The organism is Persephonella marina EX-H1 (assembly GCF_000021565.1).
Lineage (GTDB): Bacteria > Aquificota > Aquificia > Aquificales > Hydrogenothermaceae > Persephonella > Persephonella marina.
On sequence record NC_012440.1, the window covers coordinates 1,834,185 to 1,891,855 of the forward strand.

Sequence of the window (57,671 nt, forward strand, 5' to 3'; positions counted from 1 at the left end):
ATGTTAAAGAGGTGGTAACACAGACGGTTACAGTTAATCAGGGAATAGTTATAAATTCAGCAGGAAAGGAGTATGTAAGAATAGCATTCTTCAAAGATCAGAAAACAGGTAAACTTATGGCCAAGACCGGTTTACAGGCTTTAAGTGCAGACACTTCAGAAAAGGTTTTAGATCTTGCTATCCCGTTAAACAAGCTCCAATCCGGAACAGAACAGCTTAACGTTAGCTACAAATCTTACACACCTTCCATCCCATCAGATTATCAGGATTTTCCAGGAACTGAGACAACTGACGGAGATCAGCTTGTATCCTTCGGATTTGATTATCTTGAGATAACCGATCAGGAAGGTAAAAATCCTTTCGTAAGCTCACAGGGAATAACCGCCCAGCTTGTAAATGGAGAGTACTACAGAATACTGAGAGAGGTTGACTGTGATCAGATAAAAAATCTTATAGATACAGGTGCTCTTGTTGATGAAGATCCTGCAAAAGAAGGAATACAGTTTACATTTTATGCTTTTGATTTTGATCAGGGAGGCTGGGTAACAGCCGGTCAGGGAACATTTGTTGAAAACAGCGGAATAGACTTTATGAATACTGAATGGGACACAATTGTCAGTAGTGGTTGTGATCCTAACTCAACCTCAACAGATCCAACTGATAACTCTGCAGGCTGTGCTGAGTATGGAATTATTACAGATATAAACAATATATGTGATGGAACTGACATAGATTATGTTGTTGTTAGCGTTACAAATCCAGCTCTTGAGTGGAAAAATCTTGATTATATTATCCCTGCAGGATCTGAGATCTCTTGTAACATAAAGGTTGTTGATGAGAACAACAACCCTATTGCAGGTGCTTATGTTTCGGCAAATGCCAATTGTATGGCTTATGTTGATGGTATGACAGACTCAAATGGTAATGTGACACTTTCAACTATAGGATACTCAACATCCTGTACAGCTGATGTGGAAGCATGGTATATGATGAATGAGGGAGCTAAAACAGCAGACTTTAACGACAACTGCAGTGTAACAATACAGATCTCTAATCCTTACAAATGTACAGTAGAAGGTAGAGTTGTTGATGAGAATAATAGTCCTGTAGAAGGAATGATCGTCTGGACATGGACACTAGATTATAACTATACAGGTATCTCTGCAACACAGTATTATGAGGATTTTCCTGTTGGTGTAACGGACAGCAATGGAAACTTCTCTGTTAAAACAAAATGTAATGAACAGGGGTATGTTTACGCAAAATTTGAAAGCAGAATGTTCAACGTTAATGGAACAAAAGATAATGATGAGATAAGTGATGACGGATCAAAAGTTAACGTAGGAAAAATACAGATTAAGAATACACCACCTTACGCAACACTTTATGTTGATACTGATCCTGCAGTTGGTAAAGCTATTCCTATTGAACTCTGTGCATACGATATGGAAGGGGATTATCCTGTAATCTACAGTATAATAGTTAAAAAAGATGGAAATACTGTTCAGACATTCACAGGACAGATAGATTCAACAACATTCTGTGTTACACACTCATACACAATTGATACTGCAGGTACATACTCAGTTACAGCAGAACTTACAGACAGCAAAGGTAAAAAAGGATACTCTATAAATGATCTTGTAGGTAACATAGCTGCTGATGGTCATTATCTTGTTGGAGATATCTCTGCCGGTGGAATGAGATACAGTTGGGAAGGTTTCACAGGTGTTTCTATATGGCTGTGGGGTGGATTTGAAGACAGCGATATTACACATAGTATAAGTTCGAATGTTTCTTACACATGTTACGATGGAAATAATAATGTAAAAATATCAGGTAGTGCAACCGGAACCGATTATATTGAAGCCTATGACTACGATGACACAGGTAATGCTGTCTACTGTGAGTTCACAATTAGTGCGAATGATGGTGGAACAGCTTCATTTACACATACCAAGAAGATCAATATAATAGATCAGTAAGTTGAAAGGGGCTTTAAAGCCCCTTTTTTTATAAAACCTCGGCAAGTTCAAGGCTGTAAACGTCAGATATTCCTTCCCTTGCTGAGACTCCAAGAAGTCTATCTGCATAGCTTGCCATCGTATCTCTCAGTGTTACAACTATAAACTGTGCTTCCTGAGAAAGCTCCTTCATAAGCTCTGCTATCTTCCTTGCATTTGCATCATCAAGGTGAGCATCAACCTCATCAAAGTAGTAGAAAGGAGCAGGTCTGTACTGCTGAACAGCAAAGAGGAAAGCAAGAGCTGTCAGTGTTTTCTCACCACCTGACATGATCTCAAGTCTTTTAACATCCTTACCTCTTGGTCTTGCCTTAAGGAGTATCCCCCCTGACAGTGGGTCGTCCTCATTCTCTATCTCAAGATAGGCTTTACCGCCAGGTGACAGTCTTCTGAATATCTTTCCAAGGTTTTTATTTACAGCCTCATAAACTTCCATAAAGGCTTTTATCTTTTTCTCTTCAAGGCTTTCAATCATCTCTTCTATGGACTTTTTCTCCTCAATAAGAACCTTAAGTTTCTGGCTGAGATCATCAAATCTCTCTTTTATCTGGTCGTAATCCTCAAGGGCTTTCTGGTTTACAGCTCCAATAGACTGTCTTTTCTCCTGTAGTTCCTTTAGCTCTTTTTCTAAAACTTTAAGATCACCTTCTACAGGTTCACCTTCATACTCCTCTTTAAGTATCTCTATCTCATCTTTTAGATCCTCAACCTTCTGCTCTAACTTACCTTTATCCTCAAGAAGATATGTTATCTCCTTGTTTATATTCTCTTCCTCGTATCTTAAAGATTTCAGTTCTTCTTTTCTTTCTTCTATCTCTTCTATAAGCTCGTCCCTCTCTTTTTCTCTATCTTTAAGATCCTTCCACAGATCGGAAAGCTCCCTGGAGTACTCCTCTATCCTGTTTTTAAGTTCCTCTATCTGTCTGTTTTTTATCTTGAGGCTGTCCTCAAGTTTCATCCTGTCATTTTCAATCTGGAATATTCTGACCTTCAGGTTGTTTTCAAGTCTGTCTGTAAGCTTTTCTATCTCGTTTTCTATCTCGTTTTTCTTTTCCCTTAATGAGTAAACATTTTTTGTTGCCTCTTCCCACTCCTTTCTAAGCTGGTGAAGTCCTTCACTCTCCATTCTCTGGAGGATATCCTCTTTCTTCTTGTGTATATAAGATATATTTCTCTCAAGTTCTGAGAGCTCTTTCTCAGTTCTCTCCAGTCTGTTTTCCTGTTCAAACTGTCTCTTTTTAAGGTTTATTATCTCCTCCTCAAGTATGTTTATTCTTGACAGGTTCTGGTCTATCTTTGTCTCAATCTCCCTTTTTCTCTCAATAACACTCTCAGTCTCATTCTGGAGTTTGTAAAGCTCTTTTTCCGTCTCCTGCCATTTCACAGCTATCTTTTTAAGCTCCTCTTCCATCATACCTTCTTCAGCTTTTAACCTCTCATCTTCCTGTTCAAGCTTTATCTTTTCCTGTTCTAGAGATCCTCTTCCTAGTATTCCTCCTCTGTTTTTATCAAAACCACCTGATATTGTTCCTGATTTCTCAAATATATCTCCATCCACAGTGACCATTCTGAATGTTCCAATACCGAGATTTCTTGCACTATCAAAATCCTGAACGATCACAGTATCTCCAAAAACAAATCTTACAGCTTTTTCTATTTTTTTATCATAATCTATAAAATCAACAGCAAGACCTATAACACCTCTCATATAGGGAGGCTTTGCAGGGTGTGATACCCTGATCCTGTTTAATGGTATGAATGTTGCCCTTCCTGCTTTATTTTCCTTAAGAACCCTTATACACTCCTGTGCAACCCTGTCATCCTCAACCACTATATTTTTCAGTCTTCCACCACCGGCCACCTCAATAGCCTTTGAGAGTTCTGGATCTTTTATCCCTATCAGGTCAGCTACCTGACCGTAAACACCGTTTATATCCTTTATAAGTGTTATGACCCTGTCTTCCCTCATCTGTGAGAGCTGGGCTAAAACCTCTGCAAGTCTCTGGAAGTTCTTTTCTCTCTTCTCTCTGTTCTCCTTGAGTTTTTTCTCTAAGGTCTCCTTTCTCAGTTTCAGTCTTGAAAGCTCGCTTTTAAGACTTTTAAGCTTTCTTTCCTGACTTTCTGTGAATGATTTTATGTTTGAGCTTGATTTTCTTAATGTTTCTACCTCTTCAGAAAGAGATCTTATCTCATTATGGTACTCTTCTATCTTTTCAAGTATCCTGTTTATCTCCATCTCTATATGTATCTTTTCCTTCTGGAGGGATGACTGTCTGTCTTTCAGGGATTTCTCTTCCTTCTCAACCTCTCCAAGATCAAGCTTTGCTCTGCTTCCTCCTATCTCTATCTCTTTAAGCTTTCTGTTTTTCTCCTCAAGAACCGCTTCAGCCTTCTCAAGTTCTTTTTTTATCTCTGGAAGTTTTCTCTTAAGCTCTTTTATCTGTTCCTCTAAGGATAAGACTTCCTTGATCTTCTCCTCCTTTTCCCTTGCAAGCTCCTTTAGATTCTCTTTTATACTCTGGATCTCTTTTTCTATCTCTGATTTTTTATCAGAAGATGTTCTTATCTGTGCTGTTATAGATCCCTCCTTCTCCTTTAAAGGCAGTAGCGACTCCTGAAGTCTGTTTAATCTATCCTCAAGTTCCTTTATAACTGAGATCTGCTCTTTCTGTTTCTGTACTGATATCTCTTTTTCTTCATAAAGCCTGTTTATTCTCTCCTCGATCTCCTTCAGATCGTCTACAGCTTTTTTCTGTTCTGTCAGTAAAAAGTAAAGCTTAACGCCTTTAATATTTTTCTGTATTTTTTCTATCTTCTCCTCAAGCTGTGCAGCTAAAAGTGCGTTCTCCCTTTCTTCCTCAAGTCTTTTGAGCTGTATTTTTACCTCTTTTAAAACAAGTTTTGCTGACTGTATCTTTTCTTCTGTTTCTGTTAGATCTTTTAATGCTTTTTCCTTTTTTTCTTCGTACTCTGTTATTCCTGCTATCTCACTTAAGAGATCCCTTCTTTCTGAAGGGGTCATCTTTACGAATCTGAATATATCACCCTGCGTCACTATGTTGTAACCCTGTTTAGGTATCCCTGCGTATGATAAAAGCTCTTCAACCTCGTACTGTTTCGCAGGTCTTCCGTTTATCCTGTATGTTGATTTACCGTTATGCTCCACCTTCCTGTATATGGAAACCTCTTCATCATTTAATGGAAAGGCTCCTTCATTTTTAAAAACAACCTCAACCTCAGCATACTCAGCGGATCTTCCCCTTGATGAGAATATAAGATCTGAAAGCTTTAATGCTCTCATCGATTTTGCTGTTGCAAGTCCAAGGGCAAAAACTATAGAATCACCGATATTACTTTTCCCTGATCCGTTTGGCCCAACTATTCCTACAAAACCATTTCCAACAGGGATAGTTAATTTTCTAAGACCGTAGGATTTGAAACCGTAAACATGAATTCTGTCAATATAAGCTTTTGACATGATACTACCCGTTTTTAAGATTTGTTATAAATATTTCGGCAGATTAATAAGCTGTTCTTAATCAAACTCTCCCCTGTTCAGTCTTTCCCTTAAAACCCTTTTTAGTATCTTCCCTGTTGCGTTTCTCGGGAAATCTTCAAGAACATAAATATGTTTTGGTATTTTGTAGTTTGCAAGATTCTCTTTAAGGTATGCCCTTATCTTTTTTTCATCAAACTTCTCAACATTTTCAACTAGTTTAACAAAAGCTACAGGGATCTCACCGTGATGTTCATCCTTTTTTCCAACAACAGCAGACTCCTCTATGTCAGGATGCGCATTTAGAATCTCCTCAATCTCCCTTGGGTATATATTTATCCCTTTTGAGATAATTAGATCCTTCAGTCTGTCAACAATATACAGATATCCTTCCTCATCCAGGTATCCAAGATCGCCTGTTAAAAGCCAGCCGTTAACGATAACCTCCTCTGTTGCGTAGGGGTTTTTGTAGTAACCTTTCATAACACAATCCCCTTTTACTATAACCTCCCCTATCTCACCTGGAGGGAGCTCCATCAGATCGCTGTCAACAATCTTAACCTGATAGTCTGGAAGAGGTGGTCCTACAGATAGATCCTTCTGTTTCTCAGGTCTGTTAACAGCAACAACAGGAGAGCATTCGGAAAGACCGTATCCTTCAAGGAGAGGGGTTCTTCTGAATTTCTGTCTCATCCTTTCAAGTGTTGTTTTCGATAGAGGAGCACCGCCGGATATGAAATATCTTATCCTGTGAAACCACATAAAATACCATGGGAATTTAGCCTTTGATAGAGCACTGAAAACCTCTGGAACACCTATGAATATGGTTACCCTTTTAAGTAATGTCTGTTTTATGATGTTTGAGAATGGCATTATTGATTTTATTATCACGATAGGACTTGCTGTGTATAAAGGCAGGAGGACTGAAACGGTTAGCGTAAATGTGTGGAACATAGGAAGATATGCTATAAATCTGTCTTTTTCTGTAATATTACCCAGTTTTTTGATATTGAGTATATTGGAAAATATGTTCCTGTAGGAGAGCATAACACCTTTTGGCTTTCCTGTTGTTCCAGATGTGTAGATTATCACAAATGTATCATCCAGATCTGCCTGAGGTTTTAGATGTTCATAATCCTCTATTGATAGACCCTCTTCAAATGATAGATTTTTCTCATCAAGGTTTGGATAGTCATCAACCCATATTATCTTCTCAATATCAGATGTTTGGAAAACGTCGGATACTTCTTTTGAGAATTTCGTCTGAGTTATGAGAACTTTTGAGTCACTGTTCTGAAGTATGTACTCTATCTCCTGTTTCTTTAAAAATGTGTTTATAGGTATTGTAACCGCTCCAAGTTTGCTTATAGCGAGAAGTGATATTATAAACTCCTTTGAGTTGGTCAGAAGTAGTGCAACATGGTCTCCTTTCCTTATACCTATAAGTTCAAGGTATCTTGCGAGAGAATCAACGTAATGTTTAAGTTCTTTATGGGTTATTTTCCTGTCTTCTTCAAAGAGTATCGTTTTTTTACCAAACTTTTTTGCGTTTTCCTGTAAAACTTCGTAAAAGTTTTTATAGCTGTAGTCTGCCATCTCTTCCCTCTTTTTTAGAATTTATACCCTACAGAGATATTCACCAGATGAGCTGATAGATCGGAAAACTTACCATCTATACCGTTCTCATTAGGTGGTGTGTTAACATTTCTGTCAATCTTTGTTACATACAGGTAAGACAGACCAAACTCAAGCCTTTCAGACAGATTGTATATGCCACCTAACGAGAATATCCAGGCATTGGAGTCCGGAAGTTCGAATCCAAGTGTTCTCTGTGGAATAGGAGTCTCATCATACGCTACACCAAACATACCTGTAAAATTATTGGAAAATTTATGTCTTACACCAAATCTGACAGTCTCAGAGTCGTGCCAGTATTTATCCTTTGGTTTTCCAAGCTGACTATCAATCATACTGTTGTTAAACTGTATATCAAGTACTTTGTAGGAACTCCAGAATGTTTTTTCATATGTTAGCTCAAATACTGTTGATCTCCATCTGTAAGCTGTCCCAACCCTCCACTCAGCAGGTAAAGGAACTATTACATGACCGCCAACAGCTATAGGGTATGTTGTAGAGCTTAAAGGATCATACAGATAGCCTGATGCATCACCTTCTATTTTCATACTGATCTTCGATCTGTAAGCTGTTGAGATTGTAAGGTTTTTTGTGGGTCTTAAAGTTGCAGAAAGATTGTAACCGAATCTGTATCCGGAATCACCATCCATATTTACCTTGTAAGCAGGCTCATACCTGTACTTTATCTTTCCTGATGCATAGATACCCCTTACACCTCCGGCAATAGCAAATTTTTCGGAGATCTTGAATGCTACAGAGGAGTTAAGCTCAAAAACTTTCAGTGTAAACTCCTCAGCTGTTGATTTCTGTTTTACAGCAGACCATCTTTTTGAAAGACCAGCAGGTGTTACAAATGATATCCCCCATCTTACATTTTCGGTTCCTTTAAAAACCATATGGAAATAAGGTATGAAGAAATGTTCTTCCTTTGTTTTTGCATCTGCTATCTGAAAGGATCTTGTTACAGGATCAGACGCTCTCCCTTCAAACTTTATAGAAGGAAGATTTATATATCTTGATCCAAACTCAATATACGTTCTGTTTTCAAGGAAAACCATATTTGAAGGGTTGTAATAGTTTGCATCTGCATAATCTGCACCTGCAAAGTATGCTGCCGCCGTTCCCATAGATCTCTGAGACTGTTCAGGTATCTTGTATGCTGCACCGAAGGAACTACCTGTTACAGACAGAACCAAAATACCGGCACTGATCCTTTTTAACATCCTCCTGACCTCCTTGTTTATAGGGAAAATTTATTACAAATCATTATAAAATAATTCTTAACTTTTTATAATTTGGAAGGAGGTTTTAATGTTTTTAGATAGATTCAAAAGTTTTAAGAGTTATAAAACAGAAACTACACCTTGCAGAATAAAACTTTCATCAAATGAAAATCCGTTTGATCTTCCACAATGGCTTAAGAACAAAATCGGGGAAGAGGTGAAAAATATCCCTTTCCAGAGATATCCGGACCCAACATCAAAGGAGCTGAAAGAGGTTATAGCTGATTTTTACGGGGTTAAACCTGAGAACCTTGTATTAGGTAACGGGTCAGATGAGCTTATACAGCTTTTAACCATAATAATTGGAAACCCAGACCAGCCTGTTATGTATCCTGTTCCTACATTTCCTATGTATCAGGTTTCTGCTGATATAGTTGGAAAGAAAAAGATTGAGTTTCCACTTGATGAGAACTTCCAGTTAAGTAGGGAAAAGATAGATGAAGCACTTGAAAAAAAACCTGTTCTTGCTTTTTTCGCATCACCTAACAATCCTACAGGTAATAGCTTTGATAGAGAACTTATAAAGTATGTTGCTGATAGAGGTGTTTTTACAGTTGTGGATGAGGCCTATATAGATTTCTCTGATAAGGAAGATTTTATTTCTGAATCTTTAAAAAGGGAAAATCTTGTTGTTCTGAGAACGATGTCAAAGATAGGCCTTGCTGGGATAAGACTTGGTACTCTCATAGCAAGGGAAGATATAGCGATGGAGATAGACAAAACAAGACCTCCATTCAATATAACCTACCCAACGCAGGTTATAGGAAAGATAGTTCTTTCAGAGGGAAGGGATGAGATAAAAAGGCAGGTTGAGATCATAAAAAAAGAGAGGGATAAGCTCTTATCAGAGCTTGGTAAGATTGATGGGATAAAGGTTTATCCTTCAGATGCAAACTTTGTTCTTATAAAGGTTCATGATGGTGATGCCCTTCACAGAGCGTTAATAGAGAAAGGAATCCTTGTCAGGAATATGTCACACCTTCCTTATATGGAGAACTGTCTCAGAATATCTGTTGGAAAACCTGAGGAAAACGAGATATTTATAAATGTTCTGAAAGAGCTTGTGGGATGATAAGGAAGGTCTTACTTGTAATATCTCTTTTAACAGCTCCTCTCTGGATAGTTGGATTTTCAACAAGAATGGCATTCTCAGATTGGTTTATCGATTTTGAGTACTCAAAAGAGGATTTTCCAGAGGATAGGTGGGGGATGCCAGATGAGATCAGAAAAGAGCTTGCCAAGTTAGGTCTTCAGGCTGTCCTATCAGATGAAGGACTGGAAAGATTTAAAGAGGCCAGACTCCCAAATGGTAACAGAGCTTTTAGAGAAAAAGAGATAAAACATATGGAAGATGTTAAAAACTTTCTGAAGATCTTCTTCCCACTTTCATATGTGGCTTTTATTTTGTGGTTTGGAAGCTTTGTTTTTCTACGGGAGGATAGATGGAAAGCTCTTTTTTATTCAGGAGTTTTTACAGTTGGACTGATATTTGCTGCAGGTATAATCTCTTATATTGACTATAATCTTGTGTTTACCGTTTTCCATGATCATATTTTTGGAGAGTATACATGGAGATTCAGACTTAAAGATACACTTTTAAGGATATATCCGATGAAGTTCTGGTTTGATGGAACATTTTTTGTTATATCCCTTTCCCTTTTAATATCACTCTCCATAATACTTTCAGGATTTTTTCTGAAGAGGGTTTACAATCAGGAATGATGAGATTTTTAGTAATGCTCCTGTTCATGATCAGCTTTTCATACGGATCTGGTATAAACTGGTTAGATTTCAATGAAGGGATGAGAAGGGCAGAAAAGGAAAAGAAGCTTATTCTCCTTGATATATACGCCCAGTGGTGTCACTGGTGCAATGTTATGGAAAATACAACGTACAGTGATAAAGAGGTAGTTCATATAGTAAACAGATACTACATACCTGTTAGAGTAGATGCTGAGAAGTATCCCGAGATAAACAGAAAGTACAATCAGGGAGGGCTTCCTTCAACAGTTGTACTTGACTGGAAAGGAAATGTTCTGTGGGGAGGTATATACGTTCCTCCAGATCAGATGAAGGGTATACTTAACAGGTTTAAGTCAATGAATGAGGATCAGATAAGAAGGATTGTATTAAAAAACAGAGAAAAGAAGATAAAAAAACTTAAAAGACTGGAGAGAAGGCTAAAAGAAAAGAGCATAAATAAAGGGAGTATAGACAAGATCTTTAGATATATAAAATTCAAGTTTGATTATGAGTATGGAGGTTTTTCAGGGGCACCAAAATTTCCTGTTAGAGAACTTCCTTACTTCCTTGCTCTGAGATATCTGACAGGAGATAAGACAGCAAAAGGAATGCTTAAAAAAACAATAGAAGGTTATATGAAACTTTTTGATCCTGTAGAAGGTGGTATTTATCGGTATGCTGTCACAGAATACTGGACTGAGCCTCATTACGAAAAGCTTCTTAAAGATCAGGCAGAAGTATCCATACTTCTGTTCAATATTTACTCTCTGTTTGGTGATGGTAGATATTTAGAGTATGCAGAAAGAATACTGTCTTTCTGTAAAAATAAGCTTTACGATAAAGAAACCGGGCTTTTCTTTAACTCACAGGGAGCGGATATCGTTGATGATGAGGGAAGGCTTCTTGTTCCAGGTGAGGACTTTTTTATTTACGGTAAGGAGAAAAGAGAAGAGATAGTAAGAAAAATAGGATACGGACCTAATATTGAAAGGGATATATACTTTCCCGTTAATGCTTTGATCTCCAATGCCCTTTTACACTCCTACGGGTATACAGGAAATGTAGAAGATCTTTCTTTAGGTCTGGATGTACTTGAAAGAATACTGAAAGAAGGTTTTACCGAAAATGGAGTGAGATATTCACCTGACAGGAGTAGTTTTTTACTCAGTACCCAGGTTTATACAGTAGAGGCTCTTCTTACCGCATACCAGCTTACATCTGAAAAGAGATATCTGGAACTTTCTGAGAAAATAACCGGAATAGTTACTGATAGATACTACTCTAAAAAGTTAGGAATATATACAGATCTTAAAGAAACAGGCTTTAATATTAACAGGATATCCTTTATTGATGATATTATAACTTTGAATTACAGGTTTGCCAGGGTTCTTTTAAAACTGAATCTTTTTACAGGGAGCCGAATCTATCTGGAGAAAAGCAGAGATATATTAAAAAGATTTCCTGACAGATACGGTTCTGTTTCAGGCCTTGCTTACTATCTTTATCTTTATCCACCTTTAGCTGTCCATATAATAGGGATGAAAGAGGAGAGGAATGAGTACATCAGAAAGGCCTTTAAAGTGTTTCCTTACTACGTTTACCCCCATTTTATAGAAAACTCTGATCTGAATTTTATTAAGAAGCTTGGTTATGAACCACAGAAAATCACATCAGCATTTGTATGTAACTGCTGTGTATGCTTTAAAAAGATTCAGGATAAAAGGGATATTAAAGATCAGATCTTATCAATCTTTTCCCAGTATATACCTCTGGAAGAGTAGATCATTTAAGTTTTTGAAGGCCTTCATAAAAATAGGTAAGGGCTGATAAAACTGTGAAAAATGTTGCCGTGTATATGATCCCTTTTACGTAAACCATCTCAACAGTCGTTATGTTTGCAAGGAGTACAGTAATTACGGATAGTATCTGGAAAAATGTCGTTGCCTTTCCAAAAATTGAAGGTTTTATTTCTAGAGCCCCTCTCAGAAAATAAATGATAACACTGCCAGCAAGTATATAAACATCCCTGCTAATAACAAGAACAACGTACCAGAAGGGGAATTTTATCGACATATCCGAGTTGTATATAAAGATAAAACTGCTGACTATCAGTGTTTTGTCAGCTATAGGATCAAGTATCTTCCCAAGCGTTGTAACCTGGTTGAACTTCCTGGCCACAAAACCGTCAAGAGCATCTGTCAGCCCTGCTATAAAGAATGTTATAAGAGCATATAGAGGTTTGTTATAACCAACAAAAATTATAAAAACAGGGACCAGAAGTATTCTGAATATAGTGATCTGATTAGCGAGTCCCATTTTTTACCTTCTGTATTATTCTTGTTGTTGATATATCGTGAACAAAATCAATAGTTACAACCTTTCCACCATATGACTGAACAAAATCAGCTCCTACAATATTTTCAATCTTCCAGTCTCCACCTTTAACAAGAAAGTCAGGTTTGATCTCTTTGATAAGTTTCTCAGGTGTATCCTCATCAAAGATTATCACAAGATCAACAGGTTTTAACGCCTCAAGAACGATTTTCCTGTGTTCCTGGATGTTCACAGGTCTGTCTTTTCCTTTTATCCTTCTTATTGATTCATCACTGTTCAGACCTACAACAAGTATATCTCCAAGCTCTTTTGCTTTTTTCAGATAGTCCACATGCCCTGCGTGAATAATATCAAAACATCCATTTGTAAAAACTATTTTTTTACCTTCTCTCTTCCAGCTTTCTATCTTTTTCAGATAATCCATCTCAAGCCTTCTCCTTTCTTACGGGAATAATAATAATGTATGCCAGAATAAAAACGGGAAAGATGATTATAAAGAAGATATAGTTTTTGTTCAGAACAGAAAGTAAGAAACCTATTACAAGGGGTATATGACTGATTATCAGTATTTTTCTGTAAATATCATAGTTAAATATATCCATCTTCTTCTTTAAAATAAAGAAAAATGCCGGCATAACAGATACCAAACCTAGAATGGCCTGGTGAAGGATATTTATACTGACAGGCTGAACATTATCTCTTAGGATTATGAGTAAAAGAGAGATGTAAAAAAATGAGCTGTAAAGAGATATAAAGTACAGCCTTCTTAAAGAAAAAAGATTATTATCCATTACTTTCAGCCCTTTTTTTCACACCTTCAAATCTTTTTACAAGCTTTTCAAACTCCTTTATAAGCTTCTGGGCTTCTTCTGTGAGGACGGCTCCTCCGCCTTTTTCTCCTCCTCTTTTTGTCTCAACAAGTTTTGTTCCAAGTCTTTTTTCCATAGCCTTTAGAAAACTCCATGCTTTCTTGTAGGATATGCCAAGCTCCTTTGCTGCCTTTGATATAGAACCCTGCTTCTGTATCTCTTTAAGCAGTTTTTCCCTACCTAGACCCATAATTATCTCACCATCTTTTTCAAGCCATACCTTGTATTTGATCTGATATCTCATCAAAACCTCCCTTGTTAAAAACCGAGATACCAGTTTTTAATACTCTCTCCAAAAAATAAATATACTGTTGCTGAAAGAGCTAAAAAAGGTCCAAATGGTATCTCAAATTTCCCTTTATCCTCTGATCTCGATATGTACGCCCCGATGATACCGACAACAGCACCAATAAATGAACCTACAAATATGGTAAAAAGGGCTCCAAACCAGCCAAGATATGATCCTACAAAGGCCATTAGTTTTACATCACCCATACCAAGACCTTCTATTCCTCTGACTTTCAGATAGAAGTATGCTATACCAAAAAGTATACCGGCTCCTGTTAACGCACCTGTGAAAGCATCTATCATGGAAAAATCATTTCTGAAATAGGTATAAATAATGCCTGATAAAAAGCCTGCAAGGTTTAACTGATCGGGAATTATTCTAAAATCAATATCAATGAATGTTATAACGATCATAAGGGACAGAAATAGAAAAACAAATATAAAGTCCAGAGAAAGACCCGTTTTGATAAATGAAAAAACAGAGGCCATACCTGTAAGAATCTCAACTAAAGGATACCTGAGGGAGATTCTTGAGTTACAGTATCTGCATCTGCCCTTTAGAATAATATAGGAGATGACAGGTATGTTATCGTACCACTTTATCTTGTTTCCACAGGATGGACAGAATGAGAAGGCTGGCTTTAAGGCTGTTTTTCCTCTGGGAAGTCTGTATATAAGAACATTTAAAAAACTACCTATAATCAGACCAAAAATAAAAGCTGTAAAGGAAAGTAATGTATTCTCTCCCATTAATTTTTTTCTATATCTCCTTTATTTTCATTCTCCGATTCTTCAGCTTCCCTTTCTATCTCTTCTTTTAATCTTTTCCCCGTTTTAACGAGAAAGTATATCTGGAATGTGGTAAAACCTACAAGGACTGATATAATCCCACCTATTCCGGCAATGCTACCAATTAAAACGGCAACAATAGGGATAGGCAGCCTTATAAGCATACTTTTAAGTATCTTGTTTTTTTCCGCACCGTATATATTTATACTTTTCCACATATGCGAAAAATAAAAAAATCCGGCTACAATACCTAAAATAAAAAGTGGAAAGTAAAGTAAGATCTTTAAATCCATACAGACCTCAGGTAATCAGGATTTGATATATTTTATCACAAAGGATGTTGTGTGAAAGGGGAAATAAAGGGATATAAGCCCTGGCACCGACCAACTTTCCCGACCGGTCTCCCGGCCAGTATCATAGGCGCAGGGGAGCTTAACTGCCGGGTTCGGAATGGGACCGGGTGTAACCTCCCCGCTATGGGCACCAGGGAAATGGCAATAGAATAAGGGGCAAGTAGAGGTATTAAGAAGTAAGAGGCCAAGCCTCACGGGCGATTAGTACTGCTCGGCTCCACCCATCGCTGAGCTTCCACCTGCAGCCTATCAACCTGGTAGTCTCCCAGGGCCCTTCAGGCACCTTTCGGTGCGGGAGTCCTTATCTTGAGGTGGGCTTCACGCTTAGATGCTTTCAGCGCTTATCCCGTAGCAGGGTGGCTACCCGGCGCTGCTCTTGGAGAACAACCGGTACACCAGAGCCTGCCCCACTCCGGTCCTCTCGTACTAGGAGTGGCCCCTCTCAAGACTCCTGCGCCCGCGGCGGATAGGGACCGAACTGTCTCACGACGTTCTGAACCCAGCTCGCGTGCCGCTTTAATGGGCGAACAGCCCAACCCTTGGGACCGGCTACAGCCCCAGGATGCGGCGAGCCGACATCGAGGTGCCAAACCCCGCCGTCGATGTGGGCTCTCGGGCGGGATTAGCCTGTTATCCCCGGAGTAGCTTTTATCCGCTGATCACACGCCCTTCCACGCGGAACGTGTGGGTCACTAAGCCCCGCTTTCGCGCCTGCTCGACCTGTCGGTCTCACAGTCAGGCACCCTTATGCCTTTGCACTCTAACGGTGGATTTCCGACCCACCTGAGGGTACCTTTGGGCGCCTCCGTTACCCTTTAGGAGGCGACCGCCCCAGTCAAACTGCCCGCCTGACACTGTCCCGGCTGTGGATAACACAGCTCGGTTAGATTACCCACGTGTCAAGGGTGGTATCTCACCGGCGGCTCCAGGCACCCCGAAAGGTGCCCTTCCCAGCCTCCCACCTATCCTGCGCATGACACGCAAGCAATCAATGCCAGGGTACAGTAAAGCTTCACGGGGTCTTTCCGTCCTGCCGCGGGTAGTCGGCATCTTGACCGACACTACAATTTCGCCGGGACTCTCCTCGAGACAGCGTGGGGATCGTTGGACCATTCATGCAGGTCGGAACTTACCCGACAAGGAATTTCGCTACCATAGGACCGTTATAGTTACGGCCGCCGTTTACCCGGGCTTCGGTTCGCGGCTTGCACCGCTCCCCTTAACCTACGGGCACTGGGCAGGTTTCACACCGCATACGTCCTCTTTCGAGTTTGCGCAGTGCTGTGTTTTTGGTAAACAGTCGCCCCCACCTGGTTTCTGCGACCCGCTTCCGCACCTAAACGGCACGGCGTGCGGGCACCCCTTATCCCGAAGTTACGGGGTCAATTTGCCGAGTTCCTTGAGGAGAGTTACCCCGACCGCCTTAGGCTACTAACCCAGCCCACCTGTGTCGGTTTACGGTACGGTCAGCTGTGCTTCATCGACCGTGACGTTATTTCTTGGCAGCCTGGAGTCACCCCCGTTGGGGAGGTCTAAGCCTCCCCTCCCCATCACGCCTCAGGCTTTACGAGGGACGGATTTGCCTATCCCTCACCCTAAGCGCTTAGAGGAAGCAATCCATAGCTTCCCGGAGGCTATCCTTCTGCGTCACGCCCCGGCCTCCACACAGCTGGCGCAGGAATATTAACCTGCTTCCCATCGGCTACGGCTTTCGCCCTCACCTTAGGGTACCGGCTAACCCGACCCTGATTTACATTGGATCGGAAACCTTGGGCTTCCGGCGGACAGGTTTCTAACCTGTCTTCGCTGCTACTCATGCCAGGATTCTCACTACCCAGCAGTCCATCCCTCCTTACGGTAGGACTTCTCCCCGCTGGGTACGCTCCCCTACCGCTTACCCTATTGGGTAAGCCCGCAGCTTCGGTGGCACGCTTAAGCCCCGTTAAATTTTCGGCGCAGAGCCCCTCGACGAGTGAGCTGTTACGCACTCTTTAAAGGATGGCTGCCTCTAAGCCAACCTCCTCGCTGTCTTAGGAGCTCTACCTCCTTCCCCACTTAGCGTGCACTTGGGGACCTTAGCTGGCGATCTGGGTTGTTTCCCTCTCGTCCACGGAGCTGATCCCTCGTGGACTCACTGCCGCTCTACCTTTCCCGGCATTCGGAGTTTGGTTGGGTTCGGTACCCCTTTCGGGGCCCTAGCCCAATCAGTATCTCTACCTCCGGGAAGGAACGAGCGACGCTGCACGTCGATGCATTTCGGGGAGAACGAGCTATCACGGAACGCGATTGGCTTTTCACCCCTATCCACACCTCATCCAACGGTTTTGCAGCACCGATTGGTTCGGGCCTCCAGACGGTGTTACCCGTCCTTCACCCTGGGCATGGATAGATCGTTCCGCTTCGCGTCTGCAGCATGCGACTTTATCGCCCTATTCGGACTCGGTTTCCCTACGGCTTCGCCTCCACGGCTTAACCTCGCCGCATGCCACAACTCCCTGGCTCATTTTCCAAGAGGCACGCAGTCAGGCTTGACCCGAAGGTCATAGCCCTCCCACTGGCTTGTAGGTCCATGGTTTCAGGTTCTATTTCACTCCCCTCCCGGGGTTCTTTTCACCGTTCCCTCGCGGTACTATGCGCTATCGGTCAGCCAGGAATATTTAGCCTTACCCGGTGGTCCGGGCTGATTCCCACCACCTTTCACGGGGGCGGTGGTACTTGGGATCATACCCCAGGGAGATCAGGTGGTTTCGCATACGGGGCTCTCACCCTCTGTGGCGCAGTTTCCCAACTGCTTCTGCTACCACCTGATTTTGTAACTCCCCGAGGGGCCGGCAGTCCCCTCCGGGTATGTCCCGCTACCCCGGTGTGGCTAAGGCTGCCGCCATGGCACCACACCGGTTTAGGCTCCTCCCCTTTCGCTCGCCGCTACTCAGGGAATCCCTTTCGGTTTCTTTTCCTCGGGCTACTAAAAGGTTTTACTTCGCCCGGTTCGGTCACCCTTTCGGGTGTGACGGGATTTCTCCCGCCGGGTTTCCCCATTCGGGAATCCACGGATCATCGCCTGCTTGCGGCTCCCCGTGGCTTTTCGCAGCTTGCCACGCCCTTCATCCCTTCTGGCTGCCGAGGCATCCACCATGGACCCTTAGCAGCTTGGCCTTTTCTTACTTCTTAATTGACCTCTTTCTTACCCCTTATTCTATTGCCATGTAACCTTCTTCGCCATGTAGCTTCTCTTAGTGGAGACGAGGGGATTCGAACCCCTGACCTTCTGCGTGCAAAGCAGATGCTCTCCCAGCTGAGCTACGTCCCCATCATAAAGGCAAGTGGGCCTTGGTGGAATCGAACCACCGACCTTACCCTTATCAGGGGTACGCTCTAACCGTCTGAGCTAAAGGCCCCTAGGTCGCCGCTACATGGCAGCTCAACAGGAGAGCCAGATGTGCTATATATCATCTTCCCTAACTTTTTTCCCTTATAAAGGAGGTGATCCAGCCGCAGGTTCCCCTACGGCTACCTTGTTACGACTTCGCCCCAGTCGCCAGGCCCATCATCGGCCCCTGCCTCCGTCCGAAGACGGTTAGCCCGGGGACTTCCGATGGACCCAACTCCCGTGGCGTGACGGGCGGTGTGTACAAGACCCGGGAACGTATTCACGGCGACATTGCTGATTCGCCATTACTACCGATTCCGCCTTCATGGGGGTGAGTTGCAACCCCCAATCCGCACCACGACAGGGTTTTTGGGATTTGCTCCACCTTGCGGCTTCGCTTCCCTTTGTCCCTGCCACTGTAGCGCCTGTGTAGCCCAGGGCATAAAGGGCATACTGACCTGACGTCATCCCCTCCTTCCTCCGACTTATCGCCGGCAGTCCCCTGTGAGTACCCGGCTTCACCCGCTGGTAACACAGGGCAAGGGTTGCGCTCGTTGCGGGACTTAACCCAACATCTCACGACACGAGCTGACGACGGCCATGCACCACCTGTGCGGCGCGGTTACTCCGAAGAGTAACCTAGCACCCTTTCGGGCACGACACACCGCATGTCAAGCCCTGGTGAGGTTTTTCGGTTAGCATCGAATTAAACCAGACGCTCCACCGGTTGTGCGGGTCCCCGTCAATTCCTTTGAGTTTCAGGCTTGCGCCCGTACTCCCCAGGCGGGGTGCTTAACGCGTTAGCTTACGACACGGACGGGATATCCCCGCCCACATCTAGCACCCATCGTTTACGGCCAGGACTACCCGGGTATCTAATCCGGTTCGCTCCCCTGGCTTTCGTCCCTCAGCGTCAGGTGCGTCCCAGTCGGCCGCCTTCGCCACCGGTGTTCCTCCCGATATCTACGCATTTCACCGCTACACCGGGAATTCCGCCGACCTCTTCCGCCCTCAAGTCCAGCAGTTTGGAAGGCAATTCCACGGTTGAGCCGTGGGCTTTCACCTTCCACTTACCAGACCGCCTACGGACCCTTTACGCCCAGTAATTTCGCGCAACGTTCGGGACCTACGTATTACCGCGGCTGCTGGCACGTAGTTAGCCGTCCCTTCCTCTGGGGGTACCGTCATCATCTTCCCCCCTGACAGGTGTTTACACCCCGAAGGGCTTCTTCCACCACGCGGCGTCGCTGGGTCAGCCTTTCGGCCATTGCCCAATATTCCCCACTGCTGCCCCCCGTAGGGGTGCGGGCCGTGTCTCAGTCCCACTGTGGCCGGCCACCCTCTCAGGCCGGCTACCCGTCGTAGCCTTGGTGAGCCGTTACCTCACCAACTAGCTGATGGGACGCAGCCCCATCCCAGGGCGCCCGTAGGCCTTTGGAACCCCATCATTATACAGGGCTCGTTATTGGGTATTAGCCCCCCTTTCGGAGGGTTATCCCCATCCCTGGGGTAGGTCAGCTACGTGTTACTCACCCGTTCGCCGGTCGCCAGCACCACTCCCGAAGAAGTGGCCTGCTGCCCCACGACTTGCATGTGTTAGGCGCGCCGCCAACGTTCGCGCTGAGCCAGGATCAAACTCTCCACTCAATTCCTTACGCACATCTGGCTCCCCTATTCATCTGCCATGTAGCCTAAGCGCCTTTACCTCAGCCGCTTAAAGCTTCTGTCATTTATTGACAGACACTCAGTTTAACAGTTCTTTTATCGTCTGTCAACCCTTTTTTCTTTCCATGTAGCCTTTGTCAGGGTTAATCAATTTATAACAACTAAATTCTGTTGTCAAGTTTTGGTTGCGGGGGAGGGATTCGAACCCTCGACCTCCGGGTTATGAGCCCGGCGAGCTACCAGGCTGCTCCACCCCGCGTCAAGCAGAACAACATTATATATCAGTTTAAACTTTTGTCAACCTAATGGTGGGCCCGGCAGGATTCGAACCTGCGACCTACGGATTAGAAGTCCGTTGCTCTATCCAGCTGAGCTACGGGCCCTCCAACCTATTCAGCTTTAAAGTCGGAGTGGCAGGACTTGAACCTGCGACCCCGTGCTCCCAAGGCACGTGCTCTGCCACCTGAGCTACACTCCGAAAAGACAGATGAATAATATAATAAATCTGTCAGCTGTTGTCAAGACTTTTGGCTAAATCTCTCTATTGATTTTTGTATATCTTCCATGGCTGTTTTTGAGTCTTTAAATGATTTGACCTTAACCCATTTTCCAGGTTCAAGCTCTTTATAATGTTCAAAGAAATGTTTTATCTTATTAAGTGTTGCCTCTGGAAGATCAGTAACTTCCTTCACATTATCAAATGTTTTATCAAGCTTTGATACAGGAACAGCTATAATCTTCGTATCTATACCTTCCTCATCTTCCATCTCAAGCATACCGATAGGTCTGCTTCTTATAACACTTCCAGGAGCCACTGGCTCTGAAGAAATAACAAGAACATCTGTAGGATCTCCATCTTCTGCTAATGTGTTTGGTATAAATCCGTAATTGAACGGATAGTACATAGCTGTGTATAAAAATCTGTCAACAAAAACTGCTCCGCTATCCTTATCAACTTCGTACTTTATTCCACTACCCTGCGGTATTTCTACAACAACATAAATATCCTCAGGTGGGTTTTTCCCTGCTGGTATCTTTGATATATCCATTTCCTAACCTCACTTTTTTTATTAAATTATAACAGATTTAAAGCCTTAAATTTCCGTGATTTTTGATTTTTAAGGTTCAGACAGTGATGGTGATTTAGATTTGAAATGGCTCCGGAGGAGGGATTCGAACCCCCGACCCGGCGGTTAACAGCCGCCTGCTCTGCCAGCTGAGCTACTCCGGAACGCTGGAATAAATAATATATCAACCAAGTATCATAATGTCAAGATGCTTCTGTCACTTCTTTTAGATTCTCTATTATCTGTTTTACCTTTTCAGCTTTCTGTTTCAGTTCTTCATATAGCTTTCTTTCTTTTTCAACAACATGAGCTGGAGCTTTTTTAACAAAGTTCTCATTTGAAAGCTTCTTCTCTGATATAGATATAGACCTTTCAAGATCTTTCAATATTTTTTCCTGTCTTTCTATCTCTTTATCAATGTCTATAGTTCCAGATATATCTATATAGCTTTCTGCCCTCTTAGACACTGCAACAATCGTGTTTGGTGGTCTTTCCAGTGTCTGTGATACAGTAAGTTCATCTATTTTTGCAAGTAGTTTAATAGAAGGTTCTAATGCATGTATAAGGCTTTCAAACTCAAAATCCCCTGGTTTTATATAAACGTTAAGCTTTCTTGAAGGCTCTATTCCAAAATCAGCTCTAACATTTCTTATGGAAACTATCAGCTCTTTCAGATCCTCAATTAATCTTTTCTCATTCTCAAAATATAGATCCTCTGAGTACTCAGGATATTTTGCAACAGGTAAGAACTTACTGTCCTTATATGGAAGTTTCTGCCATATCTCTTCCGTTAAAAACGGCATTACTGGATGAAGCATTCTGAGTGTTTTATCCAGAACATAAACAAGAACTGAGAGAGCCGTTTTCTTCTCCTGATCTGTTCCTTTGTATATTCTTTCCTTTGTAAACTCTAAATACCAGTCACAGTACTCATGCCAGAAGAAGTCATAAAGTATGTTTGCATAATCATTATACCTGTAATCCTCAAGGGCTTTTGTTGCTTTATCTATAGTTTCCTGAAGAAGCGTAAGAATCCATCTATCTTCATATGATAATGAAAGTGTCTTCACCTCATTTATTATATTGCTGTTTACCATGTACTTCTCAAGATTTGTTAAAACAAATTTTGATGCGTTCCATATCTTATTTGCAAAATGTTTGTATCCCTCTATTCTTTTTTCAGAAAGTCTTATATCCCTTCCCTGTGCGGCTAATGCTGCCAGTGTAAATCTGAGGGAGTCTGCTCCGTACTTTTCTATCATATCAAGGGGATCTATAACATTCCCTTTTGTTTTTGACATCTTCTCCCCTTTTTCATCCCTTACAAGAGCGTGTATATAAACATCACTGAAAGGTTTTTCCTTCATAAAATGCATACCCATCATTATCATACGGGCCACCCAGAAGAATATAATGTCAAATCCTGTTATAAGAAGAGATGTTGGATAAAAAGATTTCAGATCCTTAAGATCCTCAGGCCATCCAAGTGTTCCAAAAGGCCATAAAGCTGATGAAAACCATGTATCTAAAACATCATCTTCCTGCTTAAGGTTATGACTTCCACATTTTTCACATCTAAGCTCAATATAATACTCATTTTCCCTGATAATATCCTCAATGATATTAAATGTGTTATTTGTCTCTGTAAAGAATATCCTTCCCTGTTTGCAGTTACCATAAGCATGATCTATCAGCCATTGATTCAGTTTTTCCTCATCTAAAAGTATCTCTTCCCTTTTTAAACCGTCTAAAACAATATTAAAAACATACTTTATCTCTTCTTTATGCCTTTTATAAGCATCTACAACATCCTTTGCTGTAAATGTTTTGTCTATATAACCATTCTCATGCATATAAAAGATAGCATGTGGAACAAAACCTATAATATTGTCTTTTCTTTCCCTTAAAAGTATTGATTCATCAAGTATAGGAACTTTTTTATAATGTTCATCTAAGAATTTCTTTAATTTCTGTTTATCTGAAAGCTCTGGTATCTCTTTACCGAAAACCACCTTCTCATAGAACTGAAGGTTTGTTTTATCAGGATGATTAAAATTCTTTCCATAAAGATAGTCTGTCAGATCCTTAATGGAAAATACCTGAGGTATTCTCGTGTCACCGAATACATTGAATATAACTTTTTCTGGAAGCGTATTATACATCTGATCACTGAAAACATTTATATGCTCACAGCTCTTACACTGCCATACAGGTATTCTGTGTCCCCACCAGATCTGTCTTGAAATACACCAGTCCCTTATATCGTACATCCAGTTAAGGTAAGTCTTTTTCCAGTTCTCAGGTATATATCTGATATCTCCCTTTTCAACTACATCTATAGCTTCCTTTGCGAGTTTTTTCGTGTTAACAAACCACTGAACTGAAAGGTAAGGCTCTACAACAGCTCCTGATCTCTGCGAATGACCTACATTGTGAACAATCTCCTCAACTTTCTCTAAAAGACCTGACTCTTTCAGATCCTCTACAATCCTTTTTCTTGCCTCATATCTATCAAGACCTTTATACTTTCCTGCGTTTTCGTTCATAACAGCTGACTCATCCATAACTATAACCATCGGAAGACCATGTCTCTGTCCAACCTCAAAGTCGTTAGGATCGTGGGCAGGTGTTATCTTAACAGCACCTGTTCCAAACTCAGGATCTACATAATCATCAGCTATAACTGGTATAAGGTTTGAAACTTCTTTCTCTCCATCCCATGTGGTTCTTTTTTCCGGGGCGAGAGGCAGTCTAACTCTCTTACCTATGAGATCTTTATATCTTTCATCTTCAGGATTTACAGCAACAGCTGTATCACCAAGCATAGTCTCAGGTCTTGTTGTTGCAACAGTTATAAACTCTCCTGTCTCATTTCCTTCCTGATCAACAACAGGATATCTTATATACCAGAGATTTCCTCTTTCCTCTTTGTACTCAACCTCAAGATCTGATATGGCTGTTCTGTCTTTAGGATCCCAGTTAACTATGTATGGAGCTTTAAAAATAAGTCCTTCCCTATAAAGTCTGAAAAAAGCTTCTCTTACAGCTCTCGCAAAGCCTTCATCAAGTGTAAACCTCTGTCTTGTCCAGTCACAGGAAGCTCCAAGGCTCTCTATCTGCTTCTTTATAGTATCCCTGGCCTTTGGAACCCATTCCCACACCTTTTCAATAAACTTTTCTCTTCCTAAATCAAACTTGTTTATTCCCTCTGCCTCAAGCTGTCTTGTTACAACCCACTGTGTTGCTATACCTGCGTGATCAAAACCTGGAAGCCATAGAGTGTTAAAACCTTTCATCCTTTTGTATCTTACAGTTATATCCTGGAGTGTCATGTTAAGTGCATGGCCTATATGAAGGCTTCCTGTCACGTTTGGAGGTGGCATAACAACTGAAAAGTAAGGTTTATCTGAGGAACTGTCTGCGGTAAATATAGCTGATTTTAACCATTCTTTATACCATCTATTTTCTATCTCTGAAGGTTTATACTCTCCAAGTGGCAATTTTTTCCTCCTGGTATCAAAGTTTTGGATTTATATTATAACTTATGTTCTGTTTTTATTTTTTCAGCAGATTTTATTTATTTTTGAAAATCTTTTCAAACGCCATAACTCTTGACGAACTGAAGCTATCAAGGAATTTACTCAGACTCTCAGACTCTAATCTGTATCTTTTAAGAAGATCTGTGTAAATCTCAAAGTTCTCACTTATATCTTTAAAAAGATCTATAAAAAGCAGTGCATCATTAAGCATTGAGAAATAATCCTTCTCCTTTTCAGCCTTAATAATATCTCCATATTTTTTATCAAGGTAGTAGTAAGCTTTCCAGTAGTTAAGCTTGCCTGCATTTATGTAGTCTTCTTCTTTTAGAGGTCTATTCTGTCTGTTTATCCATTCTGTGAAAAATCCAACAAGTATAAGGGAGACATCTCCCCTTGCCTTGTAAAGTCTGAAAGTATCCGTCTCTTTAACATCAATAAGATATCTCGGTATTGATCTGTAATACTCTGCCAGAACACCTGAAATATAAGATATTATCTGGATTGATATGGATATCTTCTCTTTTTCTGAAAACTCTTTAAGTGTTTCCTTCAGATGTCTCTTTAAAAAATCAAGCTCATTCTGTCCCATACTTATAAATTCTTTTTCAAAAATTTTAATTTTCAAGTCCGTTTATGGTTTAATTTTCGGTATATAAAAAAGGAGGTTTAGCCATGGGGAGATATTTATCTGCCTTTTTAATCACAGTTTTTACAGTCTTTTTATCTTACGGATCAGAGATAGGACTTAAATTAGGCTATTCAACGCTTTCTTACTCTTCCGTAGCAACAGGTGAGAGTAAGGATATCAACTTTACACTAACAGGATCTATCTATTTTGATTATGATATTCCTTTGTCTGACACGACAGCATTTTCGCCATCTTTCCAGATTGATTACGCTTATAAAACTATAGATTATGTTTATCTTTACGGTCATGGTTATGCTGAAGAGAAATTCACTTACACAGGTTTTGAGATAAATGGTAAAGGGAAAGCATTTCTTACAAGGGCTTTTATGATTTATGCCGGCGGTGGCATATCTATGAACAGATTTGCTGTGGATTACACACTTGAATCAGGAGGAACTCTCACATCTGACGAGGAGACATATTTAGGGTTTCAGGGCTTTGCAGGTTTCCAGTTTATGATAACAAAGATGTTGGGATTAGGTGCTGAATACAAATATAAGGTTTACAACGATGACTCTACAGATTACACATTTGATAATCAGAGCTTTATACTTGCAAATATTTTTATAAGATTTAAATAATAAGGGGCATAAGCCCCCTTTTATCTCTTGTTTGCTTTCGCAAAAACCTTAAGTGGAAGTCCCCATATCTTCGTGAACATCTCCCCAGCTTTATGGTCAAACTCATCCTCAGGACTGTACGTTGCAAGTGTCTCAAAGTAAAGACCGTTTGGTGATTTTCTGCCAACTATCTGTGCATTTCCTTTGTAAAGCTTGAATCTCACAGTTCCATTTACAAGCTGTGCTATCTCAGATGTAAAAGCATCAAGAGCCTCTCTAAGTTTTGAGAACCACAGACCGTTGTAAACAAGATCAGCATAAGGCTGTGATATATGTGTCAGTTTGTAATGGTATGTAAATCTGTCTAAAACGAGACTCTCTATCTCATCATACGCTTTTATCAGTATAATTCCCGCCGGTGACTCATAAACCTCCCTTGACTTTATCCCAACAAGCCTGTTCTCTACCATATCTATTCTTCCAACGCCGTGTTTTCCAGCTATCTCATTAAGATCCCATATAAGCTTCCACAGCTGATCGTATCTCTTCCCATTTATGGCTACAGGAACCCCTTTCTCAAACTGGATCTCAAGATATTCTGGACTGTCAGGTGCATTCTCAGGATTTACAGTTATCTCAAAAGCATCCTCTGGTGGTTCTGCCCATATATCCTCAAGGGGACCGGCTTCTATTGCAACACCCCACAGATTTCTATCGTAGGAGTAAGGCTTCTCTTTTGTTGCCTTTACAGGAATGCCGTGTTTTAATGCGTACTCTATCTCTTCTTCCCTTGATTTAAACTCCCAATCCCTTACAGGGGCAAGAACTTCAATATCAGGATCAAGGGCCCACACAGAAGACTCAAACCTTACCTGATCGTTACCTTTTCCTGTTGAGCCGTGAGCCACATAATGGGCATCATACCTGTGTGCAAGCTCAACAAGTTTTTTAGAGATCAGTGGTCTTGAAAGAGCTGAAAGGAGAGTGTATCTTCCTTCATAAAGTGCTCCCGATCTCATAAGGGGCATACAGTACTCCCTTGCAAACTCCTCCTTTATATCATCTATTATCGCCTCTACAGCTCCTGATGCCTTCGCCTTTTCCTCTATCTCATCAAGCTCCTCACCCTGTCCTACATCAGCTGTGTATGTTATCACCTCAAAGCCTTTATCTGTAAGCCATCTGACAATAACAGAAGTGTCAAGACCACCTGAATAAGCCAAAACAACTCTCTTTTTCAACAATTTACCTCCTCAGTGTAATGGAAGATATAATTATATCAGGATTTCACTTTATAAAGAGGTATTTATGGAAGAGATACTGAGATTAATAGAAAAGGGAGACATTCCTCAGGCTTTCAAAAAGGCTGAAAGCTACCCCTATCCAGAGAACATACTTTATAAAGCTGTGATACATTTTCACACAGGAAACAATATAAAAGCTAAGGAGCTTTTGAAAAAGTATATAAATCTGGATAAAAACAACCCTGAGAGTTACTACTACCTTGGAAGTATATACCTAGAGGAAGGAAATCCTGAGAAAGCTGTAAAGTATCTTAAAAAGGCTGTTGAGAAAGGAAAAAAGGCTGAATACTTTAATGATCTCGGTTATGCTTACTTTCTGAAAGGAGATCCTGAAAAGGCTATTAAGTGTTACACAAAAGCTATAGAGATAAAACCTGATCTTGCTGTAGCCTACTACAACAGAGGTCTGGCTTTCAAAAAGATGGGAGATTATGATGAAGCTGTAAAAAATTATAACAGAGCTATAGCTTTAAACCCTGAAGATCCTGATTACTACTACAACCTTGGTATCGTTTACAGGATAAAAGGTGACCTGCAAAAGGCTGTAAACTGCTACAAAAAGGCGATAGAGATCAATCCAGAAAATGAAAACTACTACAACAATCTCGGAAATGTTTATTACGATATGAAGGATTACAAAAAGGCTGTTGAGTGTTATAAAAAAGCTGTAGAGATAAATCCATTGTTCTTTTTAGGCTGGCAGAACCTTGGAAATACATATCTTGATATGGGAGATTATGAAAAAGCGGTAAAAGCATTCAAAAAAGCCCTAAAGATAGATAAAAGATCAGCAGAATGTTACATGGATATGGGAATAGCATTAAAGGAGCTTGGAAGATATGATGAGGCATTAAAGGCATATGAAAAAGCAGAACAGATAAATCCTGATCTCAAGGCTCTATCCCTTTACAACAAAGCATGCCTTTATGCATCAAAAGGTGATAAGGAAAAGGCTTTAAAATTGCTGAAAGAATCCTTTTCAATTGATCCATCACTGAAAGATTACGCAAAAACAGATCCTGATCTTAAAGGGATTGTATAGTTTTATGTTGTATATCATTCATCTTGATGATCTCTTATTCTATTCTCTATTAAAAAGGAGAAAGTTATGCTTTATAAAGAGTTTCTTGATTACAGGCTTTCAGAGATCGGTATAGGAACGTATCTTGGGGCATCTGATCAGGATACTGACATAAGATACTACGAAACTATAACAGAAGGGATACAGAAAGGGATAAATGTTATAGACACAGCTATAAACTACAGGAATATGAGAAGTGAGAAGGTAATAGGGGATGTTCTAAAAAATATAAATAGAGAAAAGGTGGTAATATCAACAAAAGGAGGATACATACCTGTCCCTTACTACATAGATGAAGATCCTACACAGTGGTTTAAAAGGGAGTTTGTCCAGAAGGAGATAGTCTCACCAAAGGAGATCACAGAAACAGGAAATATAATCACTCCAAGATTTATAGACTGGTCATTTGAAAAAAGTCTTGAGAATCTAAACACAGAGTATATTGATGTATACTTTCTTCACAATCCTGAGGATCAGCTTTTAAAGTTCAACAGGGATACATTCTATAAAAAAATATGGACCGTTTTCAGACTTCTTGAAGGGAAGGTTCATGAAGGAAAGCTGAAATACTACGGTCTTGCAACATGGAACGGACTTAGAGTTCCAGAGGATCATCAACAGCATATAGACCTGAAAAAGATCTTTGATATAGCAAGAGAGGTTGGTGGGGAAAACCACCATTTCAGATTTATACAGCTTCCATATAACATAGCGATGATAGAGGCTTACACACTTAAAAACCAGAGAATAAACGGGAAATCTCTAACAACATTTGAGGCTTCAAAGCGTTTAGGCCTTTACACATATATAAGCTCACCTTTGATGCAGAGAAGACTTGTAAGACCTGTTCATCAACAGATACTGGAGAGATTCAGGGTAAAAAAGTTCTCACATATACCTATACAGTTTGTGAGAAGTACAGAAGGCGTTGGAACTGTTCTGATAGGTATGAGCAGAAAGGAGCATCTTATTGAAAATCTTGAGATACAGGAAATTCCACATTTAAAACCTGAAGAGATAGATAGTATGATTAAAGAGAGAGGTTACTGATTATTATCATTTGCATATTCTAATTTTTGATAATATTGTATTTACAACAAAAAATAAATCCGGAGAAGATGAGAAAACTTAAAGTAGCATTTTCAACTTTAGGATGCAGGATGAACCAGTTTGAGACCTCTGCTATAGAGGAAAAGTTTGAAAGAGAAGGGTATACTCTGACAGATTTCAGGGATAAAGCTGATATATACGTTATAAACACATGCACAGTAACAAATGATGCTGACAGGACATCAAGAAAGACTATAAGACAGGCAAAGAGAAGAAATCCTGATGCTGTTGTTGTTGTGACAGGATGTTACGCCCAGGTAAGTCCAGATAAACTCGCCCAGATGGAAGAGATAGATCTTGTTATAGGAAATTCACATAAAGATGCTGTTTTTGAGATAGTGGAAAACTTCATAAATGAGAGAAGACAGGATAAGGTTTTTATAGACAATATATTCAGACAGAATGAGTTTAAAACATTCCAGATTTCAACATTTTATGAAGGATCAAGACCTATACTTAAAGTTCAGGAAGGATGCAACAGCTTCTGTTCATTCTGTATAATCCCATTTGCAAGGGGGAAGGTCAGAAGTGCAAAAACAGAAGAGGTTGTAAAACAGATAAGTATACTTGTTGAAAGAGGGTTTAAAGAGATCGTTCTGACAGGAACACAGCTTTCACAGTTTGGATACGATAATGGGGAAGATCTGTACAGCCTTCTAAAAGATATAGTAAAAATAAAGGATCTTTACAGAGTAAGACTTTCATCTATGGGGATAAATGAGCTTGATGATAAACTTATAGATCTTATAACATCTGAGGAAAAGATAGCCCCTCACTTCCATCTCTCTATACAGTCAGCAGATGATAAGGTTCTGAAAGATATGAAAAGGGATTACACAGTAAAAGAGTACATAGAAAAGGTTGAAAGTATAATCAAAAGAAGACCTGAGACAGCTATAGGAACGGATATCATAACAGGATTTCCAACAGAGGACGAGAAATCATTTGAAAACAGTCTGAAGAATATAGAAGATATCCCATTTGCATACATACATGTTTTCACATACTCAGAGAGAAAAGGAACAACAGCTTCTAAAATAGGTGATCTTGTTCCACCACAGGAGAAGAAAAGGAGAACAGCCATACTCAGAGAAATATCAGAGAAGAAAAGTATTGAGTTCAGAAAAAGATTTCTGAACAATGATCTTGAGGTTCTTATAATCTCAGAAAAAGATGGAAAAAAGGTAGGAATAACAGGAAACTACATACATATAAAGTTTGATTCAGAAAAGGATATAAACCAGATAACATCTGTTAGACTTACAGAGGTAGGAAGGGAAAGGGAAGACAACAGAGGTGTTGAGTTGAAAAAGGAGGTACTGGTATGAGATATGTAAATCTGATCATCTCATTTATGATCTTTATATCTTTCAGTTTTGGTATAACAGATAAACAGCTTGATGATCTTATAGGGAAAGATTACAAAACATTCAGAGGGATTGATGAGACAGGTAAAGTTGTTAATATAAAATCTCTCATAAAAGAGGGAAAACCGGCTGTAATAATCTTTTTCGCTTTAGGAGATAAACCTGGAACGTTTGACTTTCTCCCTAAGATGAACGCTCTTTACGACAGATACGGAAGAAATGTAACATTTGTAGCTGTTCTTCTTAGCAGATCTTCACCTGAAGAGGTAAAACAGCTTAAAAAGATGCTTCCTTTAAAGATCCCTGTTTTACTTGCATACAATGAGACGATAAAAAGATACAGCATCTCAAAGGTTGATGTTCCATATATAGTTTTTATTGATAAAAACGGAAAGATAAAAAGGATAATCTTGAGACCTGAATCAACGATGATAAAAGAAAGACCTGATGTTGACCACTCAGATTATGAAAATAAGACACAGAATGAGAGGATAAAATCAAGTATCCAGATAATAGAAAAATACATAAAGGATATTGGAGGATAGGATGGAAAACGTCCAGAATATAAACCTGATCCTTGATATAGATATTGATAGAGAAAGCGAGGAAGATATAGCATCTGCTTTTTCTAAGGCCATTGAAGAAAAAGGATTCAAGCTTTCAGATAATACAGTATCACTGAGGAACAACAGACTAAGCTCCATAAGAGCTGTTGATACAGCCTCTGGTGAAGAGGTTGAGATGTATGCATTTTCCAGATCTGTAAACGGAAAAACGATAATCTCTTTAAAAATAATCTAAGGAGGGGAAAGTTGAAAAGGTTTATTCTGACAGCTGTCTTATTCGCGTTTTACATGAATATCTCAACAGCTTTTGAGAATGTCTCGGCGGAGAAGTTCAGGGAACTGATGAAAAGAAAGGATGTGATAATACTTGATGTGAGAACACCTCAGGAATATGAAAAGGACGGTCATATAAAGGGAGCAAATCTTCTACCTGTCCAGTTATTCCAGTATATATACCTTGCAGGATTAAGGGATAAAGATGTCCTCGTTTACTGCCGATCAGGAAATAGAAGCGTTACTGCAAGCAAGATGCTTGAACAGATGGGTCTGAAAAAGGTTTACAACCTGAAAGGCGGTATAAAAGAATGGAAATCAAAAGGATTTCCGGTAGAGTATGGCTGGAAGTAGTTACTGTATTCCTTTTATTTTCCACAATCTCTACTGCTGACCAGTTTGAGAGATGTTTTCTTGTATCATCTAAAAAATACGGTGTAAATATTCATCTTTTAAAAGCCATAGCAGAGGTTGAAAGTGGTATGCAGCCCTATGCTGTAAATGTAAATCTGAAAGGTAAAAACAGGAGCTTTTTTATAAAAAACAGAAAGGTTGCATCAGAGTTTATAACATACCTTGAGAAAAAAGGTTACAACTTTGATGTTGGTATATCACAGATAAATATAAAAAATATAAGAAGATTTGGACTTTCTCCAGTAGAGCTTTTAGACCCCTGTAAAAATATAGATCTATCTGCAAGGATAATGAGAGAGCTGATAGATAGACACGGCATGACATGGGATGCTGTATGGCGTTATAACGGGAATAAAAGATACGCTAAAAAAGTTCTTAAAGCTTTAAAAGAGATCAGGAAAAAATAATACTGATCTATATTCTGTTGTATATGATTATTCTCTGTGTCACCTTTTTCAGGTAGTTTTTTGTTTCATCATAGGGGAGTTTTCTCATAAGCCTGTCGTAAACCTCAGATGGACTCATTCTGTTTATAACCTCTGCAGCTTTTTTTATGTTTGTTGTTCCTGTAAAAGCTCTCGCAACATTCCCTGCTCCAGTGTTGTAAGCTGCGATAGTGCAGTAAAGTCTGCTTAATGGATGTTTTATATCCTTAAGGTAGTTGTAGTAGAGTATGTAAATATACGTTGTACCAACCATAATATTTTTTTCCTCATCATAGAGATAAGAGGGAGCTAAAAGAACAGGCCTTCCGTATATAAGTTTTGTCGCATCTTTCCCTGCTGTTGAAGGAACTATCTGCATAAGACCGTAAGCAGGAACAGGAGATCTTGCAAGAGGATTGAATGAGCTTTCTGTGTGAATGATAGCAAAAACAAGTGCGTGATTGAGTCTGTATCTTTCTGAATACCGGGTAACAACAGGTTTATACTCTTTTGCCTTCTTTATAAACCTTTTAGGTGGGAGTTTCACCCTGAATGAGTAAACCTTTTCCCCTTTTATCTTTGATGGTTTTTCAACGACCCTTCCTGATCTGAGGAGAGAGACAACAGCCTTTGATATATCCTCAGGTCTGGGCTCTTTTTTATCAACAACCACATTCAGAAGAATAGGTTTTGGTCTTACCTTTCCTTTTTTTATATGTTTTGCCTTTTCAGTTATCCTTTTCTCAATTCTCTGTGAAAGCTTATCTCTTTCAAAAGCCTTTTTAGTATCCTCAGTTATAAGATCCATAAGGATTCTTGCAAGATCCTTTTTTGAAGGCTTTTTAACATCCCTTATCTCAACCTTTATCTCCCCCTTCTCAAAATCAACAGCCTTTTTTACCCTGTAATCATCAGAGTACTCAACCCATTTCTTCTTCGTTGATATCTCAGCCTCTTTCCAGTACTGTGATATCTCTTTTTTGTATCTCTCAAACTCCTCATATGTTATCCTCTTGTACTCCTCAAACTCCTTCATAACCTCTTTGTAGTACTGCTCATACTCTTTAAGCTCCTTTTCTTTAAACTGCTGAAACTCATTGAGATACTGCTGGTAATCATCTTCAGCGTATGAAAAGAAAATAAATCCAGAAATTATCAAAACCAGTAATCCCCTCATCTTAATCCCCCTTATTCAGTACACATAAGAACGAAAAACTCCCTTGATCCTTCGTCATAGTAACTGTCTATTATCTTTGCCTTTATCACCCTCCCTGATGTTGTCTGAACTGTGTAAAGCTGTAGTCCTGATACAGTTCCTCCCCTTGTTCCCCTTAAAAAATGCTCAACAGAGGAATCAACCCTTACCCCCATCTGTCTTGCTATCTCATCTATAGCCCTTGCAATAGCTGTTGCCCTCTGGTACGCAAAACCTCTAACATGCATGGCCGAATACCCAACACCGCATATCTTACCTTTCTGATAGTATGACTTGTATATCCATTCTGGTTTTTCACTGCTCTCCTTTGATGGTAATGAACAGGAAGAGACAATAATTAAAAGAATAAGAATAAAAGTTCTTCTCATCCTATTATCCTTAAAGGGTGCAAAGAAGCACCCTTTTTATCTACTGGCTTTCTAACTTCTGTATCTCTCTCTCAAGCTCCTCATACGCTTTTTTAGCCTGGAACTGTTGCCATAGGGCTCTTTCATTTTTAAAGCTTGAAAGTGTAGCCTGTCTGACAGCCTCTTTTACAGCTCCTGGATCAAGAACAACAAGAACGTAAAGTTCACCACTTGGTGAGATCCACATATCCTTCTGTTTTGTTCCTTGTAACACCTGACTTGTAACCTGTTTTGAGACCTGTGCTGAAACCTTATCAACCGTTGTCTGGTCTCCTATTCCTGTAGTCTGTGTAAAGTTCTTTATCATATTTTTAACCTTTATTGATAGCATTCTCGCAAGCTCATCACGGGCATTTGCAAGGGCTTCAGTTCTTGCAAACTGTATACCTGCAGGTCCTATTTTTGCCGATCCAACGGCTGCAAGACCTCCCTCAACTTCAGGATTTAAAACCCATTTTGGTGCATTTGCAAACTCTTTCTTCCACTGTTCAGCCTGAACCTGCTCAACCTTTTTCTCCTTCTTTCCACAGGATGTTGTCATTAATGGGATTAAAGCAACAATAGATAAAAGAAGTATAAGTTTTCTCATTTCTAAAACCCTCCTTGTCTGTTCTTTATAATTAATTTATTTCTTTACAACTATCCTTGTTGGTGAAAAATACCCGACTGTGTAACCGAGTATACTTTCAAGGGCATTTGCTAAATAAACAGGGTTTTCAAGATACTCAACCCTAAACTTCCCTTTTCCTATATCTTCAACTGATTTAACCCATGGGAGCTTCTGTATCTCCGACTTTATCTCAAAGTTCTCAGATACAGATTTTATTCCCTCAAACTGAACTGTTACAACCTTTCTCTTAGACGCAAGATATCTGTCTATCTTTTTGAGAATATCATCAGCTAAAACCTGTGAGAGCGATTCCATAGCTCTGTTTTCAGCTTCCTCAATATTTGGGGCTGTTCCCTTAGCTTTTACAGATCCTGAAGCGAGTATTCTTACCTTTCCTTTATCTTTGACAAGGAGATAGTACTGGGCCTGTGCAAGAACAACGTTGAAAGCAGATTTTATCCCGTAACCTATATCCTGTCCACCTTTAGTTTTAGGTATGAATTTTATCTTTCCTATTATTGTTGCTCCTGCAAGATTCCTTGAGAAAAGATTTCTTAAAGTTATAAACCTTTTCTGTGATATAGCCTTTTCTACCTTATAAGGATCTATATTTGGATCCCCTGCAAAATCATAAACCTCAAATCCCTGCTCATTGAGTATATTTATCAGGTTTGTTGTAACAGGGTTCATCTCATCAAGCTCAACAGATCTATCTTTCTGAACTATTAAAAGAACATTAAAGGCTGTATTTCTTGACAATAAACTTAAAGCCTTTTCTGCCTCTCTTGGATAAACACATCCTTCTATGGTTATCTGGACAGCATCACCAAAGTTCTTCTCATCAATTATCTTTACATCCCTTATAAAACCTTTAACATCCTTCAGTATGATCTCATCAAGCATCTTGAAGTTCTCAAGAACTGATTTCACCTGAATATCAGTTCCTAATGCCTTTTCAAGAGCATCCCATTTTGCCCTTGCAAACGCTTCCATCTTTGCAGAGCTGTAATCTCTTATGATTGCAGCTTCTCCAACACCTACAGATTTTATACATCTCACAGGTTTGGAAGGTTTCTTTTCAACTTTTTTTACAGGCTCTTTTACTACCCTCTGAACCTCTCTTTTTTCTTCAACAACTGGTTTTTCGGCCTTTTTCTCCTGTATTACTACCGGTTTTCTCTCCTCACCTGTATAGGCAGAGATTTTTATATTACCGATTAGAGCTGGATTCTCCTCATATGGGACATCTGTACCGAACATTTTATAAAATAAGATGCCAAACCCTGCAGGTTTTACCTGAAATCTTACAGGTTTCTTAGCAGCCCTCTTTCCATCTATAAATACAGTTATCCTTCCACCTTTTACAGAGATCTGTACTCTGTGTATCTGACCTTCCTCTACAGATCTTTTAAACATCCCGTATATCTTGTGGTGTTCAACAGGTGTTTCAGAGAAACCAAAATCAACCTCATCTATGCTTCCAAGAACTCCAAGGAGTATGCCAGCATCATATGTGTAAAGTTCCTTTTTCTTTATCCTCTCTTCCTGAGAGGGTGAGTAAAGGGCAAACTTAACGTAAGGTTTTCCCTCCTTAAATGCGTAATAATCAAACTCAATTGAAAACTCATCTGGAAATTTTTCCGATCTGTAAAGGAACGTTCCAGCCTCTAAAGGTCTTATCCATCTAACACCTTTATAATCTACACAGTCGTAGCTTTTGAATATTATCTGAAAATCAGGTGAGACATCACCAACAGGACAGTTTGATCCATCAAACTGGTATATAACCTTACTTCCGGGAATAAAACTTTCAGAAACTCCAAAAGGAGACTGGGCGTAAGCCCAGCTTATTATCAAAAGAAATAATCCAAATAAACCCCTCATCTTCACCCTCTCTTATTAAAATAGGCCCTCTTTCATCGGTTTTCTCTCAACAAGCTGTCCAACTCTAACTCTCATTATCTGTTTCTCATCCCCTTTAACAACCGTCCAGGCCTTGTTCTCCTGTATCTGATTTGTAACCTCAAGTGTCACAGGGAGCTTCACCATATCACACTCTTCTGTTTTCTTGAAAGGATCAACAACAACCTGGAATGTGTAAACATAAAACTCCTGACCGGGCTGAACACCTGCCTTTGATCCAACATTTATAAGAGCGTATCTTGATTTTTTATCAGGTGCTGTTCTTGTCTGGATTATATATCCTCTGACCTTGAAGTATTTTGAGAGATCCTCTTTAGCCTCGGCTATAGCATTCATAGCAGCCTTTTTTATACCACCTATGATCGCATCAAATGTTAGCTGTGGTGTTTTTCCAAGAACTTCCCTTCCTGAGATATTCTTCGCAAGAACAACCTCTCCGGTCTCTACATCTATTATCTTTATTGTTAGATCTGTAGAAAGATTCCATCCTTCCTGTGTTTCTATGGCAGCAGCTGCTATAGCTCCAACAAGACCAAGATGCTGAGAGAGACCTTTTTTAGCATACTCAGCGGATATCCATTTAAGATTAACGTTGTTCACAGAACCTGTGATTATGTACTTAACACCTGCAAGTTTTCCAAGCTGAACGAGCGTGTTAACATCTGTAAGTCCTGACTGCTGAAACTGCTGTTCCTGCATAACCTTTTGGAGATCTCTCCTTGTGTAAACCTTTGCTCCACCCATCTCAACAAGCTGAGCTGTAACACCCTCTGCAACACTCTCTCCAAGTCTTGCATTAACATCCCTTGTTACCATCTCAAGCTGTTTCTGATAATCTCCCGCTGTCGCCTCACCGTAAACAATACCTACAGCTCCTGGAGCAACACCAACACCTGCTGCTCCGACTGTAGCTTCTTTGTACTGACCGGTCTCCTGAGATTGTAAAACCTTTGCAGCATCAAAGGTTGTATTGTTTGTAAAATCAACAACCGCAACCCTTGGAATAGCCATCTCATAAGCTGTTTTACATGCCTCAGGAATTTCTTCAACTTTCCTGTCAAGGGGTGTTATATCGTAGGCTGTTGGGTCTACCTCCTTAACCCCTCCTACACAGGAAAATAGAAATGAAGCCATAAAGACAGATGCACAAAAAACGGCAGCCTTTCGGATTCTCATATCTGCTCCTCCCAGATTGATCTGTTATTAAATCATCATATTTTTATATTATGTTATTATGAATGAAAGATAGTACACATTTATAATTATAAGTGAATTAATATTATAGTAAATACCTGGGAGGAAAATGTAATGGGAAAATTACCTGTATATACATTAATGATTTTATCATTGATCTTTTTCTCAATCTCATGTGGAGGTAAAAAAACTGTAAAGCAGAGTCCTTACGAAGTTCAGCAGGAAAAGGCAAGAAAAGCCTTTGAAGAACTTGAAGAGGAGTCTGAAAAACCTGTTGAACAGCTGAAACTACCTCTTGAAGACCAGAAAAAACCTGAAAAAAAAGCTGTAAAAAAGAAGCCTGAGGTAACAAAAAGAGAGGTAAAGATAGCAAAAAGAGAGATTAAAACAAAATACCCTTTAAAAAACGGCTATCCTGTATGGGTTTATAATCCAAACTATGATGGATATCTTGGAGCTGTGGGTATAGCAAAAAAAACCAGAGGAGGGTATCCTCAGCAGAAGAGAACAGCTGTAGCTATAGCACAGGCAAATCTTGCAAAACAGATAAAGATACTGGTAAATGCTGAAGTAACTACAGAAAAGATAAATGTTGATACAAGAACTCTCCAGTACTACAGGTCAAAGATAAGATCTCTTTCCAAACAGGAAGCCCAGGCGTACCTCAGAAATACAAAGGTTATGGATGAATGGATAGATCCTAAAACAGGAGATCTTTATGTCTGGGTTGTCCTTGAAAAATAGGACCTGATATTTTCAAATATCTCGTCCTGCAGACTGAACATAACCTGTGCTTCTTTTTCTGATCTCTCATGATCGTAGCCTAAAAGATGAAGTATACCGTGTATGAGAAGTCTGATTATCTCCTCCCTGTAAGGTAAACCTATCTCTTCAGCCTGCTTTTTAGCGTATGGGAGGGAGATAACAACATCTCCCAGTATCCTGTACCTGTACTTAGGAGGCTTCTCATCTATAGGGAAAGAGAGAACATCTGTAGGTTTATCTTTCCCCCTCCACTGCCTGTTAATCTCTTTTATAGTGCTATCGTCTGTAAGAGTTATACTTATCTCTACATTATCAATATTAAGGTGTTCTAATATCTTTTCAACAGCCTCTTTAACAAACTTTTTAGTTATACTTCTGTCTCCCAGCTCTTTATTTATAAGTATCCTGTTCATATATTATTCCTTTTCCTGTTCGTATCTGTCGTAAGCTTTTATAATTCTCTGGACAACCGGATGTCTCACAACATCCTTCTCTGAAAATCTTACAAAACCTATCCCCTGAACATCCTTTAAAACCTCAAGTGCCTCAACAAGACCTGACTGTGATACCTTTGGAAGGTCTATCTGTGTTATATCTCCCGTTATAACAGCCTTTGAACCAAACCCTATCCTTGTCAGGAACATCTTCATCTGTTCTTTTGTTGTGTTCTGTGCCTCATCAAGAATGATAAAAGCATCATTCAAGGTTCTCCCTCTCATAAATGCGAGAGGTGCTATCTCTATAATATTTTTCTCAAGCATATCGGCTATCTTACCAGCATCAACCATCTCATAAAGAGCATCATAAAGAGGTCTCAGATAAGGGTCCACTTTCTCTGTTAATGTTCCCGGGAGAAATCCAAGCTTTTCTCCAGCCTCAACAGCAGGTCTTGTAAGTATAATTCTGTTAACCCTGTTCTGCTTGAGATATGAGACAGCCATAGCCATTGCAAGGTAAGTTTTTCCTGTTCCGGCTGGACCTACACCAAATGTTATATCGTTCTTCTTTATAGTCTCAACGTAAAGCTTCTGTGTAGGCGTTTTTGCCATTATAGGCTTTTTTCTGTGTGTAAAAAGTATAGCCTCTCCTTCTTCTCTGTATGGCTTCTCCTTTATTTCAGACTCAGCCTTAAATCCTATAGCAAGATTTCTTACATCCTGAGGTGAAAGTATATGTCCTACCTCAAAGTATGATGATACCTTCTCTAAAAACTCCTCAAACCTGTCTAAAGCCTCCTGAGAACCTTCAGCTATAAGACTTGTTCCCCTAGCAAAGATATGTATACCGAATATCTCCTCAAAGAACTTTATATTCTCATCCTTGTTCCCAACAACATTAAAAAATGCCTCTACCGGTATCTGTACTTCTAACTTTAAAATTTTTATCAACCTCCTTAAAGATTTTTACTGTGATAATTTATTCAAAAATCAATAATTTCAAGTTTTAAAGACTGAACCACCCTTCAGGAAGATCTACAACAACCTTTCTTCCTTCTGTATCAACTTCCTTAACAAACTCTTTGATAAAAGGAAGATGTCTGACCTTATCATCAACACATTTTATTATCAGGTAGGCTGTTGGAAGTCTATCATCAACCTTTATTATCTTTCCTATAACCTTCCCATTAAAAATAACATCCATATCAATAAGCTGGTACTCATAGAACTGATCCTTATCAAGCTCCGGAAGTTTATGACTCTCAACATAAAAGTATCTGTGTTTTATCTTTTTCGCCTTGTCTATATCGTCAAACCCTTTAAACCTGATAAGATTTTTCTTTTTTGAGAAATGTTCAATATAGAGTGGAACAAAATTTCCCTCTTTATCCTTTATGTAAATAACATCTGGAAGATCAAAGTTTGGTGGAAAGATCTCTATCTTAAGATCACCTCTAACGCCGTGAGTTCCGTGTATCTTTCCTGCTATTACAAAATCCTCCCTTTTCTCTCCCATCTTTTTTATCTGCCTCTTCTTGTGGCTATATTTATCTCCTCTATGCCGTTCTGTTTTGCTATATCCATAACCTTTACAACCTTCCCGTACTGAACTCTTCTATCTGCGATGATAACTAGTGATTTACTTGTCTGACTTTTTATATACTCTGCTATCTCCTTTTCTGACACCTTTTTATTTCTTATATAGTAGTTACCTTCCTTATCAACAATGATCTTGAGAGGTTCAACAGATGTTTTTTCTGCTGTTGCCTTTGGAAGTTCAACATTTATTGAAGATATAGGAGCAAGTGTACTCACTATCCCAAGGAACAGAATTATTATGAATGCTATATCAACAAGAGCTGTCATATCAACTATAAAGTTACTGTTGTCTTCAAGCCTGCTGAACTTTCTGAAATTCATCTCTCACTTCCTTTCTGTTCAATATTTGTAAGCTGGTAAACAAGCTCAACAGCAAGACTTTCAAGTTGAGTAACAAGGAAGTTAACCTTTGACTTGAAATACCAGTAAGCAGCAAGAGAAGGGATAGCTATTGAAAGACCAAAAGCTGTTGTTATCAATGCCTGAGATATACCTTTTGAGAGAAGTTCTGGATTACTCAAGCCTTCAAGAGATAACGCCTCAAAAACCTGTATCATACCTGTAACAGTTCCAAGGAAACCCAGTATAGGTGCTATAGCTGCTATGGCACCCATAGCATTAACATAACCTTCAAGTTTTGGTATCTCCATCCTTGCGGCCTCTTCAGCAGCAAGCCTCAGATCATTTTCTGATCTCCTTCCCTTAATAAAAGCCTCAAGAATTCCAGCTATAAGACTTGTGGCAACGCTGTTTGAGGATTTTGCAACGGTTAAAGCCTCTGGAACTCTACCTTCCTTAAGGTAAAAATCTATCTCCTCTATCTTTTTAACAGGGAAACATCTCTTAAATGATAGTGAGAAAGATCTCTCTATGATGAAAGCAACAGCAAGAACACCTAAAAATAACAGGGGATACATTAAAGGTCCGCCTTTCTGGAAGATCTGTATTACATATTCCAAGCTCATTCCTCCTTTTATTCAAAACATTCTGGGAGATTCTTAATCAAGGACTGAAAAACCTCTCTCTGTTCTTCAGTCAGCTGGTCTTGATTTATAGGTTTTAAAATACAGGAAGCCTCAGATCTTCTACCCTGCTTTTTCATTATTTCGGCAACCTTCAACCTTGCCTTTATAACCTGTTCTGTAGCATCAGGATATAAATATATAACATTTATAAAGCTGTTTAAAGCATTTTCAATATCCTCAAGTTTCTCGTATATAAGACCTATCAGGTAGTAGCTTTCGGCAACATTGTTATAGTCTGAGCTGTTTAAAGCCTCCTCAAGATATCTTAAAGCATTCTGGAAGTAACCGTTCTCAAACTGTATCTTTCCAAGATAAAAGGCTATATCAGCTCTGTATTTTGGGAATCTTGTGTATATCTCCTCAAAATAGCTTTTTGCTTCGGTGTATCTTCCCGCCTTGTATAAAAGCATCGCAAGCTTGAACTTGTTCTCATCAGTTGCTGGAAGTTTTTTCATAACAGCAATAGCTTTATCAAGATCTCCCTGTTCCTCAAATATCTTTGCAAGGAGTTCTTTTGCCTGGACGTTAAACTCACCACGTGGGTATATCTTTATATACCTTGTGAGTATCTTAACAGCCTGATCCTTATCACCGGATATATACTTAAGATAACCAAGCTTGTAAAGTGCATACTCTGACTCTTTAATATCAGCCTCAATAAGCTCCCTGTAAATCTTTTCAGCCTTATCATACTCCTGCTTTTCAGTGTAAAGATCACCAAGTTGTAGTTTTAAAAGTGATACAAAAGGATACTGTGGGTATTTCTCAATGAATTTCTCTATCTGTGATGCAACATCTGCCCCAGATTCTTCCATCTCAAGGACTGTAAGCTGGTAGGCTGCATCTATAGCCTCAGGAGTGTTCGCATGTTCCTCAATAAACTGCTGGTATATCTTTCTTGCCTTTTCCTTCTGACCTGCGTTGTAGTAACTGTCCGCCATTCTTAACACTGCAAGGTTCCCAAGCTCCGTACCTCTATACTTTTCTGCATAATCCCTGAAAGCTTTTATAGCTTCAATATATTTACCTTCTGAGAAGTAGGAGTAAGCGTAAAGATAACCTGCCTGCTGAGCTATCTTATCATCTCCCTTTGATAACTCCCTCAGTATATCCCTCGCCTTATCTATATCCCCCTTTCTCATAAATATGTATGCAAGTAAAAACCTGCTTTTTCTGTCTTTTTTTCCTTTCACAAGGCTGTAAGCCTTATCAAGATCTCCCGCATTAAAAGCACTAACAGCCTTCATATATTCATCTGTAAATGCCTCATAGGCCTTCTGGTAGTTTCTCTTTTTAAAGAAAAACCATCCAAGCATATTTTTAGAGTACTCAGGATCAAGATCCTTAAGCTTCCTCACAGATTCTAAAAACTTCTGATCTTTATTAAGCTTCAGGTATATGTATGTAAGGTATATAAGAGCTTTTTTCTTTAGATCATCGGAAACGGAAAAATCAACAGCCTTCTCGAAATAGTCAGCTGATAGAGGTATTTTTCCCATCTTCATAAGTGTAAACCCTGTGTAAAGATAAAACTCAGGTGAATCAATACCTTTCATTATCAGATAAGCATACTCATACTTTCCCCTGTTGTAAGCTGTTATAGCAAGCTTCTTCCTGAGAAAGTCTTTATAAAGCTTTGAAACCTGAAGTGATTTCTGGAGAAGGGCAAATGCTGTCTCAAAATCATTTTTCTCAGAGTATATATCTGCAAGCTGTATATAAAGGTTCTGTGCAAGCCTTCTGTTCCTTGGCTCTAAGGAACCAGCCTTATCAAAAGTTCCTTTAAGATCTCCCTTTTTAATATCAATAATTCCAAGACCGTATATAACATAATCTGATATCTTCTCTACAGTTCCGTAACCCTCAAGGAATTTTTTGAAAAGCTCCTCAGCTTTATCTAAATCTCCTGTGTTCAGCTTTATAAAACCTTTAAGTATTAGAAGATGCTTTGTGTATATCTTATCCTTTACATTCTGTATATCCTTTTCAGCCTGTTTGTAATCCTTTCTGCTGAAATTAACGTAGCCTTTTATATAATGGCAGTACTCAACAAAGTTTATATCAAGCTCAGTACAGTCTATATCCTTAAGAAGGTTATAACCTTCATCAATACTTCCTTTCATAACAAAGTTTACAGCATGAAGGAACATACTGTTTATATCCTCATACTTTATTCTTCTCAGGAACTGATCTGTTTCGTCTGTTTTCTCTATCTGGAAGGATAGTATCGCCGCTGACATACATGAAGCATCCTTCTGGGGAAATACATACTTGTGGAAACATCCTCCCTTAAAATACCTGTAAGCTTCCTTCTTGTTATCCATCCTGTAGTATATAAGTCCAAGAAGGTAATGGGCCGTCCCTGAAAATCCTGTTTTTGGATACTTTTTTATAAGTTTCTCAAGCTTTTCTCTCGCCGTAATATAGTTCCCTCTAAAGAAACTCTCTATACCATCTGCAAGAAGGGCGTTTTTCTCAGGAATACCAAGGACTGCCTGGGGTTTTTCCATATTTACAACTGGTGGATCCACAGTGTAAGGTGGAACAGGTTTTATCTCCTGTGTGAATATCTCAACCTTTAGCTTTTCTTTAAACTGAATAACATCAGGAGCTTCAAGTGGCGGTATCTCTTCCCTCTTTTCTGCTATGATCTCTATGGGAAAAACAACCTCGGGAACTTTTATCTGGACGGAAGAGAAAGCTTTCTGGATTGAAATGAGAGTGATGAAAACAAGAAATATAACTTTCCTCATACCTGAACCTCTACTATCTTTTTAGCCGCCTCAATATCCTCCTTTATCTGGTCAGAAAGCTGTTTTGTATCCTCAAACTTTTTCTCAGGTCTTATATATTCCTTAAAAAATATTCTCACATATTCCGATTCTGGATTTATATTCTTATCTATAACGTGAGCTTCTATAAAAAGTTTCTTTCCATCAACTGTAGGTCTGTAACCAAAGTTTATAACAGCAGGATGCTGATCACAGTTAAATGATACATAACCTGCATAAACACCTTTTTTCAGACAGAGATCAGGTGGTGGGATTATGTTTATCGTTGGGAAGCCTAAATCCTTCCCTTTCCCATCACCTTTAACAATCCTGCCTTTTATACAGTAATCCCTTCCTAAATATTTTGAGGCCTCTTTTATCTTTCCCTCTCTGAGAAGAGACCTTATAAGAGTACTGCTTATCCTCTCTCCATCTTCCTTTATTGGATCAACAACCTCTATTGTAAAACCAAGCTCTTCAGACTTTCTTTTCGCATACTCTATATCTCCCTCTTTCATATAACCAAAACGCCAGTCATAACCGACTATGATATGTCTGCATCCTAACTTCTCAACAAGAAATCTTAAAAACTGATCTGCTGTTTTTTTCAGAAAATTCTGATCAAACTTTATAACATAAACAAAATCAATACTTTTTCTGCTCAGAAGGTCTATCTTTGTGTTTATATCAGTTATAAGACATGGGGCTTTATCAGGATTGAGGAACTTTTTTGGGTGTGGATCAAATGTTATAACAAGTGATCTTAAATTTTTTTCTTTAGCCCTTTTCTTTACCAGATTAAGTATCTCTACATGTCCCTTATGGAAGCCATCAAAACTCCCGATTGTACATACAGTTTTCTCATTTAAAGGCAGGTCTCTATCAGTTATTACCTTCATTCTTCCTCTTCTAAAAATTTATTTGCAACATCAATGATAACCGAGTAAGAAAAACCTCTATTCTTTAAAAATTTTACTACAGTATGGAACTGTTTTTCTTTTTTATACTTTTTCTTCAGAAGGTTGTAGGCTGTTTCAAATTCTTCATCATAGGATATCTCAGGTGGTTCAACACCTTTAGAGTAAAACTTCTTCTTTATATAGATAGGACTTTTGCCTTTTTCTTTAAGTAATGAGCTGAGTCTTTCCTTCAGCTTTTGATCATCAAGGTAACCTTTCTGTACCAGATACTGAACTACCTGATCTGACTCTTCCGGATCAAATCCCTTTTTTACAAGTTTATCTTTAAGCTCAGATGAGAAGTAATCCCTTTTTGATAGAAGCTTAAAAGCGTAGGACAGAGCTTCCCTTTTCAAACAATATCTCCACCCATTCCATACATTCCAGAATCATACTCACCTGAGGATATGCCCTTTATCTTCAGCTCAAGATCAGCTGGATTTGAGGCATAGGCAAGTGCATCCTCGTATGTTATCCATCCCTTGTTGTAAAGATCCAGTATAGCCTGATCAAATGTCTGCATTCCGTACTGGGATCTTCCCTTTTCCATAAGATCAGTTATCTCTTCAAACTTATCTGGATCAATAATTGCATCATATATAGCCCCTGTGTTTATAAGAATCTCAACTGCAGGAACTATACCTTTACCATCTTTCCTCGGTATTAGTCTCTGTGATATAACAGCTCTCAGTGTTGTTGCAAGGAGAAGTCTTATATGGTTCTGTGCTTCAAGTGGAAACATATCTATAATCCTGTTTATAGTTTCCTTTGCGTCCTGTGTGTGTAGTGTGGAGAAAACAAGGTGCCCTGTTTCAGCAGCTCTCAGTGCTGTCTCTATAGTCTCAATATCCCTCATCTCACCAACCATAATAACATCAGGGTCTTCCCTTAATGCAGCTCTAAGGGCTGTTGAGAAATCATTTGTGTCAAGACCTATCTCTCTCTGGACTATGTAACACTGTTTATCCCTGAATATATACTCTATAGGATCCTCAATTGTTACAACAACATCTCTTCTTCTCTCATTTCTGTAATCTATCATGGCTGCAAGTGTTGTTGATTTACCTGAACCTGTTGGACCTGTTACAAGAACAAGCCCCCTTGCTTCCATAGCAATATCTTTCAGTTTAAGAGGGAGGTTTAACGCCTCTATTGTAGGTATGTCTGTTTTCAAAACCCTGAAGGCAAAAGCGTAAGTTCCTCTCTGCTTGTAAATATTAACCCTGAATCTGCTCAGACCTGGTATTGAGTATGATATATCAAGCTCACCATTTTTTATTAGCTCTGATCTCTTTCTCTCTGTTTTTACAACCCTTCCTATAAATTTAACAATATCCTCTTCCTTTAATCTCTCATACTTATCAAGATACTGGAGCTCCCTGTTTACCCTCACAACAGGAGGAAGGCCTACCTTAAGATGTATATCTGAAGCTCCCACCTCAACAGCATTTGTAAGTATCTCGTCAATATTCATATAGCATCCTCCCTTCCTTTATTGAGAGGTCTTTAAAAACTCCTCCCTTATTCTGTTTTCTATCTCCTGTGCTATATCTGGATTCTGTTTTAAAAACTCTCTCGCCTTTTCCCTTCCCTGTCCTATCTTTGAATCTCCGTAAGAGTACCATGCTCCACTTTTCTTTATTATTCCTATCTCTTCCCCAAGGTCTAAAAGCTCACCTTCCTTTGAAATTCCCTCACCATATATAACATCAAACTCAGCCTCTTTGAATGGTGGTGCAAGCTTGTTTTTAACAACCTTTACCTTAACCCTGCTCCCGACCTTCTCACCTGAGTCCTTTATATCTTTCTTTCTAACCTCAAGTCTCATATCTGCGAAGAACTTTATAGCCCTTCCACCTGTTGTCGTTTCAGGATTTCCAAACATAACACCAACTTTTTCCCTAATCTGGTTTATAAGAATGAGAGATGTGTTTGATTTATTAACAGCACCTTTAAGAACCCTCATAGCTTTTGACATAAGCCTTGCATGTAACCCAACATTACTGTCCTCAATATCACCTTCAAGCTCAGCTTTTGGAACAAGAGCTGCAACTGAATCAATGATGATAACATCTATAACGCCACTTCTTATAAGCGTTTCAGCTATCTCAAGAGCCTGTTCACCATAATCTGGCTGTGATATTATCAGATCCTCAAGATTAACACCTATAGCTTTTGCATACTTAGGATCAAAGGCATGCTCAGCATCTATGAATACGGCTTTACCGCCTCTTTTCTGTGCTTCAGCTATAATATGAAGTGTGAGTGTCGTCTTTCCTGAAGACTCAGGTCCGTATATCTCAACAACCCTTCCCTTGGGAACACCACCTATCCCGGTTGCTATATCAAGTGTTAAGGAGCCTGATGGTATAACATCAACAGTTTTCTCAGCTTCAGAGCTGAGAGTCATTATTGACCCTTTCCCAAACTTCTTCTCAATCTGGGCAAGGGCACTCTCAAGTGCTTTCTTTTTTGCCTGTAACTCCTTTTGATCTAAAACTTCACTCATCTATAAATATCCTCCGTTATTATTTATTCGGCAGAAACAACCCTTGGTACAACAAAAAATCCATCCTCACTTTGAGGAGCATTTTTGAGGGCATCATCATTTGTTAAACCTTCCTCAGGTATATCTTCCCTCAATGGTGCTTCCTGATCTATCATCTCATAAAAAGGTAATATATTCTCCGTATCAAGTTCTTCCAGTTTTTCAATAAAACCTAATATATCTGAAAGCTGTTTTGAGAAAAGCTCAACTTCCTCTTCTGTAAGCCTTAATTTTGCAAGCTGTGCAACCTTTTCAACAGTCTGTCTGTCTATCATCTCCAACCTCACAAAATTTTTTTAACTTCCGATAATAATTCTAACATCTGTAGCATATATGATAAAAATCATTTTAAATAAATAACTTTTAGCTTAAATTATTAACAACTTCAGTTAGCATCCCCCTCCCTCCCCCTCCATTTCCTGCGGGTCACAGAAGACCCGCCTTTTTATTTTTTTCTTCTTTTTCTGAAATACATCTCAAGCCATTTTAATGCTTTTTCTGGCTTATCTATAAGATCCTCTTTACCATTTTTTATAAGAACCGCCTTCTGTTTCTCTGAGAGCTTATAGCTTTTCATAGCCTCTTTCTTTGCTTTATTTATCCATCTTTTTATCTTTTCCTTGTCCTGAAGGACATCTTCAGGAAGTTCAAGACCTGTTTTCTCAGATAGAGATCTTGCATAGGCTATCTGCTTTTCTGAAGGTTTTGTTTCCTTATGCTGATCAATAAACTCCTTAAGCTTTTCAGGATCATCAATTATGTCTGATATATCTTTGCCATGTTTTTTTGCAAGATCAAGGGCATAATCCTTCATCTTCTTGCTTATAACATTCTTCGCACCTTCAACAGACTTTCTGTATAGCTCCTCAACAAACTCCTTCCAGTCTTTTTTCTTCTCCTCAACAGCATCAAGAAACTCTTCCATCCTTCTTGTAAAATCGTAATCTATAACCCAGTTGTACTTCCCGTTAAGGTAGTCTATGAGATGGTATGCAGCCTCTGTAGGTCTTAAAGAACCTCCTTCTTTTACAACATATCCTCTATCTTTTATCGTTTTTATGATCGTTGCGTATGTTGATGGCCTTCCTATCCCGAGCTCCTCAAGTTTTCTGACAAGACTTCCTTCAGTGTATCTTCCTGGAGGCTTTGTCCATTTTTCCTCAAGCTTCTGGTCTACTTTCTCTACTGTCTCTCCCTTTTTCAGATCAGGAAGTCTCTGGGTTTCTTCTTTATCCTCAATGTTGTAAACCTTCTTGTAACCGTCAAACTTAAGAACCGAACCTGTTGTTTTGAACACATATCCACCTATATCAAAGAGAGCGGTTGTTCTGTCATAAACAGCGTCTTTCATCTGGCTTGCTATAGTTCTCTGGTATATAAGCTTGAGAAGTTTAAAGTGATCCTCAGTAAGTCCTTTTTCAGATACTAGCTTTCTCTGTGTGTCCAGATCAACAAAGTTAGTTATTCTTATAGCCTCATGTGCATCTGCCTGTGTATTTTTTGATCTGTAAACCCTTGTTTTTGATGGTAGATACTCCTTACCAAAACTCTTTTCAATAAACTTCCTGATACCTGTTAGAGCCTCCTTTGATATTCTGACACTATCAGTTCTGTGGTATGTTATAAGACCGTTCTCAAAAAGATCCTGAGCAAGCATCATCGTTTTCTCAGGTGCAAATCTAAGCTGTGAGTTTGCTGTCTGCTGTAGAGAAGATGTTGTGAATGGAGGCTTAGGAGACTGTTTTACCTCTTTCTTCTTAATATCCTTCACAACAGCCTGTCTGACAGTTTTTATACCCTCGTATATCTTCTTTGCAAGCTCTTTATCCTCAAGACGCTGTTTCTCGTAGTACGATACAAACTGTGTATCATCTTTCTTCAGAATAGCTGTAAGAACATAGTAAGGTGTTGGTTTGAACTGCTGTATCTCCCTTTCCCTCTCAACTATAAGCCTCACAGCTGGAGACTGAACTCTACCAACAGAGAACCTTCCTCCTATCTCCTTTGATGCTATAGGGGAGAGCGTATAACCAACTATCCTGTCCCCAACCCTTCTACCAAGGAAAGCATCAAAAAGTCCAAAGTTTGTCTGTTCAAATTTTGGTGCTTTTTTGATTATATCCTTGACATGTTTCTCTGTTATCTCATGAAACTCGGCTCTCTTTATATCTTTTGCCTTTTTCTTCAGCTCCTCATACATAAAGTATCCTATAGCATAACCCTCTCTATCAGGGTCTGTTGCTATATAAACCTCTGCATTCTCAGCGAGTTTTTTTACCTCTGAAAGCATCTTCCTGTGGTTTTTAGACTTTATCACAAACTTTGGTTTAAATGTTTTCAGATCAACACCCATCTCCTTCTCAGGGAGATCCTTAAAATGTCCTATTGTTGCTTTAACAGAGTATTCCTTACCTAAGAATTTCTGTATCTCCCTTGCTTTTTTCGGAGATTCCACTATTACAATCTTTTTAGTTTTCTTATCTCCCATCTTTACCTCTCTTTTTTGAACCATGGATCTTCAAGCCCAACTGATCTGAAAGCCTCAATCCTCTGTCTGCAGGTTGCACACTCACCACATGGAGGGATCGTCCCTCTGTAGCATGAGTATGTCTTTTCGTATGGAACACCAAGCTCCAGACCAATTCTCAAAACATCCGTTTTTGTCATACCTAAAAAAGGTGTATAAACTGTAATCCTGTTTTTCTTTTTTGCAACCATAACTGAAGAGGCATTGATAGCTGCCTCGGCAGCGGAAACAAACTCTGCTCTACAGTCAGGATACGGACTGTCAACAGAGTGAACGCCTATACCTATATTTTCTATCTCATAAATATCAGCAAATGATGCCGCTATAGAGAGAAAGTTAAGATTTCTCATTGGAACTGTTGTTACTGGTGGTCCTTCAGGATACTCCTCTGATGGTATCTCAACGGATCTGTCTGTTAATGCCGATCCCTTTATACCTTTTAGATGTGGAACTTCAGCTATAAAATGCTCCTCAACACCTGCCTCTTCTGTAAGTTTTTTTGCAAAATCAAGCTCTACCCTGTGTTTCTGTCCGTAATCAAATGAGACAGCATAAACTTTATCAAACTCTTTTTTTGCAAGCCATAAAAGTGCAGCACTATCCATTCCTCCTGAAACGAGGATTATTATGCTACTGGACTGCTTCATGTTTCTGAACTATCTCCTCCTTCTTTTCTTCTATCTTTTTTATCTTTCCACCTTTAACCTTAAGAGATCCTTCAAAAACACCTTTAGGCTCAATCAGTATCTGGTTGTAGTGTATTTCCCCAACAAACTTTCCACCTTCAAGAATCTCAACAATATTACAGTCAGCATTCCCATCAACAAAACCTTTAACTATGATCTTATCAGCAGTAATAACACCTTTAACCTTTCCGCTTTTACCAACCGTTACTATACCTTCACAGGATATATTACCTTCAACATAACCATCAATATGAACGGAACCTGAGAACCTAAGCTCACCTCTGATCTGCGATCCTTCACTTATTATAGTTGTCTTAGAACTGCTAACTGGTAATCTCTCGTTATCGCCCTTATTAAAGATTCCCATTGCACATGCCTCTCTTTTTCAAAGATTTTTTTGTAATCAAGTTTTTTCCACCTTATAAAATTGACAGGATTTAAAGGTCTTTGCAAGTATCTTATCTCATAATGGAGGTGAGGACCATTTATAAGACCTGTTCTTCCTGTATATCCGATAAGCTGTCCCTTTTCTATAAACTGGCCTGTTTTTACCTTTATCCTGCTCAGATGTCCGTAAAGTGTTTTAAACCCGTAGTTATGCTGAATTATTATAAGCTTCCCATAATTTCCCTTTCTCCCAGCATACTCAACTATCCCGTTAGCTGTTGCATAAACAGGGGTTCCGATCTTTGCCCTGAGATCAACACCTGGATGAAAATCCCTATTACCGTTAACAGGATGTTTCCTGTACCCAAATCTGCTTGTTATTACTGTCTCCCTCAGTGGAGAGCCATTTGGAACATTCTTAAAAAGAAAGTATATCTGTGATGTTGTAAGTGATACCTTTACTATCCTGTCAGATATATCAATATCCTCTTCAGGCTTCAGACCCATCATCTCTTCAATATTTTCAAGTTTTACCGAAAGCTGCTGGAGTTCTGCGGTTTTTTTATCTATATTCAGTTTTAGATCTATATTCTCAAGTATAAGCTGCCGGTTTTTCTTCATAAGCTCCTGCTTTTTCCTGTCAAGCTCGCTCACCTGGTAGTACAGGTACAGAATAACAGCAGAGCTTAAAAGTATGAAAAGAACAAGAAAAGCTGAAAAATATATGAAAAACTTTTTTACAAACTGTTTTAATGTGTACTGCTTAACACCATTTACATCATGAATTGTTATCGTAAATCTGTCTCTCATGATTAGTTCTGCTGTTTTTCAGCGGCACGCCATTTAAGGTAGCTCTCAATAAACGGATCTATATCTCCATCCATAACAGCCTGTATATTCCCCGTCTCATAACCTGTTCTGAGATCTTTTACCATCTGGTAAGGCTGGAACACGTATGATCTTATCTGGCTTCCCCATGATATATCCTTCTTCTCACCTTCAAGCTCCTTCTGTTTTTCCTTCTGCTTCTCAAGCTCATACTGGTAGAGTTTTGCCTTTAACATCTGGAGTGCCTTCGCTCTGTTCTGGATCTGTGATCTCTCGCTCTGGCAAGATACTGTTATACCTGTAGGTATGTGGACTATCCTCACAGCTGAGTCTGTTGTGTTAACATGCTGTCCGCCAGCACCTGAAGCCCTGAATGTGTCTATCCTGAGATCTTCCTCTTTTATCTCAACCTTCACCTCATCACCTATCTCAGGTATTACTGATACTGCTGAGAAAGATGTATGTCTTCTTTTGTTTGCATCAAAAGGTGAAATTCTTACAAGTCTGTGAACTCCCTGTTCTCCTTTAAGGTATCCGTATGCGTAAGGGCCTTTTACTATAAATGTTGCACTTTTTATCCCTGCAACATCATCAGGCTGATAATCAACCATCTCCACATCAAAGCCGTTCTTCTCAGCCCATCTGAGATACATTCTGAGGAGCATCTCCGTCCAGTCACAGGCCTCAACACCACCTGAGCCTGCCTGGAGTGTGACTATAGCATTTTTCATATCGTACTCTTCAGAAAGGAGGCTTGCTGTTTCAAGTTTTGTTATCTCTTTATCTAATGCTTCTATCTCCCTTTTTATCTCATCTTCTGTCTCCTTGTCGTACTCAAGCTCGAGGAGTTCTATAAACTCCTTTATATCATTTATCTTTTTCTCTACAGACTCTATCTCCTGTATCTTGTTTGCTATAGCATTTCTCTTTGATGATATCTCCTGAGCCTTCTTTGTGTCATTCCAGAAATCAGGTCTTCCCATCTCCTGATCAAGTTTAAAAAGTTCTCCCCTTAAAGATTCAGGATCAAGTATCTCCTTTATATTATTAAACTTATTTTCAAGCTGCTCTAACTTTTCCTTAAACTCCATTATCATCTTTAATCACCTTCCTTTTTCTCCCGCTATATTTTATATCTTTTACAGGAAATCTCAAGGATAAAAAAAGATTATATATCAATTATTTGGCTGGGGTGGATTCATATAAGCTGTTAAAAATCCTGCTGAAACAACAAGCGGTATAACTATTATAACAGTAACAAGAGCTGCAAAGAAAACTGTGATGATAGTTCTTATCCAGCTCTCATTAAATGTCAGTTTGGCTATAAAAACCTGTATAATCAGGCCAACAAGTACAGATAGACCGAATGCTGCTATTCCCTTAAAATCAGGAGCTGCAAACTTAAGTAGTGCCCTTGTAGCTCCTATACCAACATATGCAAAAAGTGTGACAAGAAATGAGTACTTAAAAGATGGTCTTTTGAATAGAGAAAGCTTGGATGAATACCAGAATGAAAAACTTCCAGCCACAAGAACTATCGCCGAAAGAACAAAAACCTCTACCATTTTCTCACCTTCCTAAAGTTTGTATCTCTCACTGGAGTATGGGAGTATCTCAAGACCTTTTAAATGGGGATTTTCCACATTTTTATGCTGTATAAGAACCTTAAACTTCTCACCCATACCTTTTGGCAGAACAAGTGTTTTCAGTCTGTTCAGCCTCTCGTAAGACTCATAATCTCCCTTCTCCTGCAGCTGAGCAAAGATATCCATAAGACCAAGGTTTGTAAGAAAGTGTGCCTGATCTGTAAATCCTGTCAGCTCAAGTCCTGCTATTTTTCCGTAGTAGTTAAGTGCTGAGAAATTAACATGCGATGTTATATCCTGCATACCGACATTTTCGTAGTAGTTCTCAGAGTATCTGTGTTTGTAGTAACACAGAAGCGTTCCTTTCATCCTGTAGTATTTGTAAAGCTCAGCAGATGGATAACCGTAATCTATCGTTATAACGTAACCTTTTTTCAGCTTTTTCCCTATCTTCTGGATATAATCTGCAGCATCAAGATTTATCTCTGTTGTCATTCCCTCAGGTATGTTTATATTGAGCTCCTTCAGGTATCTGATTATATCCTCAGATGGATCTTTAAGTATCTCCTTCACATTGTCATCCTGATCCACAGTTATATAGATCTCGTATATCTTCCCATTTATCTTTCTTATCAGATGAACAGGGAAAGAGTCAAAAAGCTCATTTGAGAAAATAACGCCTGTTATACTCTCATCCTCAAAATCTATTATGTCCTGAACCCATCTGACATTATCAAAACTCTTCAGTATCTCCTTCTGGAGATTAACATGGTAAGGTGATTTTTCAATAATGATATACTCAGAATTTCTGTAAACATCTTCAAAATTGGCTCTTAAGAAGTTCAGTATATCGTAGGCGAGATATCCTTTCCCTGCCCCTATCTCAACTATCTGGAAATTTTTTTCACCCAACTTCTGGTATATCTCAACAAACTGTTTTCCAAGAAGCTCTCCAAAAGCTTTATCAAGTTCTGAAGCTGTAAAAAAATCACCATATCCACCTATCTTTGCCTTAGGAGAGGTGTAATATCCAAGTTCAGGATAGTAAAGGGCTATATCCATAAAATCCCTGAATGATATTGAACCTTCCTTCTTTATCCTGTTCTTAATGATATTCACAAGCTGTTGTTTACCTGTCAGTTTCATCATCTGTATCATCTTATAGAATTTCACCTCTCAAAATTATAGATTAATTTTCAAAAAAGGGGGAAGGGATATGCTTATAATACAGATCATACTCTTTATTCTAACAGATATATCTTTCTCCCTTGAAAAAGCTGTTATTCAGAAAAAGCCAGATCATATACATATAAAGTCTGAGGTAATCCCAGACTATAAAAATAAAAAAATCAAAAAATACAGAAAGAGTAAAAGGGAGAAGTATTATATAACAAAGGAAAATGGAAAGATATACCACAGACCTTCATGCAGGTTTGCGAAGAGGATAAAAAATAAGGTAAAGATCAAAAGTATAAGATCAGCAAAAAGGAAAGGTCTTCGTCCATGCAAAGTATGTAAGCCATAGATCTGTGTTGTATAATTAAAAACCAAAAACTCAGAGGGACAATCATGTGCGGAATTATAGGATATATAGGAAAAAGGAATGCTGTTCCTGTCCTGCTTTATGGTCTTCAGAGACTTGAGTATAGAGGATACGACTCTGCAGGTATATCTGTAATAGATAAAACCGGAAACAAGATCATTGTAGAGAAACAGGTTGGTAAGATAAAAGATCTTCAGGAACATCTCTGGAACAAAAAGATAGAAGGCCATATAGGCGTGGGTCACTCGCGATGGGCCACACACGGCAGTCCGACCATTGAAAATGCTCATCCCCACACAAGCCAGAAAGGAACAATATCTATAGTCCACAACGGGATAATAGAGAACTACCTTGAGCTGAAAAAGGAGCTTATCGAAAAAGGATACAGATTCAGATCAGAGACAGACACAGAGGTTATAGCCCATCTTTTTGAGGATTTTTACACCGGAGATCTTCTTGAGACAGCCTTAAAGGTTGCAAAAAAACTTGACGGAGCTTATGCGGTAGGAGTCATATCAACATACGAGCCTGACAGGATTATCGCCATAAAAAAGGGAAGTCCACTTATCATAGGTCTTGGAAAAGATGAGAACTTTATAGCATCAGACATTCCGGCAGTTTTAGAGTACACAAAAGATTTTATAGCACTTGAGGATGGAGAGATAGCACTTGTAACAAAGGATAATGTAGAGATCTACAATCTTGAAGGAAAAAAACTAAACAAAAAACCGTTCCATGTAACATGGGATGTATCTGTTGCTGAAAAAGCCGGATACAAACATTTTATGCAGAAGGAGATACACGAACAGCCGAGAACTATCGGAGACACAATAACAGGATTCTTATCATCAAAGGATGAAGACCTTTACAGAATGATAAAAGATACAGACAAACTTTATATAATAGCCTGTGGAACATCATACCACGCTGCACTTGTTGGGAAGTTCTGGATAGAGAAGTTTGCAAGGATTCCTGTTGAAGTTGATTACGCATCAGAGTACAGATACAGAGACAGAATAATAGATAAGAAAACTGTAGTTATGGGAATAAGCCAGTCTGGAGAGACAGCAGACACAAGATTTGCCCTTTTAGATGCAAAGAATGAGGGAGCGAAAACATTATCCCTTGTTAATGTTGTTGGCAGTTCACTCTCAAGGGAAACAGACTTTGTTTTATACACTTACTGTGGTCCAGAGATAGGCGTTGCAGCAACAAAAACATTTACAGCCCAGCTTGTTGCACTACTGCTTTTTGCCCTTGAGGCAGGACTGGGAAGAAAAACCATTACAAAGGACGACTATGAAAAAATACACAACGAGCTTTTACATATACCCTCTAAAGTGGAAGAGATCCTGAAAAAAGATGATGAGATAAAAGATCTCGCCCACAGATATATGAATGCATCAGACTTTCTCTTCCTTGGCAGGAATATAAACTACCCTATAGCATTAGAGGGAGCATTAAAGCTGAAAGAGATCTCATACATTCATGCTGAAGGATACCCGGCAGGTGAGATGAAACACGGACCTATAGCCTTAATAGATGAGAAACTTCCTGTAGTCTGTGTAATTCCTAATGATAGATATTACGAAAAGATGTTCTCTAACATACAGGAAGTAAAGGCAAGGAAAGGTAAAGTTATATCAGTCGCAACAGAAGGTGATAAGCAGATAGAGAATGTATCAGATGAGGTTATTTATATACCGGAAACATTGGATCCCCTATACCCTATTCTAACTGTTATCCCCCTTCAGCAGCTCTCATACCACATAGCAACCCTTCTCGGTAAAGATGTTGACCAGCCGAGAAACCTTGCAAAAACTGTGACTGTGGAGTAGTCCGCTCATTGAAGAGGCCGGTTATAGGGATTGATACAAAAGCCGATACTAAATAGGAGACCTAATATTAAACCTGAAAGAGCTTTTAAAAGAAGAAGATATAGAGATCTAAACCCCTTCAAGCCTCACAAAATCAATATTCCAACCCAATCAAATTCCTTAAAAACAGATAATCTGATAAAATCTTGTATTAGAAAAATATAAATAATCTAATAAGCAAGGAGGTATAAATGTTAAATCCACACGGAGGAAAACTGATCAACAAAATCGCAACAGAAGAGGAAAGAAAGGATCTGACTGAAAAGGCAAAAACTCTGAAAAAAATAGTTATAGCTGACAGATATGTTAGCGACTGTGAGATGATAGCCAATGGAGGATTTTCTCCTCTTGATGGTTTTATGACAAAAGAGGATGCAGAAAGTGTAATCAATGATATACAGCTGAAAAACGGCCTTTTATGGGCTATTCCTATAGTTCTTCCTGTTGGGGAGGATGTTTTTAACCAGATAAAGATAGGTGATGAGGTTGCCCTGTACGACAGACATAACAGACCTATAGCCATTATGGTTGTTGAAGACA

Annotated in this window: 52 protein-coding genes, 6 tRNA genes and 3 rRNA genes (2 of these 61 cut by a window edge); 16 read left to right on the forward strand and 45 right to left on the reverse strand. The window is 39.3% G+C overall.

Annotated features, from left to right (window positions below):
* Positions 1–1,985 carry the 3' portion of a hypothetical protein gene (locus tag PERMA_RS09550; protein WP_148206428.1) on the forward strand. It extends 412 nt beyond the left edge of the window, so the window shows 1,985 of its 2,397 coding nt (coding positions 413–2,397); its start codon lies off the left edge, out of view; the stop codon is at positions 1,983–1,985.
* A gap of 28 nt (positions 1,986–2,013) precedes the next feature.
* Here PERMA_RS09550 and smc read toward each other — a convergent pair whose 3' ends face one another.
* From smc to PERMA_RS09565, 3 genes are read right to left on the reverse strand one after another with little or no spacing between them, the layout of a single operon-like run.
* Positions 2,014–5,502, reverse strand: a complete 3,489-nt coding sequence (gene smc, locus PERMA_RS09555) for a chromosome segregation protein SMC (RefSeq protein WP_012676170.1) — start codon at positions 5,500–5,502, stop codon at positions 2,014–2,016.
* Positions 5,503–5,559: 57 nt separating this feature from the next.
* Positions 5,560–7,116: a fatty acid--CoA ligase gene (locus tag PERMA_RS09560; RefSeq protein ID WP_012675670.1), complete on the reverse strand. Its 1,557-nt coding sequence runs from the start codon at positions 7,114–7,116 to the stop codon at positions 5,560–5,562.
* Positions 7,117–7,130: 14 nt separating this feature from the next.
* Positions 7,131–8,378: an OmpP1/FadL family transporter gene (locus PERMA_RS09565; protein WP_012676421.1), complete on the reverse strand. Its 1,248-nt coding sequence runs from the start codon at positions 8,376–8,378 to the stop codon at positions 7,131–7,133.
* A gap of 88 nt (positions 8,379–8,466) precedes the next feature.
* Here PERMA_RS09565 and hisC point away from each other — a divergent pair, with 88 nt between their 5' ends.
* From hisC to PERMA_RS09580, 3 genes are read left to right on the forward strand one after another with little or no spacing between them, the layout of a single operon-like run.
* Positions 8,467–9,510, forward strand: a complete 1,044-nt coding sequence (gene hisC, locus PERMA_RS09570; protein ID WP_012675553.1) for a histidinol-phosphate transaminase — start codon at positions 8,467–8,469, stop codon at positions 9,508–9,510.
* Positions 9,507–10,160 (forward strand): TIGR01906 family membrane protein, encoded by a 654-nt coding sequence (locus tag PERMA_RS09575; protein ID WP_012676372.1) that lies wholly within the window; start codon positions 9,507–9,509, stop codon positions 10,158–10,160. Before hisC ends, PERMA_RS09575 begins: the two co-directional genes overlap by 4 nt.
* On the forward strand, positions 10,157–11,962 hold the full coding sequence (locus PERMA_RS09580; RefSeq protein WP_041530947.1) for a DUF255 domain-containing protein: 1,806 nt from the start codon (positions 10,157–10,159) through the stop codon (positions 11,960–11,962). Before PERMA_RS09575 ends, PERMA_RS09580 begins: the two co-directional genes overlap by 4 nt.
* Position 11,963: 1 nt before the next feature.
* Here PERMA_RS09580 and pgsA read toward each other — a convergent pair whose 3' ends face one another.
* From pgsA to PERMA_RS09670, 18 genes are all read right to left on the reverse strand, one after another.
* Positions 11,964–12,497: a CDP-diacylglycerol--glycerol-3-phosphate 3-phosphatidyltransferase gene (gene pgsA, locus PERMA_RS09585; RefSeq protein ID WP_012675404.1), complete on the reverse strand. Its 534-nt coding sequence runs from the start codon at positions 12,495–12,497 to the stop codon at positions 11,964–11,966.
* Entirely contained in the window at positions 12,484–12,939 is a 456-nt protein-coding gene (gene rfaE2 / locus PERMA_RS09590; protein WP_012676530.1) for a D-glycero-beta-D-manno-heptose 1-phosphate adenylyltransferase, read from the reverse strand. Before rfaE2 ends, pgsA begins: the two co-directional genes overlap by 14 nt.
* A gap of 1 nt (position 12,940) precedes the next feature.
* Positions 12,941–13,306 carry a hypothetical protein gene (locus PERMA_RS09595; protein WP_012675761.1) on the reverse strand — a complete coding sequence of 122 codons (366 nt, stop codon included), beginning with the start codon at positions 13,304–13,306 and terminating at the stop codon, positions 12,941–12,943.
* Positions 13,299–13,628, reverse strand: coding sequence for a winged helix-turn-helix domain-containing protein (locus PERMA_RS09600; protein ID WP_012676850.1), 330 nt, complete (start codon positions 13,626–13,628; stop codon positions 13,299–13,301). The genes PERMA_RS09595 and PERMA_RS09600 overlap by 8 nt, the downstream gene beginning before the upstream one ends.
* Positions 13,629–13,642: 14 nt before the next feature.
* Positions 13,643–14,422, reverse strand: coding sequence for a prepilin peptidase (locus PERMA_RS09605; protein ID WP_012676874.1), 780 nt, complete (start codon positions 14,420–14,422; stop codon positions 13,643–13,645).
* On the reverse strand, positions 14,422–14,754 hold the full coding sequence (locus PERMA_RS09610; RefSeq protein WP_012676884.1) for an ATP synthase subunit I: 333 nt from the start codon (positions 14,752–14,754) through the stop codon (positions 14,422–14,424). The genes PERMA_RS09605 and PERMA_RS09610 overlap by 1 nt, the downstream gene beginning before the upstream one ends.
* A 78-nt stretch (positions 14,755–14,832) precedes the next feature.
* Positions 14,833–14,949 (reverse strand): 5S ribosomal RNA (gene rrf, locus PERMA_RS09615).
* A 45-nt stretch (positions 14,950–14,994) separates the two neighbouring features.
* Positions 14,995–17,970: ribosomal RNA gene (locus tag PERMA_RS09620) — 23S ribosomal RNA — on the reverse strand.
* A gap of 81 nt (positions 17,971–18,051) precedes the next feature.
* Positions 18,052–18,124: transfer RNA gene (locus PERMA_RS09625), tRNA-Ala, on the reverse strand.
* A 14-nt stretch (positions 18,125–18,138) separates the two neighbouring features.
* Positions 18,139–18,212: transfer RNA gene (locus tag PERMA_RS09630), tRNA-Ile, on the reverse strand.
* Between the two features lie 78 nt (positions 18,213–18,290).
* Positions 18,291–19,831: ribosomal RNA gene (locus tag PERMA_RS09635) — 16S ribosomal RNA — on the reverse strand.
* The 16S, 23S and 5S rRNA genes sit together here with 5 tRNA genes alongside, the layout of an rRNA operon.
* A gap of 200 nt (positions 19,832–20,031) precedes the next feature.
* Positions 20,032–20,108 (reverse strand) — tRNA-Met (locus PERMA_RS09640).
* A 47-nt stretch (positions 20,109–20,155) separates the two neighbouring features.
* A tRNA-Arg gene (locus PERMA_RS09645) sits at positions 20,156–20,232 on the reverse strand.
* A gap of 22 nt (positions 20,233–20,254) precedes the next feature.
* Positions 20,255–20,327, reverse strand: a tRNA-Pro gene (locus PERMA_RS09650).
* Between the two features lie 40 nt (positions 20,328–20,367).
* Positions 20,368–20,898 carry an inorganic diphosphatase gene (gene ppa, locus PERMA_RS09655; RefSeq protein WP_012675389.1) on the reverse strand — a complete coding sequence of 177 codons (531 nt, stop codon included), beginning with the start codon at positions 20,896–20,898 and terminating at the stop codon, positions 20,368–20,370.
* Between the two features lie 106 nt (positions 20,899–21,004).
* Positions 21,005–21,080: transfer RNA gene (locus PERMA_RS09660), tRNA-Asn, on the reverse strand.
* Positions 21,081–21,119: 39 nt separating this feature from the next.
* Complete coding sequence (gene valS / locus PERMA_RS10890) at positions 21,120–24,416, reverse strand: valine--tRNA ligase (protein ID WP_012676905.1); 3,297 nt, start codon at positions 24,414–24,416, stop codon at positions 21,120–21,122.
* Positions 24,417–24,489: 73 nt separating this feature from the next.
* Positions 24,490–25,044 carry a hypothetical protein gene (locus tag PERMA_RS09670; RefSeq protein ID WP_012676542.1) on the reverse strand — a complete coding sequence of 185 codons (555 nt, stop codon included), beginning with the start codon at positions 25,042–25,044 and terminating at the stop codon, positions 24,490–24,492.
* A gap of 83 nt (positions 25,045–25,127) precedes the next feature.
* On the opposite strand from PERMA_RS09670, the gene PERMA_RS09675 reads away from it, so the two are divergent.
* Positions 25,128–25,724, forward strand: a complete 597-nt coding sequence (locus PERMA_RS09675; protein ID WP_015898848.1) for an outer membrane protein — start codon at positions 25,128–25,130, stop codon at positions 25,722–25,724.
* Positions 25,725–25,744: 20 nt separating this feature from the next.
* Here the strand turns inward: PERMA_RS09675 and PERMA_RS09680 are convergent, their stop codons facing one another.
* Positions 25,745–26,944 carry an argininosuccinate synthase gene (locus PERMA_RS09680; RefSeq protein ID WP_012676091.1) on the reverse strand — a complete coding sequence of 400 codons (1,200 nt, stop codon included), beginning with the start codon at positions 26,942–26,944 and terminating at the stop codon, positions 25,745–25,747.
* A 67-nt stretch (positions 26,945–27,011) separates the two neighbouring features.
* Between PERMA_RS09680 and PERMA_RS09685 the strand changes: the two genes are divergently transcribed.
* From PERMA_RS09685 to PERMA_RS09715, 7 genes are all read left to right on the forward strand, one after another.
* Positions 27,012–28,049, forward strand: a complete 1,038-nt coding sequence (locus PERMA_RS09685) for a tetratricopeptide repeat protein (RefSeq protein ID WP_012675371.1) — start codon at positions 27,012–27,014, stop codon at positions 28,047–28,049.
* A 66-nt stretch (positions 28,050–28,115) separates the two neighbouring features.
* Positions 28,116–29,138, forward strand: a complete 1,023-nt coding sequence (locus tag PERMA_RS09690; RefSeq protein WP_012676221.1) for an aldo/keto reductase — start codon at positions 28,116–28,118, stop codon at positions 29,136–29,138.
* Positions 29,139–29,206: 68 nt separating this feature from the next.
* Positions 29,207–30,526, forward strand: coding sequence for a tRNA (N(6)-L-threonylcarbamoyladenosine(37)-C(2))-methylthiotransferase MtaB (gene mtaB / locus PERMA_RS09695; protein WP_012676177.1), 1,320 nt, complete (start codon positions 29,207–29,209; stop codon positions 30,524–30,526).
* Positions 30,523–31,110: a peroxiredoxin family protein gene (locus tag PERMA_RS09700; RefSeq protein WP_015898921.1), complete on the forward strand. Its 588-nt coding sequence runs from the start codon at positions 30,523–30,525 to the stop codon at positions 31,108–31,110. Before mtaB ends, PERMA_RS09700 begins: the two co-directional genes overlap by 4 nt.
* A gap of 1 nt (position 31,111) precedes the next feature.
* Positions 31,112–31,366, forward strand: a complete 255-nt coding sequence (locus tag PERMA_RS09705) for a hypothetical protein (protein WP_012675922.1) — start codon at positions 31,112–31,114, stop codon at positions 31,364–31,366.
* A gap of 11 nt (positions 31,367–31,377) precedes the next feature.
* Entirely contained in the window at positions 31,378–31,758 is a 381-nt protein-coding gene (locus tag PERMA_RS09710) for a rhodanese-like domain-containing protein (RefSeq protein ID WP_012676801.1), read from the forward strand.
* Positions 31,716–32,225, forward strand: coding sequence for a lytic transglycosylase domain-containing protein (locus PERMA_RS09715; RefSeq protein ID WP_012675914.1), 510 nt, complete (start codon positions 31,716–31,718; stop codon positions 32,223–32,225). The genes PERMA_RS09710 and PERMA_RS09715 overlap by 43 nt, the downstream gene beginning before the upstream one ends.
* 7 nt (positions 32,226–32,232) lie before the next feature.
* On the opposite strand, the gene PERMA_RS09720 is transcribed toward PERMA_RS09715, so the two are convergent.
* The 5 genes from PERMA_RS09720 to PERMA_RS09740 are packed head-to-tail and all read right to left on the reverse strand — an operon-like array spanning position 32,233 to position 37,575.
* Positions 32,233–33,420, reverse strand: a complete 1,188-nt coding sequence (locus PERMA_RS09720) for a murein transglycosylase domain-containing protein (RefSeq protein WP_015898959.1) — start codon at positions 33,418–33,420, stop codon at positions 32,233–32,235.
* 11 nt (positions 33,421–33,431) lie between these two features.
* Positions 33,432–33,827 (reverse strand): LPP20 family lipoprotein, encoded by a 396-nt coding sequence (locus tag PERMA_RS09725; protein ID WP_012676183.1) that lies wholly within the window; start codon positions 33,825–33,827, stop codon positions 33,432–33,434.
* Between the two features lie 40 nt (positions 33,828–33,867).
* Positions 33,868–34,455, reverse strand: a complete 588-nt coding sequence (locus PERMA_RS09730) for an LPP20 family lipoprotein (protein WP_012675343.1) — start codon at positions 34,453–34,455, stop codon at positions 33,868–33,870.
* A gap of 36 nt (positions 34,456–34,491) precedes the next feature.
* Positions 34,492–36,360 (reverse strand): hypothetical protein, encoded by a 1,869-nt coding sequence (locus tag PERMA_RS09735; protein ID WP_012676951.1) that lies wholly within the window; start codon positions 36,358–36,360, stop codon positions 34,492–34,494.
* Positions 36,361–36,375: 15 nt separating this feature from the next.
* Positions 36,376–37,575, reverse strand: coding sequence for a lipoprotein (locus PERMA_RS09740; protein WP_012675998.1), 1,200 nt, complete (start codon positions 37,573–37,575; stop codon positions 36,376–36,378).
* A 132-nt stretch (positions 37,576–37,707) separates the two neighbouring features.
* On the opposite strand from PERMA_RS09740, the gene PERMA_RS09745 reads away from it, so the two are divergent.
* Entirely contained in the window at positions 37,708–38,337 is a 630-nt protein-coding gene (locus tag PERMA_RS09745) for an LPP20 family lipoprotein (protein ID WP_012676762.1), read from the forward strand.
* Here the strand turns inward: PERMA_RS09745 and ybeY are convergent.
* The 18 genes from ybeY to PERMA_RS09835 all read right to left on the reverse strand — a co-directional run bounded on the left by ybeY (position 38,310) and on the right by PERMA_RS09835 (position 54,869).
* The gene (gene ybeY / locus PERMA_RS09750; RefSeq protein ID WP_012676365.1) at positions 38,310–38,771 is read right to left on the reverse strand and encodes an rRNA maturation RNase YbeY; all 462 of its coding nucleotides are present in this window, start codon (positions 38,769–38,771) and stop codon (positions 38,310–38,312) included. The genes PERMA_RS09745 and ybeY overlap by 28 nt on opposite strands.
* A gap of 3 nt (positions 38,772–38,774) precedes the next feature.
* Positions 38,775–39,746 carry a PhoH family protein gene (locus tag PERMA_RS09755; RefSeq protein ID WP_012676451.1) on the reverse strand — a complete coding sequence of 324 codons (972 nt, stop codon included), beginning with the start codon at positions 39,744–39,746 and terminating at the stop codon, positions 38,775–38,777.
* 55 nt (positions 39,747–39,801) lie between these two features.
* On the reverse strand, positions 39,802–40,311 hold the full coding sequence (gene rimM, locus PERMA_RS09760) for a ribosome maturation factor RimM (protein ID WP_012675613.1): 510 nt from the start codon (positions 40,309–40,311) through the stop codon (positions 39,802–39,804).
* Positions 40,312–40,316: 5 nt separating this feature from the next.
* Positions 40,317–40,715 (reverse strand): ExbD/TolR family protein, encoded by a 399-nt coding sequence (locus tag PERMA_RS09765; RefSeq protein ID WP_012676503.1) that lies wholly within the window; start codon positions 40,713–40,715, stop codon positions 40,317–40,319.
* Complete coding sequence (locus tag PERMA_RS09770; protein WP_012675612.1) at positions 40,712–41,353, reverse strand: MotA/TolQ/ExbB proton channel family protein; 642 nt, start codon at positions 41,351–41,353, stop codon at positions 40,712–40,714. Before PERMA_RS09770 ends, PERMA_RS09765 begins: the two co-directional genes overlap by 4 nt.
* A 14-nt stretch (positions 41,354–41,367) precedes the next feature.
* Positions 41,368–44,172 carry a tetratricopeptide repeat protein gene (locus tag PERMA_RS09775; RefSeq protein WP_012676376.1) on the reverse strand — a complete coding sequence of 935 codons (2,805 nt, stop codon included), beginning with the start codon at positions 44,170–44,172 and terminating at the stop codon, positions 41,368–41,370.
* Positions 44,169–45,089, reverse strand: coding sequence for a bifunctional riboflavin kinase/FAD synthetase (locus tag PERMA_RS09780; RefSeq protein ID WP_012675396.1), 921 nt, complete (start codon positions 45,087–45,089; stop codon positions 44,169–44,171). The genes PERMA_RS09775 and PERMA_RS09780 overlap by 4 nt, the downstream gene beginning before the upstream one ends.
* Positions 45,086–45,505 (reverse strand): regulatory protein RecX, encoded by a 420-nt coding sequence (locus tag PERMA_RS09785; protein ID WP_015899007.1) that lies wholly within the window; start codon positions 45,503–45,505, stop codon positions 45,086–45,088. Before PERMA_RS09785 ends, PERMA_RS09780 begins: the two co-directional genes overlap by 4 nt.
* Complete coding sequence (locus PERMA_RS09790) at positions 45,502–46,623, reverse strand: type IV pilus twitching motility protein PilT (protein ID WP_012676110.1); 1,122 nt, start codon at positions 46,621–46,623, stop codon at positions 45,502–45,504. Before PERMA_RS09790 ends, PERMA_RS09785 begins: the two co-directional genes overlap by 4 nt.
* An 18-nt stretch (positions 46,624–46,641) precedes the next feature.
* Positions 46,642–47,658, reverse strand: coding sequence for a recombinase RecA (recA, locus tag PERMA_RS09795; protein WP_012675368.1), 1,017 nt, complete (start codon positions 47,656–47,658; stop codon positions 46,642–46,644).
* 23 nt (positions 47,659–47,681) lie between these two features.
* On the reverse strand, positions 47,682–47,972 hold the full coding sequence (gatC, locus tag PERMA_RS09800) for an Asp-tRNA(Asn)/Glu-tRNA(Gln) amidotransferase subunit GatC (protein WP_012676481.1): 291 nt from the start codon (positions 47,970–47,972) through the stop codon (positions 47,682–47,684).
* Between the two features lie 170 nt (positions 47,973–48,142).
* Entirely contained in the window at positions 48,143–50,185 is a 2,043-nt protein-coding gene (gene topA / locus PERMA_RS09805; protein ID WP_012676889.1) for a type I DNA topoisomerase, read from the reverse strand.
* 2 nt (positions 50,186–50,187) lie between these two features.
* The gene (gene queC, locus PERMA_RS09810; protein ID WP_012675805.1) at positions 50,188–50,871 is read right to left on the reverse strand and encodes a 7-cyano-7-deazaguanine synthase QueC; all 684 of its coding nucleotides are present in this window, start codon (positions 50,869–50,871) and stop codon (positions 50,188–50,190) included.
* Positions 50,855–51,277 (reverse strand): bactofilin family protein, encoded by a 423-nt coding sequence (locus PERMA_RS09815; RefSeq protein WP_041530948.1) that lies wholly within the window; start codon positions 51,275–51,277, stop codon positions 50,855–50,857. Before PERMA_RS09815 ends, queC begins: the two co-directional genes overlap by 17 nt.
* The gene (locus PERMA_RS09820) at positions 51,214–52,107 is read right to left on the reverse strand and encodes a M23 family metallopeptidase (protein WP_012676113.1); all 894 of its coding nucleotides are present in this window, start codon (positions 52,105–52,107) and stop codon (positions 51,214–51,216) included. Before PERMA_RS09820 ends, PERMA_RS09815 begins: the two co-directional genes overlap by 64 nt.
* A gap of 2 nt (positions 52,108–52,109) precedes the next feature.
* The gene (prfB, locus tag PERMA_RS09825) at positions 52,110–53,222 is read right to left on the reverse strand and encodes a peptide chain release factor 2 (protein ID WP_012676841.1); all 1,113 of its coding nucleotides are present in this window, start codon (positions 53,220–53,222) and stop codon (positions 52,110–52,112) included.
* A gap of 78 nt (positions 53,223–53,300) precedes the next feature.
* Positions 53,301–53,690 (reverse strand): hypothetical protein, encoded by a 390-nt coding sequence (locus tag PERMA_RS09830; RefSeq protein ID WP_012675410.1) that lies wholly within the window; start codon positions 53,688–53,690, stop codon positions 53,301–53,303.
* A gap of 12 nt (positions 53,691–53,702) precedes the next feature.
* Complete coding sequence (locus tag PERMA_RS09835) at positions 53,703–54,869, reverse strand: class I SAM-dependent methyltransferase (protein WP_015898968.1); 1,167 nt, start codon at positions 54,867–54,869, stop codon at positions 53,703–53,705.
* A 58-nt stretch (positions 54,870–54,927) separates the two neighbouring features.
* On the opposite strand from PERMA_RS09835, the gene PERMA_RS09840 reads away from it, so the two are divergent.
* The 3 genes from PERMA_RS09840 to sat all read left to right on the forward strand — a co-directional run.
* Positions 54,928–55,236 carry an Ada metal-binding domain-containing protein gene (locus PERMA_RS09840; RefSeq protein ID WP_012676758.1) on the forward strand — a complete coding sequence of 103 codons (309 nt, stop codon included), beginning with the start codon at positions 54,928–54,930 and terminating at the stop codon, positions 55,234–55,236.
* Between the two features lie 44 nt (positions 55,237–55,280).
* Positions 55,281–57,092, forward strand: a complete 1,812-nt coding sequence (gene glmS / locus PERMA_RS09845; protein ID WP_012675997.1) for a glutamine--fructose-6-phosphate transaminase (isomerizing) — start codon at positions 55,281–55,283, stop codon at positions 57,090–57,092.
* Positions 57,093–57,322: 230 nt separating this feature from the next.
* Positions 57,323–57,671 carry the 5' portion of a sulfate adenylyltransferase gene (gene sat, locus PERMA_RS09850; protein ID WP_012676055.1) on the forward strand. Its footprint extends 812 nt past the window's final position, so the window shows 349 of its 1,161 coding nt (coding positions 1–349); the start codon lies at positions 57,323–57,325; its stop codon lies off the right edge, out of view.

What these genes read in the sequence shown, in the direction of transcription:
- smc (WP_012676170.1), bottom strand. Translation starts at nt 5,502, where the DNA reads ATGTCAAAAGCTTATATTGACAGAATTCATGTTTACGGTTTCAAATCC.
- PERMA_RS09560 (WP_012675670.1), bottom strand. Translation starts at nt 7,116, where the DNA reads ATGGCAGACTACAGCTATAAAAACTTTTACGAAGTTTTACAGGAAAAC.
- PERMA_RS09565 (WP_012676421.1), bottom strand. Translation starts at nt 8,378, where the DNA reads ATGTTAAAAAGGATCAGTGCCGGTATTTTGGTTCTGTCTGTAACAGGT.
- hisC (WP_012675553.1), top strand. Translation starts at nt 8,467, where the DNA reads ATGTTTTTAGATAGATTCAAAAGTTTTAAGAGTTATAAAACAGAAACT.
- PERMA_RS09575 (WP_012676372.1), top strand. Translation starts at nt 9,507, where the DNA reads ATGATAAGGAAGGTCTTACTTGTAATATCTCTTTTAACAGCTCCTCTC.
- PERMA_RS09580 (WP_041530947.1), top strand. Translation starts at nt 10,157, where the DNA reads ATGATGAGATTTTTAGTAATGCTCCTGTTCATGATCAGCTTTTCATAC.
- pgsA (WP_012675404.1), bottom strand. Translation starts at nt 12,497, where the DNA reads ATGGGACTCGCTAATCAGATCACTATATTCAGAATACTTCTGGTCCCT.
- rfaE2 (WP_012676530.1), bottom strand. Translation starts at nt 12,939, where the DNA reads ATGGATTATCTGAAAAAGATAGAAAGCTGGAAGAGAGAAGGTAAAAAA.
- PERMA_RS09595 (WP_012675761.1), bottom strand. Translation starts at nt 13,306, where the DNA reads ATGGATAATAATCTTTTTTCTTTAAGAAGGCTGTACTTTATATCTCTT.
- PERMA_RS09600 (WP_012676850.1), bottom strand. Translation starts at nt 13,628, where the DNA reads ATGAGATATCAGATCAAATACAAGGTATGGCTTGAAAAAGATGGTGAG.
- PERMA_RS09605 (WP_012676874.1), bottom strand. Translation starts at nt 14,422, where the DNA reads ATGGGAGAGAATACATTACTTTCCTTTACAGCTTTTATTTTTGGTCTG.
- PERMA_RS09610 (WP_012676884.1), bottom strand. Translation starts at nt 14,754, where the DNA reads ATGGATTTAAAGATCTTACTTTACTTTCCACTTTTTATTTTAGGTATT.
- ppa (WP_012675389.1), bottom strand. Translation starts at nt 20,898, where the DNA reads ATGGATATATCAAAGATACCAGCAGGGAAAAACCCACCTGAGGATATT.
- PERMA_RS09670 (WP_012676542.1), bottom strand. Translation starts at nt 25,044, where the DNA reads ATGGGACAGAATGAGCTTGATTTTTTAAAGAGACATCTGAAGGAAACA.
- PERMA_RS09675 (WP_015898848.1), top strand. Translation starts at nt 25,128, where the DNA reads ATGGGGAGATATTTATCTGCCTTTTTAATCACAGTTTTTACAGTCTTT.
- PERMA_RS09685 (WP_012675371.1), top strand. Translation starts at nt 27,012, where the DNA reads ATGGAAGAGATACTGAGATTAATAGAAAAGGGAGACATTCCTCAGGCT.
- PERMA_RS09690 (WP_012676221.1), top strand. Translation starts at nt 28,116, where the DNA reads ATGCTTTATAAAGAGTTTCTTGATTACAGGCTTTCAGAGATCGGTATA.
- mtaB (WP_012676177.1), top strand. Translation starts at nt 29,207, where the DNA reads ATGAGAAAACTTAAAGTAGCATTTTCAACTTTAGGATGCAGGATGAAC.
- PERMA_RS09700 (WP_015898921.1), top strand. Translation starts at nt 30,523, where the DNA reads ATGAGATATGTAAATCTGATCATCTCATTTATGATCTTTATATCTTTC.
- PERMA_RS09705 (WP_012675922.1), top strand. Translation starts at nt 31,112, where the DNA reads ATGGAAAACGTCCAGAATATAAACCTGATCCTTGATATAGATATTGAT.
- PERMA_RS09715 (WP_012675914.1), top strand. Translation starts at nt 31,716, where the DNA reads ATGGAAATCAAAAGGATTTCCGGTAGAGTATGGCTGGAAGTAGTTACT.
- PERMA_RS09720 (WP_015898959.1), bottom strand. Translation starts at nt 33,420, where the DNA reads ATGAGGGGATTACTGGTTTTGATAATTTCTGGATTTATTTTCTTTTCA.
- PERMA_RS09725 (WP_012676183.1), bottom strand. Translation starts at nt 33,827, where the DNA reads ATGAGAAGAACTTTTATTCTTATTCTTTTAATTATTGTCTCTTCCTGT.
- PERMA_RS09730 (WP_012675343.1), bottom strand. Translation starts at nt 34,455, where the DNA reads ATGAGAAAACTTATACTTCTTTTATCTATTGTTGCTTTAATCCCATTA.
- PERMA_RS09735 (WP_012676951.1), bottom strand. Translation starts at nt 36,360, where the DNA reads ATGAGGGGTTTATTTGGATTATTTCTTTTGATAATAAGCTGGGCTTAC.
- PERMA_RS09740 (WP_012675998.1), bottom strand. Translation starts at nt 37,575, where the DNA reads ATGAGAATCCGAAAGGCTGCCGTTTTTTGTGCATCTGTCTTTATGGCT.
- PERMA_RS09745 (WP_012676762.1), top strand. Translation starts at nt 37,708, where the DNA reads ATGGGAAAATTACCTGTATATACATTAATGATTTTATCATTGATCTTT.
- ybeY (WP_012676365.1), bottom strand. Translation starts at nt 38,771, where the DNA reads ATGAACAGGATACTTATAAATAAAGAGCTGGGAGACAGAAGTATAACT.
- rimM (WP_012675613.1), bottom strand. Translation starts at nt 40,311, where the DNA reads ATGGGAGAGAAAAGGGAGGATTTTGTAATAGCAGGAAAGATACACGGA.
- PERMA_RS09765 (WP_012676503.1), bottom strand. Translation starts at nt 40,715, where the DNA reads ATGAATTTCAGAAAGTTCAGCAGGCTTGAAGACAACAGTAACTTTATA.
- PERMA_RS09775 (WP_012676376.1), bottom strand. Translation starts at nt 44,172, where the DNA reads ATGAGGAAAGTTATATTTCTTGTTTTCATCACTCTCATTTCAATCCAG.
- PERMA_RS09780 (WP_012675396.1), bottom strand. Translation starts at nt 45,089, where the DNA reads ATGAAGGTAATAACTGATAGAGACCTGCCTTTAAATGAGAAAACTGTA.
- PERMA_RS09790 (WP_012676110.1), bottom strand. Translation starts at nt 46,623, where the DNA reads ATGAATATTGACGAGATACTTACAAATGCTGTTGAGGTGGGAGCTTCA.
- recA (WP_012675368.1), bottom strand. Translation starts at nt 47,658, where the DNA reads ATGAGTGAAGTTTTAGATCAAAAGGAGTTACAGGCAAAAAAGAAAGCA.
- gatC (WP_012676481.1), bottom strand. Translation starts at nt 47,972, where the DNA reads ATGATAGACAGACAGACTGTTGAAAAGGTTGCACAGCTTGCAAAATTA.
- topA (WP_012676889.1), bottom strand. Translation starts at nt 50,185, where the DNA reads ATGGGAGATAAGAAAACTAAAAAGATTGTAATAGTGGAATCTCCGAAA.
- queC (WP_012675805.1), bottom strand. Translation starts at nt 50,871, where the DNA reads ATGAAGCAGTCCAGTAGCATAATAATCCTCGTTTCAGGAGGAATGGAT.
- PERMA_RS09815 (WP_041530948.1), bottom strand. Translation starts at nt 51,277, where the DNA reads ATGGGAATCTTTAATAAGGGCGATAACGAGAGATTACCAGTTAGCAGT.
- PERMA_RS09820 (WP_012676113.1), bottom strand. Translation starts at nt 52,107, where the DNA reads ATGAGAGACAGATTTACGATAACAATTCATGATGTAAATGGTGTTAAG.
- prfB (WP_012676841.1), bottom strand. Translation starts at nt 53,222, where the DNA reads ATGATAATGGAGTTTAAGGAAAAGTTAGAGCAGCTTGAAAATAAGTTT.
- PERMA_RS09830 (WP_012675410.1), bottom strand. Translation starts at nt 53,690, where the DNA reads ATGGTAGAGGTTTTTGTTCTTTCGGCGATAGTTCTTGTGGCTGGAAGT.
- PERMA_RS09835 (WP_015898968.1), bottom strand. Translation starts at nt 54,869, where the DNA reads ATGATACAGATGATGAAACTGACAGGTAAACAACAGCTTGTGAATATC.
- PERMA_RS09840 (WP_012676758.1), top strand. Translation starts at nt 54,928, where the DNA reads ATGCTTATAATACAGATCATACTCTTTATTCTAACAGATATATCTTTC.
- glmS (WP_012675997.1), top strand. Translation starts at nt 55,281, where the DNA reads ATGTGCGGAATTATAGGATATATAGGAAAAAGGAATGCTGTTCCTGTC.